Origin of the sequence: Serratia sp. PGPR-27 (genome assembly GCF_022678525.1) — a bacterium.
GTDB classification, from domain to species: Bacteria; Pseudomonadota; Gammaproteobacteria; order Enterobacterales; family Enterobacteriaceae; genus Serratia; species Serratia nematodiphila.
This window is the reverse complement of record NZ_JALBYS010000018.1, coordinates 1-57,671: the sequence shown is the minus strand read 5'-3', so window position 1 is coordinate 57,671 and position 57,671 is coordinate 1. Positions and strand designations below refer to the sequence as shown.

Below are 57,671 nucleotides of genomic sequence, written 5' to 3'. Positions count from 1 at the left end.
CGTTTCCGCCACCAGGACATCCGCAGCCGCACCGCCAAAAGCCTGGCCGATCACTACAACATCGACCGCGAACAGGCCAAGCGGGTGCTGGAAACCACCGAGCTGCTCTATTCGCAGTGGATGGCGCAAAACACCAAGCTGGTGCATCCGCAATTGGAAGCCCTGCTGAAATGGGCCGCCATGCTGCACGAAGTGGGGCTGAGCATCAACCACAGCGGCATGCATCGCCATTCGGCCTACATTCTGCAAAACTCCAACCTGCCTGGCTTTAACCAAGAACAGCAGCTGCTGTTGGCGGCGTTGGTGCGTTTCCACCGCAAGGCGATCAAGCTGGAAGAGCTGCCGCGCCTCAACCTGTTCAAAAAGAAACACTACCTGCCGCTGATCCAGCTGCTGCGTCTGAGCACCCTGCTCAACAACCAGCGCCAGTCGACCACCACGCCGGAAACGCTGCGCCTGACCACCGACGACAACCACTGGACGCTGCGCTTCCCGGCCGGCTACCTGGCGCAAAACAACCTGGTGCAGCTGGACTTCGAGCGCGAGCAGGCCTACTGGAACGACGTCGTCGGCTGGAAGCTGCTGATCGACGAAGAAGGTTCGCAAGACGAACAGCGCTCCGCCTGATCCCGCGCCCCCTGCCAGCCAGGGGGTTTTTCTTTCCGCCCCCGCTCCGCCAACCTAAACGAAACCCTAATACGGCGCGCCGCTCGCCGGAAAAAAATGGACAACTTTTGTCATCAGCGCCTAAAATCCGGTTACAAATTCTCGAGCGAATAACACAGGACACCGGCATACCGGGTGATATATGCGCAAGAAAACCACCGGACAGATGACGAAGATAGTGTTGTTTATCAGCTTTATCATTTTAGTCGGCCGACTGCTGTACGCCGCCGTGGTGGCGGTGCCTCATCATCAGGAAAAAAAGCAGGCCGCTGCGCAAAACGCCGCCGAAGTCAGCGCGCCGCAACAGGACGCCTCCTCTGAATAACCGCCGCGCCCCGTCCGTTTCATAAAAATGACTCCGGCACTCGCTATGCTCTATCTTTTAATGAGCCTGCGTCAGGAACGCCGAGCGCCCGTTAAGGAACACCATGTCAGCCGCAACCCATAACGTCAAAAAAGTCGCTGAACACCGCCAGCGCATTCTCACTCTGTTGTTGAACAATAAGGAATTGGTCGACGGCATTCTCGGCCGGCCAGGGGATGAACACGCCCTCAGCCAAAGCGAACTGCTGAACCAAACGGCGGAAATTACCGGCCTGCTTGACGACATGCACGCCGCCGACCTGGCGGACTTGCTGGAGGCGCTGCCGCAGGACGAACGCATGGCGCTGTGGCGGCTGGTGGGCAACAGCAAGCGCGGCCAGACGCTGGTGGAAGTCGCCGAACCGGTCTGGGACAGCCTGATCGAAGAAATGAGCGATAAAGACCTGCTCAAAGCGATCAAAACGCTGGACGTGGACGAACAGGCCTATCTGGCACAATACCTGCCGCGTAACCTGATGGGCCGGTTGCTGACCTCGCTGGAGCCGGAGCAGCGCGCTCAGGTGCGCGAGATGAGCCAGTACGCCAAAGACAGCGTCGGCTGGATGATGGATTTCGAACTGGTGACGGTGCGGCCGGACGTCACGCTCGGCGCGGTGCACCGTTTTTTGCGCATGCGCAAAACCATTCCCGACGCCACCGATAAACTGTTCGTCACCGATCGCAAAAACACCCTGCTGGGCGAACTGCCGCTCACCGCGGTGCTGCTGAACGACCCGGAAATCCCGGTGCGCGAAGTGATGGACAGCGATCCCGCCACCTTTCAGCCTGAGGACAAGGCCGATGAAGCGGCCGGCGCGTTCGAACGTTATGACCTGATCAGCGCCCCGGTGGTTGACGCCAAAGGTAAACTGATGGGCCGCCTGACCATCGAAGAGATCGTCGACGCCGTCAACGAAGAGAGCGACACCAACCTGCGCCGCATGGGCGGTTTAAGCCCGGAAGAAGACGTGTTCGCCCCGGTCAGCAAAGCGGTCAAAACCCGCTGGGCCTGGCTGGCGATCAACCTCTGTACCGCATTCATCGCCTCGCGGGTGATCGGCCTGTTCGAGCACACTATTTCCCAGCTGGTGGCGCTGGCGGCGCTGATGCCGATCGTCGCCGGCATCGGCGGCAACACCGGCAACCAGACCATCACCATGATCGTGCGCGCGCTGGCGCTGCACCAGATCGAAGTCGGCAACATCTCGCGCCTGATGCTCAGAGAGCTGGGCGTCGCCATCATCAACGGCGTGGTGTGGGGCGGCATCATGGGCGTGATCACCTGGCTGCTGTACGGCGACGCGGCGATGGGCGGCGTGATGACGTTGGCGATGCTGCTCAACCTGCTGCTGGCGGCGCTAATGGGCGTGGTGATCCCGATGACCATGCTCAAACTGGGCCGCGATCCGGCGGTCGGCTCGAGCGTGCTCATCACCGCGCTGACCGATACCGGCGGCTTTTTCATCTTCCTCGGTCTCGCCACCCTGTTCCTGCTGTAAGACGCTCAAAGCCGGCCCCGCGCCGGCTTTTTCGTCATTCTGTCGCCGGGTTTGCGCTAACGCAGTAAAGTCGGCCCTCCCGGTAGGTTTTCCTCCCGCGCTGTACTACCCTTTTTCAATAAATCATCTTGATTCATCCACGTCATGAATCCAATCACTGGCAGAGGTCATCGGTAAGGATGTCTATGGATATCAGCGCGCCGAACGCGTTCGGCACACACAAAGGCGTTATGCTGACACATTCTCTGTTCGTGGCGCTGGCGACATTTTTGCTCGCCTTGCTGAGCCTGTCGTTATCCAGTGAGGCTCATCACTTCACGCCGCTGTGGTTCCCGACCGCCGCCGCGATCGCCGTGTTGTATCGCCATCCCCCGCGTCATTGGGGTTTGCCGCTGCTGGCCAGCGGCACAGGCATCGTGCTCGCCAGCTTCCTGCTGTTCGGCCTCAGCGCCATTCCCGTCAAGCTGGCCGCCATCAACCTGCTGGAAGCGGCAGTGTGCGCTCTGCTGCTGCGCCGCACGCTGCCGGCGATCGATCCGCTGAGCGATCTGGGCTGTTGGCTGCGCTTCGTGGTCTGCGCGGTGATCTTTACCCCGTTGTTCAGCGCGCTGCTGGCCGCCGGACTGACCCCCACGCCGAACCAGACGTTTTGGCAATCGTTCGGCACCTGGTTCATCTCTGAGGCGATAGGGGTGCTGTCGCTGGCGCCGCTCGGGCTCACCTATCACCGCCGTCTGTTGGCCGGGCTGAATCCGTATCCGCTGCTGTTGACCCTGATGGGCTCGCTGGCCTTCAGCTATCTGGCGCTGACGCATCTGCCCTTCCCCTTTACCTTCGTCATCCTGCCGCTGCTGTGGGCGGCTATCGCCCTGTCGCGCTTCGAAACCTTCACCGTCTGTTTCTGCACTCTCCTGCTGATCACCGTCCTGCTGTCGCTGGGCCTGCTGCGCCTTCAGTCTTCCCAGCACACTTTCCTGGGTGAACTCGGCCTCTATCTGCCGATGTTGCTGATCCTGATCCCGGCGCACGCCATGGCGATGGTGATGCACACCTTCCGGGTGGAAAAGCAACATATCGTCGAGAGCGAAAGCCGCTTTCGCAGCGCGCTGGAGTATTCCGCCATCGGTATGGCGCTGGTGTCGCCGGAGGGCAAATGGCTGCAGGTTAACCAGGCGCTGTGCAAGCTGCTCGGCTATCCGCCCGAAAGACTTTATCGCCTGACCTTTCAAGAGATCACTCACCCGGACGATCTGAACGCCGACCTGACCCAACTGCACGAACTGCTCGACGGCCATATCAGCAGCTACACCATGGAAAAGCGCTATATCCGCAGCGACGGCCAGACGGTCTGGGCGCTGCTGGCGGTCTCGCTGGTGCGCGACGGCGAAGGCCGGCCGTTGTACTTCATCTCTCAGGTGGAGGACATCAGCGACCTTAAGCGCAGCGAGGCGGAGAACAACCGGTTGGTGGAGCGCATCACGCTGGCCAACCAGGTGGGCGGCGTCGGCATCTGGGAATGGGTGATGAGCCAGGAAAACTTCACCTGGGATCAGCGCATGTTCGAACTCTACGATCTCACCCCCGACCAAACGCCGACGCTGGCGTTGTGGCGCACCCTGCTGGTGCCGGAAGATCGCGAGCGCACCGATCGCGAGCTGGCCGAGATCCTGGCGCAGCCGCGGCCATTCATCATGGAATTTCGCATCATCACGCGCAGCGGCAAACTGCGCCATATCCGCGGCCAGGGCAACGTGATCCTCGACGACCAAGGCCGCCCGCTGCGCCTGATCGGCACCAATATCGACATGACCGAACTCAAGAGCCTCGCCGAGGCGCTGCACGAAGAGAAAGAGCGCCTGCACATCACCCTCGACGCCATCGGCGAAGGGGTGATCTCCACCGACAGCCACCAGCGCATCACCTTTATGAATCCGGTGGCGGAACAGATGTGCGGCTGGCCGCTCGACCTGGCGATCGGCATGCCCGTCGCCGGCGTGGTGCGCCTGACCAACGGCAAAGACGGCCCGGAAATCGAAAACCTCACGCAATACCCACGGCAATGGCCGGCGGATTATGCGCTGGTGCTGCACAGCCGCGACGGGCGTTATTTCGACGTACAGCAGTCGGTCTCACCGCTGAAAACCCTCGACGGGGAAACCATGGGTGCGGTGATGGTGCTGCAGGACGTCACCGCCTCGCGCGAACTGATGAAAAAACTCAGCTACAGCGCCTCGCACGATGCGCTGACCGGATTGCCGAACCGCACCCGCTTCGAGAAACAGCTGAAAGCGGCGATCGTCGCCGGCGGGGAACCGTCGTCGCCGCATTCGCTGGTGTTCCTCGATCTGGATCGGTTCAAGGCGGTGAACGACACCGCCGGCCATGCGGCGGGCGATGCCCTGCTGCGGGACATCGCCCAGCTGATGCGGCATCAGCTGCGCCATAGCGATTGCCTGGCCCGGCTGGGCGGCGACGAGTTCGGTCTGATCCTGTACGACTGCCGGCTGGAACAGGCCAAATCGCTGGTGCAGCAAGTGGTTAATCAAATCAGCCAGCACCCGTTCTACTGGGAAGGGAAGATTTACCGCGTCGGCGCCAGCGCCAGCATCACGCACATCAGCGCCGACGCCAAAAGCAGCGAACTGCTGGCGCAGGCCGATATCGCCTGCTACACCGCCAAGCACCAGGGGCGCGGCCAGGTTTATCTGTACGAAACGCGGCAGAAACAGCTGCTGGAGCGGCAGCACGAGGTGCTGAGCCTGCAGGAAGTGCAGACGATCATCAGCGAGGGGCAACTGCGGCTGCTGACTCACGCGGTCGCGCCGCCGGCGACGCCGCTGTCGGCCGCGTTTCACCAGGTAACACTGCAGGTGATGGCGCCGGACGACCGCCCGCTGTCGCACGAGGCGTTCATCGCCGCCGCGCAGCTGTACGGCCTGATGCCGGACATCGACCGCTGGACGGCGGCGCAACTGCTGGTGAAATATGCCGACGACATCAAACGCAAAGGGCTGTCGCTCGCGCTGCCGCTGGCCATCGACAGCCTGCTGAGCGCCGACTTCCAGCGCTACCTGACGGAAACGGTGCGCGCTTCCTCGCTGCCGCCGCAGGCGCTGCTGTTCAGCGTCGATGAGGCCGCGATACTGGAGCACGCCGCGCAGTGTCGAGCATTTCTCCGCGAACTGCAGCAGCAGGGCTGCCGGCTGATCGTCAACGGCTTCGGACATAACATCAATGCGTTCGATGAACTCAGCGATCAGAAGATCGACATCATTCGCATCGATGAGCGCTTTATCACCAACGTGCACTGCAACCAGATGGACGAGCTGATGGTCTCGATGCTCAACGGCGCGGCGCATCGCATTAAAGCGCAGACCTTCGCCGGGCCGGCTCACCAGCCGGTGACGCTGCAGGCGCTGCGCGATATCGGCGTCGATCTGGCGGACGGCGACCAGGTGGCGCTGGAGCAGCCGCTGGCGGTGTTGCTCAGCGACGGCTATTTCGGCATCCGTTAACCTTCTCCCCCCTCTCAGGCGCCGTCTCCCGGGCGGCGCCTCGCATCTCGTTCGTTACATGATATTAACCAAGACAAGATTAGTGATATAAATAACACCTGAAGCTTAAACGATTAAGTAAGATGAAGCGCCCATGCGACTATCAGCGTTTCCGTTGATTTTCCTCGGCAGGTGATGGCTCAGGGATAAGGGACTATGGAAAAGAAATGGTTTTCCGCCAGGGAACTGATGGGTAAGGCGGGGTTGCCTTCAACTCCGCAAGGGGTCAATTTGATGGCCCGGCGTGAAGGCTGGGTCAGCCGCCGCCGCAGCGGCGTACAGGGCAAAGCGCTGGAATACCATATCGACAGTCTGCCGTTCGGCGCGCGCAGCCTGTCGGCGTTGCGCGAAACCGACCATCCGGATTACGACGTCAAACGCCAGGATCCGATACGGGTCTGGATCGAGTATTACTACCACCTGACGCCGGCCGAGCGGGAAAAGCTGCTGGCGTTCCTGATGCGCGAGGGCATGAGCCGCCTGCTGCAGCTGATCGACACCCCTCGCTAGCTCTGCGTTCAACTCTCCCCTTCCGGCGCCCAGCCGCCGTTGTGCCACAGATGCAGCGTGGCGTAAGAACGCCACGGGCGCCAACGTTCAGCGTAGCGTTCTATCTGGCGCGGCGTCATGCCGGGAAAACGCTGTTTGATCAGGTAATCGCCGGCCAGGAACACGTCCGGCCACGACCAGGCGCGCATCGCGATATAGCTGGCGGTCCAGCTGCCGATGCCCGGCAGCGCGGTCAGCGCCTCGATGCCCTGTTCGATATCCAGCACGTTATCGAGCTGCAGCCGCCCTTCGCCCAGCGCGCGGGCGATCTCGATCAGCGCCGCCGCGCGCTTCAGCTGCACCCCGAGCGGGCGCAGTTCTTCGGGCTGCAGCTGCGCCACCCGTTCTGCGGTGGGGAAGACATGGGTGATGCCCTCATGCGGCGTCGCCAGGGCTTCCCCCCAGCGTTCAGCCATCCGCCCGGCGAAGGTCGCCGCCATTTTCACGCTGACCAACTGCCCCAGCACCGCCCGCGCCGCCTGCTCGAAACTGTTCACGCAGCCCGGCAGGCGCAGCCCCGGCGCATCGGCCGCCAGCGAGCCCAGCGCCTCATTGATGCGATCCGGCGCGGCATCCAGATCAAACAGCAGGCGCACCCGGCGCAACACCTCCGTCGTCACCAGACTGAGCGCAGGCGCGATCTCGACCCGAACCCGATTGCGCGTTTCTTCCGGCTGCACGCTGACCCAGCCGCGGTGTTCCGTGCCGCCCTGGCTGACGGCGATCGAGCGCAGGTAGCGGCGTCCGTCGACCCGCTCCACGCCCTGCACGGCGCGCGCCTGCAAGAAATTCAGCATGCGCTCCCAGTCATAGGGCGGCCGATAGCCCAGGTGAAACACCAGCCCGCTGGCGGCGGCCCGTTCACCGCGCGCGCCGCCGCTGCGCAGCGCTGACGGTATCAGGCGATAGCGCGCCTTGAACAGCTCATTGAAACGCCGCAGGCTGCCGAAACCGGCGGCGAACGCCACTTCGCTGAGCGGCAGATCGGTGTCCGCCAGCAGGCGCTTGGCCTGCAGCAACCGGTGCGACTGCGCGTAATCGATCGGCGAGGCGCCAAACTGTTCGGCGAAGATGCGCCGCAGATGGCGATCGGAAATGCCCAGCCGCGCCGCCAGCGCTTCGCAACTGTGTTCGGACAGATAGCCCTGCTCGATGAGCTGCACCGCCACCTGCGCATAGCGGTTGCCCAGATCGATCAGCGCCAGGCCGGGCGCCAGTTCCGGTCGGCATTTGAGGCAGGGGCGAAACCCCGCCAGTTCAGCCGCCGCCGCGCTCGGATAAAAGGTGCAGTTTTCCAGCTTCGGCGTGCGGGCGCTGCACACCGGGCGACAATAGATGCCGGTGGAAGAGACGCCGACGAAAAAACGGCCGTCGAATTTGCGGTCACGCGCGCGCAGCGCGTCGTACAACGCTTGCTGTTGAGTATTCATGGCAACGCTCGGGTTCGGTTTTTTCTGCATTATGGGACTCGGCTAGCGCGCTGACGTGCGGAATTCGGACATTAAGTTAAGCACGCCGCCGCCGCGCCCGCTAAATTTTTCGACACTCGCGCATTGGCGCATTGCCCGCCGGCCCCGTCTCGGGTAAAGTCGCCCCCCTTCATTGGCATGGGGACAAAAAAGAGATGTTTATTGGATTCGATTACGGGACCGCCAACTGTTCCGTTGCAGTGATGCGCGACCACGGCCCCGAGCTGTTGACGCTGGAAAACAACGCGCCCTATCTGCCTTCGATGCTGTGCGCGCCGACCCGCGAAGCGGTGAGCGAATGCCTGCACCGCCATTGGCAGATCCCGACCGGCAGCGAAGAAAACCAGCAGCTGCTGCGCCGCGCCATCAGTTACAACCGCGAAGAAGACATTCCGGTCAACGGCGACAGCGTGCTGTTCGGCCTGCAGGCGCTGGCGCACTATATGGAAGATCCGGAAGAGGTGTACTTCGTGCGCTCGCCGAAGTCCTTCCTCGGCGCCAACGGCTTGAAGCCGCAGCAGATCGCGCTGTTCGAAGACCTGGTGTGCGCCATGATGTTCCACATCAAACGCCAGGCGGAAAACGTGCTGCAAACCGGCATCGATCAGGCGGTGATCGGCAGGCCGATCAACTTCCAGGGCATCGGCGGCGACGAAGCCAACCGGCAGGCGCAGGGCATTTTGCAGCGCGCCGCCGAACGCGCCGGTTTCAAGGAGATTGAATTCCAGTTCGAGCCGGTGGCGGCGGGGCTGGACTTCGAGGCGACGCTGAGCGAAGAGCAAACCGTGCTGGTGGTGGACATCGGCGGCGGCACCACCGACTGCTCGGTGCTGCTGATGGGGCCGCAGTGGCGCGACCGCGCCGATCGCCAGCAGAGCCTGCTGGGCCACAGCGGCTGCCGGGTCGGCGGTAACGATCTGGACATCATGCTGGCCTTCAAACAGCTGATGCCGCTGTTCGGCCTCGGCGGCGAAACCGCGAAGGGCATCGCCCTGCCGGCGCTGCCTTACTGGAACGCGGTGGCGACCAACGACGTGCCGGCGCAAAACGATTTCTACAGCGCCGCCAACGGCCGCGTGCTGCGCGATCTGATCCTCGACGCGGCAGAGCCGGAAAAGGTGAAACGCCTGCTGAAAGTGTACCAGCAGCGCCTGAGCTACCGACTGGTGCGTGCGGCCGAAGAGAGTAAGATCGCCCTGTCCGGCCAAACGGCCATCAGCGCGCCGCTCAATTTCGTGCAGGCCGATCTGGCGGAGAGCATCAGCCAGGATCAGCTCGCCGACGCCATCTCGCAGCCATTGATGCGCATCCAGGAGCAGGTCAGCGCCGCATTGGCCAGCAGCCAGACCGCGCCGCAGGTGATCTACCTGACCGGCGGCAGCGCGCGTTCGCCGCTGCTGCGCGCCGCGCTGCAACAGCAGCTGCCGGGCATTCCGATCGTCGGCGGCAACGACTTCGGCTCGGTCACCGCCGGGCTGGCGCGCTGGGCGCAAACGCTGTTCCGTTGACAGCCCAAGGGCGCGGCTCGCCGCGCCTTTGTTTATTGGAGGCCCTATCATGTCCACCTTGCTTACCCTCGACAGCGCCAGGCTGCGGCTGCGCCCCTGGCGTGACGACGATCTGCCGGCCTTCGCCGCGCTTAACGCCGATCCGCAGGTGATGCGCTATTTCCCGGCGCTGATGACGGCCGAGGAAAGCCGCGCGCAGGCCGAACGCATCCGCGCCTTCATGCAACAACACGGCTGGGGGCTGTGGGCGGTGGAAGTGAAAGACGGCGCGCCTTTTATCGGCTTTGTCGGGCTGGCGCGGCCGGGTGACGACCTGCCCTGCTCCCCCTGCGTGGAGATTGGCTGGCGGCTGGCGGCGGCTCACTGGGGCAACGGCTACGCCGCTGAGGCGGCGCGCGCCGCGCTGGCGTGCGCCTTCGACACGCTGCACCTGCCGGAAGTGGTGTCCTTCACCGCCGAAGATAACCAGCCGTCGCGCCGGGTGATGACGCGCATCGGTATGCGCTTCGACGGTGAAACCTTCCTGCACCCGCGCCTGCCGGCGGGCCATCCGCTGCAACAGCACGTCTTGTACCGGCTTAACCGGCAAACGTGGCGCGAACGCCACGGCGATTAATACAGCGTATCCTTCAGCCGCTGCGGCAGCGCGCTGTCGTACTCCTCACCGTCGAAGCGCGTTTGGCTCACCGCAGCCAAGATTTGGCCGGGGCTGGGCAGCGCCGAACGTTCGAGGCGGCGGCCCTCTTCCCACAACCCCGAACGCAAGATCGCCCGGCTGCACTGGAAGAACACCGCCTCCACCCGAATGCGCAGCACCGAACGCGGCAGCTGGTTGCGGTGGGCGAAGCGCTGCAACATCGCCGGCGCCACCACGATCTCCGCCCGCCCGTTAATCCGCAGCGTTTCGCCGATGCCGGGGATCAGCAACAGCAGCGCCACCCGGTTATCGTGCAGGATATTGCGCAGGCTATCGATGCGATTATTGCCGCGCCGATCCGGCAACAGCAGGGTTTTCTCGTCTTCGATCTGGATAAAACCGGCCGGATCGCCGCGCGGGGAGACATCCATGCCGTCCGGCCCGACCGTCGAGAGGGCGGCAAACGGCGCCGCCTCGATAAACGGACGGTACGCCGGGTGGATATAGCTGACTTCTTTAAAAACCGAGGGCGCGGCAGGTTTGCCGTAAAGCTGTTCCAGCGCCGCGAGGTCGTTGATGATATCGCCAGACATTGCAGTTTCCTGAATAAGTCATATTGACCCCTTCAGCATAGAGCAAAATCGCCGGCGGCTCTTACTCAGCGCTGGCGTGGTTCAGCGTCTGAATGTCGTCCGCATCCAGCGTCAGGCGGGTGGCGCTGACCAACTCATCCAGCTGCGGCAACGAGGTGGCGCTGACGATCGGCGCGGTGATGCTCGGACGCGCAATCAGCCAGGCCAACGAGACCTGCGCCGGAGAGCTGCCGTGTTTGCCCGCCACCTGATCCAGCGCTGCCAGAATGCGGAAACCGCGCGGGTTCAGGTAGCGTTCGACGATGCGATCGCCGCGCTGGCTTTTGCCCTCGTCCGCTTTGCTGCGGTATTTGCCGGTCAGAAAACCGCTGGCCAGCGCGAAGAAATTGATCACCCCGAGCCCGTGGCGCTGCGCCACGCCTTCCAGCTCGGCTTCATACCCTTCGCGCGCATACAGATTGTATTCCGGCTGCAGGGTTTCGTAGCGCGCCAATCCGTTGTTCTCGCTCACCCGCAGCGCTTCTTCCAGGCGATCCGCCTGATAGTTGGAGGCGCCGATCGCCCGCACCTTGCCGGCCTTGATCAGCGCATCGAACGCCGCCAGCGTCTCTTCCAGCGGCGTATCGCGGTCATCGTCGTGCGACTGGTAGAGATCGATATAATCGGTTTGCAGGCGCCGCAGCGAATCCTCCACCGCCTGCTGAATATAGCGCGGCGACAGCCCCTGTTTGCCTTCGCCCATCGGTTTGCCCACCTTGGTGGCGATGATCACCTGGTCGCGCTTGCCGCTCTTCTTCAGCCATTCGCCGATGACGGTTTCCGATTCGCCGCCCCGGTTGCCCGGCGCCCAGCTGGAATAAACGTCGGCGGTATCGATAAAGTTGAGCTGATTGTCCACCAGCGCATCCAGCAGGCTGAACGAGGTCGCTTGATCCGCCGTCCAGCCGAACACGTTGCCGCCAAAGGTCAACGCCGGCACCTGAATGCCCGAACGGCCCAGTTGTTTCTTGCTCATCACAAAGGCTCCATGGGTTAAATGATTTGCCTGTTAATTATTAGCGCCAAATGCAGGAAACCGTTAAAACGTATTGGCTATAAGCTGAAACAAATCACTTATAAACATAGCACGCTCAAATCACCCACTTATTAAGACAATGCTGACGGTTCCTCCATATTTCCTTCATTTTTATGCCGTCCCCGCTGGCTAAACTAGTATCCTGTAAGGAGTGTCATTTTTGTGGCAATGAGTGCCCGCCCCCCTGCCTTTTGGAGAGAATTTTCACCACCATGAATGCAAAACCCCAACGCCGTTCCCTGATGCCGCGCCTGCTGGTTGCGGCCATCTTGGTCATCGCCGCCGTCTTCGCCTGGCGTTATTTTAACGCCGCTCAACCGCCGGCCGGCACGGCCCCGGGCGCGCAGCAGACCGGCGGCAAAGCGGGGGCCGGTCGCGCGGCGGGCGGGCGGCGCGGCGCGCCGATGTCGCCGGTGCAGGCGGCGACGGCCACACAACAGACGGTGCCGCGCTATCTTTCCGGCTTGGGCACCGCCACCGCCGCCAATACCGTGACCGTCACCAGCCGGGTCGATGGCCAACTGATGGCGATCCACTTTACCGAAGGCCAGCAGGTCAAAGCCGGCGATCTGCTGGCGGAGATCGATCCCCGGCCGTTCCAGGTGCAGCTGACCCAGGCGCAGGGACAGTTGGCGAAAGATCAGGCCACGCTGGCCAACGCCCGGCGCGATCTGGCGCGCTATCAGCAATTGGTGAAAAGCAATCTGGTCTCCCGTCAGGAGCTGGATACGCAGGCCTCGCTGGTGCAGCAAACCGAAGGCGCCATCAAGGCCGATCAGGGCGCGGTCGACAGCGCCAAACTGCAGATCACCTACAGCCGCATCACTGCGCCAATCGACGGCCGCGTCGGCCTGAAACTGGTCGACGTCGGCAACTACGTCACCAGCGGCAGCACCACCGGTCTGGTGGTGATCACGCAGACGCACCCGATCGACGTGGTGTTCACGCTGCCCGAAGGCAACATCGCCGATCTGCTCAAGGCGCAAAAAGCCGGGCCGGTGAGCGTCGAAGCCTGGGATCGCACCAACCAGAACAAGCTGACGACCGGTTCGCTGCTGAGCCTGGACAACCAAATTGATACCGCCACCGGCACCATCAAGCTGAAAGCGCGTTTCGCCAACGAAGATGACGCGCTGTTCCCCAACCAGTTCGTCAACGCGCGGCTGCAAGTGGATACCCTGCACGATGCGGTGGTGATCCCGACCGCCGCGCTGCAGATGGGCAACGAAGGCAACTTCGTCTGGACGCTCGGCGAAGACAACAAGGTCAGCAAACATCGGGTCACCGCCGGCGTGCAGGACAGCCGGCAGGTGGTGATCAGCGCCGGCCTCAACGCCGGCGATCGGGTGGTGACCGACGGCATCGATCGCCTGACCGAAGGCATGCAGGTGGAAGTGCTCGCGCCGAACGACGCGCCTGCGACGTCAAAAGCCAAGCGCGAACCTGACGTTCAGAGGAAGTCCTGATGCAGGTGATGCCTCCCAACGCCGGCGGCGGTCCGTCCCGCCTGTTTATTCTGCGCCCGGTCGCCACCACGCTGCTGATGGTGGCGATATTGCTGGCGGGGATTATCGGCTATCGCGCGCTGCCGGTATCCGCGTTGCCGGAAGTGGATTACCCCACCATTCAGGTGGTGACGCTATACCCCGGCGCCAGCCCGGACGTGGTCACCTCCGCCATTACCGCGCCGCTGGAACGCCAGTTCGGCCAGATGTCCGGCCTGAAGCAAATGGCGTCGCAAAGCGCCGGCGGCGCCTCGGTGGTGACGCTGCAATTCCAGCTGACGCTGCCGCTCGACGTCGCGGAGCAGGAAGTGCAGGCGGCGATCAACGCCGCCACCAACCTGCTGCCGAACGATCTGCCCTACCCGCCGATTTACAGCAAGGTTAACCCCGCCGATCCGCCGATCCTGACGCTGGCCGTGACCTCCACCGCCATGCCAATGACGCAGGTGGAAGACATGGTGGAAACCCGCGTAGCGCAAAAAATTTCTCAGGTGACCGGCGTCGGCCTGGTGACCCTGGCCGGCGGCCAACGCCCGGCGGTGCGCGTAAAATTAAACGCCGCGGCGGTCGCCGCCTATGGCCTGAACAGCGAAACCATCCGCGCCGCCATCAGCAACGCCAACGTCAACTCGGCGAAAGGCAGCCTTGACGGCCCGACCCGATCGGTCACCCTGTCCGCCAACGACCAAATGAAATCCGCCGACGACTATCGCCAGCTGATCGTCGCCTATCAAAACGGCGCGGCGATCCGCCTGCAGGATATCGCCACCATCGAACAAGGGGCGGAAAACACCCGGCTGGCGGCCTGGGCCAACCAGCAGCAGGCGATCGTGCTGAACATCCAACGCCAGCCCGGCGTCAACGTCATCACCACCGCCGACAGCATCCGCGAAATGCTGCCGACGCTGATTAAAAGCCTGCCCAAGTCGGTCGATGTCAAGATGCTGACCGATCGCACCACCACCATCCGCGCCTCGGTCAGCGACGTGCAGTTCGAGCTGCTGCTGGCAGTCGCGCTGGTGGTGATGGTGATCTACGTGTTCCTGCGCAACGTGCCGGCGACCATTATCCCCAGCGTGGCGGTGCCGCTGTCGCTGGTGGGCACCTTCGCCGCCATGTACTTCCTCGGCTTCTCCATCAACAACCTGACGCTGATGGCGCTGACCATCGCCACCGGCTTCGTGGTGGACGACGCCATCGTGGTGATCGAGAACATCTCGCGCTACATCGAGAAAGGGAAAAAGCCGCTCGACGCCGCGCTGAAAGGGGCCGGCGAGATCGGCTTCACCATCATCTCGCTGACCTTCTCGCTGGTGGCGGTGCTGATCCCGCTGCTGTTCATGGGCGACATCGTCGGCCGCCTGTTCCGCGAGTTCGCCGTCACGCTGGCGGTAGCGATTTTGATCTCCGCCGTGGTGTCGCTGACGCTGACGCCGATGATGTGCGCGCGCATGCTCAGCCACGAATCGCTGCGCAAGCAGAACCGTTTTTCTGCCGCCTCCGAACGCTTTTTCGAGCGGGTGATCGCGCGCTACGGCCAGTGGCTGAAAACGGTGCTTAACCATCCCTGGCTGACGCTCGGCGTGGCCGTGGGCACCCTGGCGCTGACGGTGCTGCTGTACCTGCTGATCCCGAAAGGTTTCTTCCCGGTGCAGGACAACGGCATCATTCAGGGCACGCTGGAAGCGCCGCAGAGCGTCTCGTTCAGCAACATGGCCGAGCGCCAGCAGCAGGTCGCGGCGCAGATCCTCAAGGATCCGGCGGTGGAAAGCCTGACCTCGTTCGTCGGCGTCGACGGCAGCAACGCCACGCTCAACAGCGGCCGGCTGCAGATCAACCTGAAACCGCTGAGCGAACGCAGCGACCGCATTCCGGCGATCATCAGCCGCCTGCAGCAGCAAACGGCGCAGTTCCCCGGCGTGAAGCTGTACCTGCAGCCGGTGCAGGATCTGACCATCGATACCCAGGTCAGCCGCACCCAGTACCAGTTCACCCTGCAGGCGATGTCGCTGGACGATCTCAGCCTGTGGGTGCCGCAGCTGATGGATGAGCTGAAACAAACCCCGCAGTTGGCGGACGTCACCAGCGACTGGCAGGATCAGGGGCTGGTGGCCTACGTCAACGTCGATCGCGATTCGGCCTCCCGCCTCGGCGTCACCATGAGCGACGTGGACAATGCGCTGTACAACGCGTTCGGCCAGCGCCTGATCTCCACCATCTACACCCAGGCCAACCAATACCGCGTGGTGCTGGAGCACGACGTCAGCGCGACACCGGGGCTGGCGGCGCTCAATGAGATCCGTCTGAGCGGCAACGACGGCGCCGTAGTGCCGCTGAGCGCCATCGCCAAAATCGAAGAGCGCTTCGGCCCGCTGTCGGTCAACCATCTCGATCAGTTCCCGTCGGCCACCGTTTCGTTCAACGTCGCCGACGGCTACTCGCTCGGCGAAGCGGTGGACGCGGTCACCCAGGCGGAAAAAAATCTCAACATGCCAAGGGACATCACCACCCAATTCCAGGGGGCGACCCTGGCCTTCCAGGCGGCGCTCGGCAACACGCTGTGGCTGATTTTGGCGGCGGTAGTGGCGATGTACATCGTGCTGGGCGTGCTGTATGAAAGCTTCATTCATCCGGTGACCATCCTCTCCACCCTGCCGACCGCCGGGGTCGGCGCACTGCTCGCGCTGATGATGGCCGGCAGCGAGCTGGACGTGATCGCCATCATCGGCATCATCCTGCTGATCGGCATCGTGAAGAAGAACGCCATCATGATGATCGACTTCGCGCTGGCGGCGGAACGCGAGCAGGGCTTATCGCCGCGCGACGCCATCTATCAGGCCTGTCTGCTGCGTTTTAGGCCGATCCTGATGACCACGCTGGCGGCCCTGCTCGGCGCGCTGCCGCTGATGCTGAGCACCGGCGTCGGCGCGGAGCTGCGGCATCCGCTCGGCGTCTGTATGGTCGGCGGTTTGATCATGAGCCAGATCCTGACGCTGTTCACCACGCCGGTGATCTACCTGCTGTTTGACAAACTGGCGCGCAACACGCATCGCCAGCCGGATACGCAGGAGCTGCCGTGAAATTCTTCGCCCTGTTCATTCACCGGCCGGTGGCCACCACCCTGCTGACGCTGGCCATCGCCATCAGCGGCGCGATCGGCTTTCGCCTGCTGCCGGTGTCGCCGCTGCCGCAGGTGGATTTTCCGGTGATTTCGATCAGCGCGTCGCTGCCGGGCGCCTCGCCGGAAACCATGGCGTCCTCGGTGGCAACGCCGCTGGAGCGCGCGCTGGGCCGCATCGCCGGGGTTAACGAAATGACCTCGATGAGCTCGCTCGGCAGTACCCGGGTCATTTTGCAGTTCGATCTCGATCGCGATATCAACGGCGCCGCGCGCGACGTGCAGGCGGCGATTAACGCCGCGCAAAGCCTGCTGCCGACCGGCATGCCGAGCCGCCCCAGCTACCGCAAGGTCAACCCATCCGACGCGCCGATCATGATCCTGACGCTGACCTCGGACACCTACAGTCAGGGGCAGCTTTACGATTTCGCCTCCACCCAGCTGGCGCAGAAGATCAGCCAGACCGAGGGCGTCGGCGACGTTTCCGTCGGCGGCAGCTCGCTGCCGGCGGTGCGGGTGGAGCTGAACCCTTCGGCGCTGTTCAATCAGGGCGTGTCGCTGGACACCGTACGGCAGGCCATCGCCAACGCCAACGTGCGCCGCCCGCAGGGCGCCGTGGAAAACCCGCAGCAGCGCTGGCAGATCCAGGCCAACGACGCGCTGAAAACCGCCGATGCTTATCGTCCGCTGATCATTCATTACAACAACGGCTCGGCGGTGCGTTTAGCCGACGTGGCCGAGGTCAAAGACTCGGTGCAAGACGTGCGCAACGCCGGGATGACCGACGCCAAACCGGCGATCATTCTGGCCATCAGCCGCGCGCCGGACGCCAACATCATCGAAACCGTCGATCGCATTCGCGCCGAGCTGCCCGCCCTGCAGGAGAATATCCCGGCTTCGATTCAACTCAACGTCGCGCAGGATCGTTCGCCGACCATCCGCGCGTCGCTGGCCGAGGTGGAGCAGTCGCTGGCGATCGCCATCGGGCTGGTGATCCTGGTGGTGTTCATCTTCCTGCGCTCCGGGCGCGCCACGCTGATCCCGGCGGTCGCCGTACCGGTGTCGCTGATCGGCTCGTTCGCCGCCATGTATCTGTGCGGGTTCAGCCTCAACAACCTGTCGCTGATGGCGTTGACCATCGCCACCGGCTTTGTGGTGGACGACGCCATCGTGGTGCTGGAAAACATTTCCCGCCACGTCGAGGCCGGCATGAAACCGATCAACGCCGCGCTGCTGGGCGCGCGGGAGGTCGGTTTCACCGTGCTGTCGATGAGCGTTTCGCTGGTGGCGGTGTTTATCCCGCTGCTGCTGATGGAAGGCCTGCCCGGCCGGCTATTCCGCGAGTTCGCCGTCACCCTGTCGGTGTCGATCGGGCTGTCGCTGATCGTCTCGCTGACGCTCACGCCGATGATGTGCGCCTACCTGCTGCGCCACCAGCCGCCGCGTTCGCAGCGGCGGGCGCGCGGCTTCGGTAAAATGCTGCTGGGGCTGCAGCAGGGCTACGGGCGCTCGCTGAACTGGGTGCTCGGCCACTCGCGCTGGGTGCTGGCGGTGTTCCTCGCCACCGTGGCGCTCAACGTTTGGCTGTATATCAGCATCCCGAAAACCTTCTTCCCGGAACAGGATACTGGCCGCCTGATGGGCTTTATCCAGGCCGACCAAAGCATTTCGTTCCAGGCGATGCGCGGCAAACTGGAAGACTTCATGAAAATCGTGCGCGAAGATCCGGACGTGGAAAACGTCACCGGTTTTACCGGCGGTTCGCGCACCAACAGCGGTTCGATGTTCATCTCACTGAAACCCCTGTCGGTACGCAGCGACGACGCGCAGAAAGTGATCGCCCGCCTGCGCGCCCGCTTGGCCAAAGAACCGGGCGCCAGCCTGTTTCTGATGGCGGTGCAGGATATCCGCGTCGGCGGCCGGCAGGCCAACGCCAGCTATCAATATACGTTGCTGGCGGACGATCTCGCTGCGCTGCGCGAATGGGAGCCGAAGATCCGCACCGCACTGGCCGCATTGCCCGAGCTGGCGGACGTCAACTCGGATCAGCAGGATAAAGGCTCGGAGATGGATCTGGTCTACGATCGCGAAACCATGGCGCGCCTCGGCATTTCGGTGTCCGACGCCAACAACCTGTTGAACAACGCCTTCGGCCAGCGACAGATTTCGACCATCTACCAACCGCTCAACCAATACAAAGTCGTGATGGAAGTGGCGCCACCCTACACCCAGGACGTGAGTTCGCTGGACAAAATGTTCATCATCAACAACGAAGGCAAAGCGATACCGCTCTCCTACTTCGCCAGTTGGCGGCCGGCCAACGCGCCGCTGTCGGTCAACCATCAGGGGCTGTCCGCCGCCTCGACCGTCTCCTTTAACCTGCCGGACGGCGGCAGCCTGTCGGACGCCACCGCCGCGGTCGAGCGCACCATGACTCAGCTCGGCGTGCCGTCTACGGTGCGCGGCGCGTTCGCCGGCACCGCCCAGGTGTTCCAGGACACCCTGAAGTCGCAGCTGATCCTGATCCTGGCGGCGATCGCCACGGTGTATATCGTGCTCGGCGTGCTGTACGAGAGCTATATCCATCCGCTGACCATCCTTTCCACGCTGCCTTCCGCCGGCGTGGGGGCGCTGCTGGCGCTCGAGCTGTTCGGCGCGCCGTTCAGCCTGATCGCGCTGATCGGCATCATGCTGTTGATCGGCATCGTGAAGAAAAACGCCATCATGATGGTCGACTTCGCGCTCGAATCGCAGCGCAACGGCGGCATCAGCGCCCGCGAGGCGATTTTCCAGGCCAGCCTGCTGCGTTTCCGGCCGATCATGATGACCACGCTGGCGGCGTTGTTCGGCGCGCTGCCGCTGGTGCTGACCCGCGGCGACGGCGCGGAGTTGCGCCAGCCGCTCGGCATCACCATCGCCGGCGGCCTGGTGATGAGCCAACTGCTGACGCTGTACACCACCCCGGTGGTCTACCTTTACTTCGACCGGCTGCAGGCGAAGTTCCGCCGCAACAAGCAACTGGCTCCACTGCCCCATTAATGGCCGACCGATGCTGATGAAACACGCCGCCACCGTACGCTGGCAACTCTGGATAGTGGCATTCGGCTTCTTTATGCAGACGCTGGATACCACTATCGTCAACACCGCCCTGCCCTCGATGGCCGCCAGCCTGGGGGAGAACCCGCTGCGCATGCAGTCGGTGATCGTCTCCTATGTGCTGACGGTGGCGGTGACGCTGCCGGCCAGCGGCTGGCTGGCGGACAAGGTCGGCGTACAGCGAGTGTTTTTCAGCGCCATCGTGCTGTTTACCCTCGGCTCCCTCCTCTGCGCCCGCTCGGAAACCCTGAACGAGCTGATCGCCTCGCGCGTGATTCAGGGCGTCGGCGGCGCGATGATGGTGCCGGTCGGGCGCCTGACGGTGATGAAGATCGTGCCGCGCGAGCAGTACATGGCGGCGATGACCTTCGTGACGCTGCCGGGCCAGATCGGCCCGCTGATGGGGCCGGCGCTCGGCGGTTTCCTGGTGCAATACGCCAGTTGGCACTGGATTTTCCTGATCAATATTCCGGTGGGCATCGTGGGCGCCATCGCCACGCTGCTGCTGATGCCCAACTACCAAATGCAGACCCGCCGCTTCGATCTCAGCGGCTTTATCCTGCTGGCGATCGGCATGGCGTCGCTGACGCTGGCGCTCGACGGCCATAAAGGCATGGGGCTGTCCGGCGGCGCCATCGCCGGCCTGGTGGCGCTGGGCGCAGCGGCGCTGTTAGGGTATGTTTGGCATGCCTACGGCAATAGCCGCGCCCTGTTCTCGCTGCGGCTGCTGCGCACCCCGACCTACAAAATCGGGCTGCTGGCCAGCCTGCTGGGGCGCATCGGCAGCGGCATGCTGCCGTTCATGACGCCGCTGTTCCTGCAGGTGGGCATGGGTTTCACGCCGTTCCACGCCGGGCTGATGATGATCCCGATGATCATCGGCAGCATGGGCATGAAACGCATCGTGGTGCAGGTAGTCAACCGCTTCGGCTACCGCAACGTGCTGGTGGCCGCCACGCTGCTGCTGGCGCTGGTCAGCCTGAGCTTCCTGCTGGCGGCGATGCTCGGCTGGCTGTGGCTGCTGCCGGTGGTGCTGTTCTTCCAGGGGATGATCAACTCACTGCGCTTCTCGGCGATGAACACCCTGACGCTGAAAGATCTGCCGGACCGGCTGGCCAGCAGCGGCAACAGTCTGCTGTCGATGGTCATGCAGCTGTCGATGAGCCTCGGCGTCAGCGTCGCCGGCATCTTGATCGGCAGCTTCGCCCATCACCAGGTGGTGGCCGATAGCCCGGCCATCCACAGCGCATTTATTTACAGCTACGGCTGTATGGCGTTGATTATCGCTCTGCCCGCGCTGGCCTTCGCGCGCGTGCCGGCCGATAGCGCGCCCAACCGCACGCTGACCAAAGAGCCGGGTACCGGCTCAACGAGGTTGCAATGAGGATAGGCATTACCGGAAAACTGTTCCTGGCCATTTTCGCTACCTGCATGCTGGTGTTGATCACCATGCATTGGGGGGTGCGCGTCAGCTTTGAGCGCGGCTTTATCGATTACATCAAGAGCAGCAACGAGCAGCGCATCAACATGCTGAGCGAAGCGCTGGAGGAACAGTACAGCCATCATGGCAACTGGATATTCCTGCGCAACAACGATCAGGTGGTCTACCAGATCATGCGTTCGTTCGAGCAGAATAGCGACAGCAGCCACAATCTGCCGCCCAAGGGGTGGCGCACCCAGTTTTGGGTGGTGGACAGCCAGTTCAATCGCTTGGTCGGGCATTCGGGCCCCTTGCCGAAGGAGGGGCCGCGCCACCCGATCCGCTACAACAACGAGATCGTCGGCTGGGTGCTCACCACCCCGGTCGAGCGCCTGACGCGCAATACCGACATCAACTTCGATCGCCAGCAGCGGCGCACCAGCTGGATTATCGTCGCGCTCTCCACCCTGTTGGCGGCGGCGGTGACCTGGCTGCTGTCGCGCGGCATGCTGGCCCCGGTCAAGCGCCTGGTGGCGGGCACCCACCGCCTGGCGGCGGGCGATTTCACCACCCGCGTGGCGGTCAGCAGCCAGGATGAACTGGGCAGGCTGGCGCACGACTTCAACCAGTTGGCCACCTCGCTGGAAAAAAACGAGCAGATGCGCCGCGCCTTTATGGCCGATGTATCACATGAGCTGCGCACGCCGCTGGCAGTGCTGCGCGGCGAGCTGGAGGCGCTGCAGGACGGCGTGCGCCAGCCGACGCCGGCGTCGCTCAGTTCGCTGCAGGCCGAGGTATCCACCCTGACCAAACTGGTCGACGACCTGCACCAGCTGTCGCTCTCCGATCTCGGCGCGCTGGCCTATCGCAAGGCGTCGGTGGACTGCGTGCACCTGGTGCAGATCGCCGTCGCCGCCTTTCGCGAACGCTTCCGCGCCAAAGGGCTGGAGATCGTCACCCATCTGCCGGCCCAGGCGCCGCTGTTCGGCGATCCCGATCGCCTGAACCAACTGTTCAATAACCTGCTGGAAAACAGCCTGCGTTACACCGACGCCGGCGGCCGGTTGGAGATCGGCGTCGAACTGCAGCCGGGGCGGCTGCTTCTTTACTGGCAGGACAGCGCGCCGGGCATCAGCGATCAGCAACTGACGCGCATTTTCGAACGTTTCTACCGGGCGGAAGGTTCACGCAACCGCGCCAGCGGCGGTTCCGGGCTGGGGTTGGCGATCTGCCACAACATCGTGGAAGCGCACGACGGGAAAATCCGCGCCGAGCATTCGCCTTTAGGCGGCGTGCGCATTACAGTAGAATTTGCTACCCCGATAAAAAATAAGGCGCCCTGATGGACATTCAGAATCAACCCGTGCAGATCATGATTGTTGAAGATGAGCCCAAGCTGGGCCAGCTGCTGGTGGATTATCTCCAGGCGGCGGGCTACGCCACCCGCTGGCTGACCAACGGCAATGAGGTGGTGCCGACCGTGCACCAGCATCCGCCGGCGCTGATCTTGCTCGACCTGATGTTGCCGGGGGCCGACGGCCTGACGGTGTGCCGCGAGCTGCGCCGCTTCAGCGACGTGCCCATCGTGATGGTGACGGCGAAAATTGAAGAGATTGACCGCCTGTTGGGGCTGGAGATCGGCGCCGACGATTACATCTGCAAACCCTACAGCCCGCGCGAAGTGGTGGCGCGGGTGAAAACCATCCTGCGCCGCAGCTATCGGCCACAGGAGAACGCGCGGGAAGATGATCTGCTGCACATCGATGAACCGCGCTTCCAGGCCAGCTATCAGGGGCAGTTGCTGGATCTGACGCCGGCGGAGTTCCGCCTGCTGAAAACGCTGGCCAGCCAGCCGGGCAACGTGTTTTCACGCGAGCAGTTGCTGAACAACCTGTACGACGACTACCGGGTGGTCACCGACCGCACCATCGACAGCCACATCAAAAACCTGCGCCGCAAGCTGGAACTGATCGATGGGGAAAAATCCTTTATCCGCTCGGTATACGGCGTGGGCTACCGCTGGGAAGCCGAGCCCTGCCGGCTGATGAATGGGGTTTAGGGAGAAATCAGCGCGTCCAGTCTTCAACCGCCAACCCGGGCACCATGGCGAATGCGCGATCGTTGGTCACCAGCGTCGCGCCACGGCTCTGCGCGTGAGCGGCGATCAGTTGATCCATCGCGCCCATGACTTTGCCCTTTCTCTCCATGTTTGCCCGCATTTCACCGTAGCAGCGGGCGGCCTCGCTATCCCATGCATAGACCGTCACCGCAGCAAGAAAGGCCTCGACCATGCTTTGCAACGCCTTGTTCCGCCGTTTAGCCACACCGTAACGCAGTTCCGCCTCCGTGACGCTGGAAATACATACGGCAGAAGGCGGGAGCTTTTCCATGACGTTAAGCACCTGCGGATGCTGCCGAAACAAGTGGCTGACGGTGTTGGTATCAAACATGTACATCGCCTACTCTTCCTCTGAGAAGGGATCGCGGTCGGCAACCCCTTGCTGACGATCTTCCGCGCCAAGAAACTCTTGCGGCACCGGCGTTTGGGCGATAATGCTCAGCAGCGGTGCCCAGCTGTCCGGCTTTGCCGGATATTTGGATAAAATCACGTTGCCCTCCCGATCGCGACGGATATAGACACGATCCGTATCAAATTCAAATTCCACCGGTAACCTCACCGCCTGATTTCTGCCGTTTTTAAACAGCTTTGCGATCCTTTCCATCTCGACACCTCCACAGCAGGCATAGGCCAAAGCATATGCCTGTAGCGTGTCGATGCCAAGATGTATCGCTCATTTTTCATCCACATTGACGAAACGGCCAAACAGTAACGCACAATCTCACGGGGTGACACCCTGTTCCCCTCGTTATGCGGCGCACTGCGCAATCACGCCTTCTCCCTTAGCTTCCCGTGCGGCGCTGTGCCTCTCGGGCGAAAACTCCGCGCCGGCGCAAAAAAACTGCGCATTTTTTCAACTAAGCTGCTGTGAGGTTTAGCCGCCGATTTTCAAGCGATTGGCTACACTTACATCACGAATCGGAACCTACAGGAGAAGAACCATGGCAATCGGTCATTACGAGCTGAAAAAAGCAAAGAACGGACAGTACCACTTCAACCTGAAAGCCAGTAACGGCGAGATCATTCTGGCCAGCGAGATGTATGCCAGCAAAGCCTCGGCGGAGAACGGCATCGCCTCGGTGCAGACCAATTCACCGCACGAAGCGCAGTACGAACTGAAGCACAGCGCCAGCAATCAGCCCTACTTTGTGCTGAAGGCCAAGAACCATCAGGTGATCGGCGTCAGCGAAATGTACAGCTCCGAAAGCGCGGCCAAAAACGGTATCCAGTCGGTGATAAAAAACGGCCCGACCACCGATATCCGCGATTTGAGCGCCTGATCCCCCGTTTCACCCGCGCGGTGGCGGCCACCGCGCGTTTTCCGTTTGACCGGGATCAATCTCCCTTGAATAAATCCGGTTAACTGCTGATTTCTTGCCGCGCTGCGGCTACAATCCCCCGCTTTTACTGCGCCATCAGGTGGCGTGGTGCTGACCTGAAATCAGACCGAGACACACTATGTTTACACCAGAACTTCTCTCCCCGGCCGGCACGCTGAAAAATATGCGTTACGCCTTCGCCTACGGCGCCGATGCGGTTTACGCCGGCCAGCCGCGCTACAGCCTGCGGGTGCGCAACAACGAGTTCAACCACGAGAATCTGGCGCAGGGCATCAACGAAGCGCATGCGCTGGGCAAAAAGTTCTACGTGGTGGTGAACATCGCCCCGCACAACGCCAAGTTGAAAACCTTCCTGCGCGATCTGAAGCCGGTTATCGATATGGGCCCGGATGCGCTGATCATGTCCGATCCCGGCCTTATCATGATGGTGCGCGAAGCCTTCCCGCAGATGGACATCCACCTGTCGGTGCAGGCCAACGCCGTTAACTGGGCGACGGTGAAGTTCTGGAAGCAAATGGGCCTGACCCGCGTGATCCTGTCGCGCGAACTGTCGCTGGAAGAGATCGCCGAGATCCGCGCCGAAGTGCCGGACATGGAGCTGGAGATCTTCGTCCACGGCGCGCTGTGCATGGCCTACTCCGGCCGCTGCCTGCTGTCCGGCTACATCAACAAGCGCGATCCCAATCAGGGCACCTGCACCAATGCCTGCCGCTGGCAGTACAAAGCGGAGGAAGGCAAAGAGGACGACACCGGCAATATCGTGCACCTGCACGAGCCGATCCCGGTGCAAACCGTCGAGCCGACGCTGGGCATCGGCGCGCCGACCGACAAGGTGTTCATGCTGTCTGAAGCGCAAAAGCCAGGCGAATATATGAGCGCCTTCGAGGACGAACACGGCACCTATATCATGAACTCCAAGGATCTGCGCGCCATCCAGCACGTGGAGCGTCTGACGCAGCTCGGCGTGCATTCGCTGAAGATCGAAGGGCGCACCAAGTCGTTCTACTACTGCGCCCGCACCGCACAGGTCTATCGCCGCGCCATCGACGACGCGGCCGCCGGCAAACCGTTCGATCCGACCCTGCTCACCACGCTGGAAGGCCTGGCGCACCGCGGCTATACCGAAGGCTTCCTGCGCCGCCACGTGCACGAAGCGCAGCAGAATTACGACTACGGCTCCTCGCTCTCCGAGCGCCAGCAGTTCGTCGGCGAATTCACCGGCGTGCGCCGTGATGGCTGGGCGGAAGTCGACGTGAAGAATAAGTTCGCGCTCGGCGACAGCGTCGAAATGATGACGCCGGGCGGCAACGTGGTGTTCACCCTCGAGAGCATGCAAAATAAGAAAGGCGAATCGATTGAGGTGGCGCCGGGCAACGGCCATATCGTTTATTTGCCGATCCCGCAGGATATCGATCTCAATTATGCGTTGCTGATCCGCAATTTGGCGGAAGAAAATAGCGCCGGGGCATAAAAATGAATCGCCGTCATTCGGCGGCGATTTTTAGCAAATATTAGAATTGGATCACATCAATGCGCGCGCAGCTTGGTTACTATCACGCTGCTTAAAACGAACAACGAAAATATTTGCATAGCAATACTAGGAACCACCTCCTTAGCCGGCCCAATCTCCCTTGGGCTGGCTTTTTCTTTATGGGTGCGCCTATTTTTTTCCACCATGCCTATTTCCATAACTTATTCCCGTTATCCGTTTTAATAATAATAATCACGCCGCTTCGATATATAAATAACGCTACAGCGATTAATCCTCGCTTCTTTAACACTTCGCTTATTTCTGCGTAAAATTCAGATAAATTCGCCTTGCTTCATATTCACTGAGCGTCGGCAAATAACCGGAATTAGCTGAATATTCTGATGGCCTGGTGGCGGCAGCTGGTTTATCTTGAGGCATTCTTGGTTTTCCGCCGGAGGATATCGGCAATGCCTCAACACTCACATGCGTCCGCCCTGCTTATCATCAACGGCAAAGGCGCCGGTAACGAAGAGCTGCGTCAGGCGGTCAACCGGCTGCGCAAAGAACAGATAACGCTGCACGTGCGCGTCACCTGGGAGCACGGCGATGCCGCGCGCTATGTCGCGGAAGCCGCGCAGCTCGGCGTCGGCACCGTCGTCGCCGGCGGCGGTGACGGCACCATCAACGAAGTGGCCGCCGCGCTGGTGCAGCTGCCGGCGCACAACCGGCCGGCGCTGGGCATCCTGCCGCTCGGCACCGCCAACGACTTCGCCATGGCGTGCAATATCCCTCCGTCCCCCGAACTGGCGCTGCAGCTGGCGATCAAGGGCCGCTCGGTGCCGATCGATCTGGCGAAGGTCAACGGCGAGCGCTATTTCATCAACATGGCCACCGGCGGCTTCGGCACCCGCATCACCACCGAAACGCCGGAGAAGCTGAAAGCGGCGCTGGGCGGCGTGTCCTACTTTGTGCACGGCCTGCTGCGCATGGATACGCTGCAGGCCGACCGCTGTGAAATCCGCGGGCCGGACTTTCGCTGGGCCGGCGAGGCGCTGGTGATCGGCATCGGCAACGGCAAACAGGCCGGCGGCGGCCAGGAACTGTGCCCCAGCGCGCTGATCAACGACGGCCTGCTGCAGCTGCGCCTGCTGATCGCCGATGAACTGCTGCCGGCGCTGGTCGCCGCCCTGTTCAACGACGAAGAGAGCAACAGCATCCTCAGCGCGGCGCTGCCGTGGCTCGAGATCGACGCGCCGCATGAGATGACTTTCAACCTCGACGGCGAACCGCTCAAAGGCCGCCATTTCCGCATCGAAGTGTTGCCGCAGGCCATCGAATGCCGCCTGCCGCCTAACTGCGCCCTGCTGGGCTGACCTTGTCGGGCGCAGCCGCTGCGCCCCGCTTCTTCCCCTCTGTTCACCCGCTTCCGCGCACGATCAAATGTGATCCTCTCCGGCAAATTCATTAATTCATACTTGTATGGTAGTTAGTTCATGGCGTATTTTCGCGCTATCTCTCCGCAGCTACAGGATGTGAAGGTTATGAAAATCGTCAACGCCGAGGTGTTCGTCACCTGCCCGGGGCGCAACTTTGTCACGCTGAAAATCACCACCGATGACGGCATCATCGGCCTCGGTGACGCCACGCTGAACGGGCGCGAATTGCCGGTGGCCTCTTACCTGAAAGATCACCTCTGCCCGCAGTTGATCGGCCGCGACGCGCAGCGGATCGAGGACCTCTGGCAATTCTTCTACAAAGGCGCTTACTGGCGGCGCGGCCCGGTGACCATGTCCGCCATTTCCGCCGTCGACATGGCGCTGTGGGACATCAAGGCCAAGGCCGCCAACATGCCGCTGTATCAGCTGTTGGGCGGTGCCTCGCGCTCGGGAGTGATGGTGTATTGCCATACCACCGGCCACTCGATCGACGAAGTGCTCGACGACTACGCCAAACATAAAGAGCAAGGCTTCAAGGCGATCCGCGTTCAATGCGGCGTGCCGGGCATGAAAACCACCTACGGCATGGCCAAGGGCAAAGGCCAGGCTTATGAGCCGGCCACCAAGGGCGAGTGGCCGGAGGAGCAGCTGTGGTCGACGGAAAAATACCTCGACTTCACCCCCAAACTGTTCGACGCGGTGCGCAACAAGTTCGGCTTCAACGAACACCTGCTGCACGACATGCACCACCGCCTGACGCCAATTGAAGCGGCGCGCTTCGGTAAAAGCGCCGAACCGTATCGCCTGTTCTGGATGGAAGATCCGACGCCGGCGGAAAATCAGGCCTGTTTCCGCCTGATCCGCCAGCATACCGTCACGCCGATCGCTGTCGGCGAGGTGTTCAACAGCATCTGGGACTGCAAACAGCTGATCGAAGAACAGCTGATCGACTACATCCGCACCACCCTGACGCACGCGGGCGGCATTACCGGCATGCGGCGCATCGCCGACTTCGCCTCGCTGTATCAGGTGCGCACCGGTTCACACGGCCCTTCCGATCTGTCGCCGATCTGCATGGCGGCGGCGCTGCACTTCGATCTGTGGGTGCCGAACTTCGGCGTGCAGGAATACATGGGCTATTCCGAGCAAATGCTCGAGGTGTTCCCGCACAGCTGGACGTTCGACGACGGCTATATGCATCCGGGCGACAAGCCGGGCATCGGCATCGAGTTCGATGAGAAGCTGGCGGCCCGTTACCCCTATGAACCGGCCTACCTGCCGGTCGCGCGTCTGGAGGATGGCACCTTATGGAACTGGTAAACACCATGCGCAGCGTCGTGATCGAACAGCCCGGGCGCCTGGCGCTGCAGACGCGCGCGCTGCCGCAGCCGGCGGCCGGCGAGGTGCGGGTCAAGGTGAAATTCGCCGGCATCTGCGGCTCCGACGTCCATATCTATCACGGCCATAACCCGTTCGCCCGCTATCCGCGTGTGATCGGCCACGAGTTCTTCGGCCTGATCGATGCGCTGGGCGAAGGCGTCGATCCGGCGCGCCTCGGCGAACGCGTCTCGGTAGACCCGGTGGTGAGCTGCGGCCACTGCTATCCCTGTTCGGTCGGCCGCCCCAACGTCTGCACCTCGCTGCAGGTGATCGGCGTGCACCGCGACGGCGGCTTCAGCGACTATGCCTGCGTGCCGGCGCGCAACGCCTATCCGGTTCCGCCGGCCATCAGCGATCGCCACGCCGCGATGATCGAACCCTTCAGCATCGCCGCCAACATTACCGCCCATCTGCAACCGCGCCCCGACGACATCGCGCTGATCTACGGCGCCGGGCCGATGGGGCTCACGGTGATCCAGACGCTGAAAGGGGTGTACGGCGTCAGGCAGGTGTGGGTCGTCGATCGCATCGCCGAGCGGCTGGAGATGGCGCGCGCCAACGGCGCCGACCAAACATTCAACAACGCCGAGGCCGCATTGCCGCAGGCGCTGCAGCAGCGCGGCGTTCAGCCGACGCTGATCGTCGATGCCGCCTGCCACCCCGCCATTTTACCGGAGGCGATCGCGCTGGCTTCGCCGGCGGCGCGCATCGGCATCATGGGCTTTTCCGGCGACGCCTGCACCCTGACCCAGCAGAGCATCACCAGCAAGGAGCTGTCGATCTTCTCCTCGCGCCTGAACAGCGCGCGCTTTCCGCAGGTGATCGCCTGGATGGCGGACGGCAAGCTAGACCCGCAGCGGCTGCTCACCCACTGCGTGCCCGCCGACGACGTCGAACGGGCGATGCAGATGTTCGAGCGGGATCAGCGCACCTGCTGCAAGGTGCTGCTGCAGTTCGAGTAACGCCAAGGCGGCATCGGGGCATTGGGCGGCGCCCGCCGCCCGTGCAAACAATGAAGCATCACGATTAAAACGACACCCAGTGGAGCGCTTTATGTTTAAAAACCTGCGTTGGACCATCGTGTTCCTGCTGTTCATGGTCTACATGATCAACTACCTCGACCGCGTGGCGCTGTCGATCACCGTGCCGATGATCGAACAGGATCTGATGCTGAACGCCGAACAGTTCGGTCTGATCTTCGGCAGCTTCTTCTTCGGCTACGCCATTTTCAACTTCGTCGGCGGGCTGGCGGTCGACCGCTTCGGCCCGACGCTGGTGCTGGGCGTGGCGGTCGGCCTGTGGTCCATCTTCTGCGGCATGACGGCGATCGCCACCGGTTTTTACTCAATGCTGATCCTGCGCGTCCTGTTCGGCATGGCCGAAGGGCCGATCTGCGCCTCGGCCAACAAGATGATCAACGGCTGGTTCCCGAAGAAACAGGCGGCGACCGCCGTGGGCCTGCTCAGCGCCGGTTCGCCGTTGGGCGGCGCGGTGGCCGGGCCGATCGTCGGCTATCTGGCGCTGGCGTTCGGCTGGCGGCCGGCGTTTATGATTATCTGCGCCATCGGCATCGTCTGGATGCTGGTGTGGTTCTTCGTGGTGGCGGATAACCCGGCGAAAAGCCAACGCGTCAGCAACGAAGAACGGGCGCTGATCGCACGGTTGAAACAGGAAAATCTCGGCGAGGAAAGCGCCTTGAGCGACGCCCCGCACGGGCTGGGCTACTACCTGAAGCAGCCGATCATTCTGGTCACCGCCTTCGCCTTCTTCTGCTACAACTACATCCTGTTCTTCTTCCTGAGCTGGTTCCCCTCGTATCTGGTGCAGGCACACAACCTGAACATCAAAGAGATGAGCCTGACCACGATGATCCCGTGGATCGTCGGCTTCGTCGGGCTGGCGCTCGGCGGCTATATTTCCGACAAGATCTTCAACATCACCGGCAAATTGCTGCTGTCGCGCAAGATCGTGTTGGTCACCAGCCTGCTGGCGGCGGCGGTGTGCGTGGCGTTGGCGGGCACCGTCAGCAGCGTGGTGCCGGCGGTGATGCTGATGTCGGTGTCGATCTTCTTCCTCTACATTACCGGCGCTCTCTACTGGGCGATCATCCAGGACGTGGTGCATAAATCCCGGGTCGGCGGCGCCAGCGGGTTCATTCATTTGATCGGCAGCGTCTCCGGCATCATCGGGCCGATCGCCACCGGCTACATCGTGCAGAACACCGGCAAATTCGACAGCGCCTTTATGCTGGCGGGCGGCGTCGCCGCGCTGGGCGCGCTGCTGGTGCTGCTAGTGATCAAGGCGCCGCGCGCAACGGCGGGCGTGCAAATCTTAAAACCCTAACGCCAGACGGGGCGGCTTCGCCCCTTTGCTTACCTCTCCAGGGACATTGAACATGAGACTTTCCGACCACAGCGCGCTGCCGGCCGCCGTTATCCGGCCCGGCTACGCACGTGAGCGCGTGAAACCGCGCATGGCGCATATCGGCTTCGGCGCGTTTCACCGCGCGCACCAGGCGATGTACGCCGACAGGCTGGCCAGCGAGCACGGCAGTGACTGGGGCTACTGCGAAATCAGCATGCAGCACGGCCGGCAAAAGATCGCCGATCTACGGCAACAGGACCTGCTGTTCTCGGTGGCGGAGATGGACGACGACGGTTGGCGGGGCCGGGTCATCGGCGTGGTGCGCCAGGCGCTGCACCTGCAAACCGACGGGTTGGCGGCGGTGCTGGCGGCCCTGACGCAGCCCGAGATCGCCATCGTCTCGCTGAGCATCAGCGAAAAGGGCTATTGCCACCACCCCGCCAGCGGCCGACTGATGGCGGAACACCCGGCGATCACGCATGATATCGCCCACCCGGCACAGCCGCAGTCGGCGCCGGGGCTGCTGCTGGCGGCGCTGCGCCTGCGCCGTGAACGCGGGCTGCCGCCGTTCGCCGTGATGTCCTGCGATAACATGCCGGCCAACGGCCGGGTCACGCGCCAGGTGCTGGTCGAACTGGCGCAGCGGCAGGATCCGGCGCTGGCCGACTGGGTGCGTCAAGAGGTCGCCTTCCCTTCCACCATGGTGGATCGCATCGTGCCGGCGGTAACGCCGGAGGCCCGCCGGCAGTTGCGCACCTGGCTGGGCGGCGTCGAAGATGAGGTCGGCGTAGCCTGCGAGCCGTTCAGCCAGTGGGTCATTGAAGATCGATTTCCCCAGGGGCGCCCGGCCTGGGACAAGGTCGGCGCCGAACTGGTGAGCGACGTGCTGCCGTACGAGGAGATGAAGCTGCGCATGCTGAACGGCAGCCATTCGTTTCTCGCCTACCTCGGCTACCTGGCCGGTTATCAGCACATCGGCGACTGCATGCAGGATGCGGATTTTGTCCGCGCCGCCCGTCACCTGATGCTGGCGGAACAGGCGCCGACCCTGCAGGTGCCGAACGTCGATTTGGCGCAGTATGCCGACTCGCTGCTGCAGCGTTACCGCAATCGCGCGTTGAAACACCGCACCGCGCAGATCGCCATGGACGGCACGCAGAAGCTGCCGCAACGGCTGCTGGACGCGATCCGCTGGCATCTGGCGCGCGGCAGCCGCTTCGACTGCCTGGCACTGGGCGTCGCCGGCTGGATGCGCTACGTCGGCGGCCGTGATGAACAAAGCGAGCCGATCGCCATCAGCGATCCGCTGCGCGAGCGCCTCGCCGCGTTGGTCGCCGGCAGCGAGGAAGGCCGGCCCCGCGTCCTGGCGCTGCTGCAACTCGACAGCGTCTTCGGCCGCGATCTGCCCGATTCGCCTGACTTCGTCCACGCCGTCAGCCACGCTTATCACCAACTGCTGAGCCTGGGGGCCAAAGCCGCCGTCGCCGCTCTGCCGCTTACCGACCGGGAGGTTTCCGATGACCGTCACCACGCATAACGCCGTCAATACCGGCAATCAACCGCTGCTGCGGCGCGTCGCCAGCGCGTCGGCCATCGGCACCGCCGCCGAATACTATGATTTCTTCGCCTACGGCACCGCTGCGGTGCTGTTCTTCGGCCAGCTGTTTTTCCCCAGCGCCGATCCGCTGATCAGCACGCTGGCGGCCTTCGCCACCTACGCGGTCGGTTTCCTGGCGCGCCCGCTGGGCGGCATCGTGTTCGGCCATATCGGCGACAAAGTCGGCCGCAAGAAGGCGCTGGTGATCACCATCCTGATCGTCGGCCTCGGCACCTTTTGCATCGGCCTGCTGCCTACCTATGAGCAGATCGGCATCTGGGCGCCGATCGCGCTGATCTTTATCCGCGTGCTGCAGGGCTTCGGCGTCGGCGGCGAACAGGCCGGCGCGGTGCTGATGACCGCCGAATACGCGCCGCCGCCGCGGCGCGGTTTCTACGCCAGCTGGGTGCAGATCGGCGCGCCTGCCGGTTTCCTGCTGCCGTCCGGGCTGTTCGCGCTGCTGACCGCCCTGCTGTCGCCGGCGCAGATGCTGGACTGGGGCTGGCGCATTCCGTTCCTGCTCAGCCTGCTGCTGGTGCTGGTCGGGCTGTTTATTCGCCTGAAGATCGACGAGTCGCCGGTGTTTACCCAGATCCGCGCCACCAAAGCAGTGGAGAGCCGGCCGGTGGTGGAAGTGGCTCGCCGCTATCCCGGCCTTATCGCCAAAGGGGTGTGCGCCAAGCTGATCGAAGCCTGCGCCTTCGCCATGTTCACCGTGATCGTGCTGGCCTACGGTAAGGCCAACCACCTCAACGAAAGCATTTTGCTGGAGGCGATGATCGTGGCGGTGCTGCTGGAGATTTTCGCCATTCCGCTGATGGGCCGCCTCTCCGATCGGCTGGGGCGCAAACCGGTTTACATCGCCGGCGCGCTGCTGCAGGTGGTGTGCATCGTGCCGTTCTTTATGGCGATCAACCTCGATAATTTCTGGGTGACGCAGATCGCCATGATCGTGGTGCTGACCTTCGGCCACAGCATGTGCTACGCGCCGCAGGCCTCCTACTTCCCGGAGCTGTTCCCCACCCGCGTGCGCTGCAGCGGCATCGCGCTGATCTGGCAGATCGGCTCGCTGATCGGCAGCGGCATTCTCGGGCTGCTGGCGGTGAAGATCCTGCAGGTGACCGGCGGCCATTACTACGGGCTGGCCGGTTACATGATGGTGCTGGGCGTGGTGTCGGCCCTCGGCCTGAGCCTGATGCCGGAAACCGCGCCAGAGCGGCGCAAACAGGAATATCAGGATTGGCATCACTGAGTTCCCCTGCCTGGCGGGTGGATTTATCCCCCCGCCCTCAACCAATAATCTGCTAGTATGGTGGCATTCGAATTCCAGCCAGATGCCTGATTGTCGCCATGTCTGAAACGTACAGTCTCACCAACAACGTCCCGGTCAACCAGCAGATCTATCGCTTCCTGCGCAAAGATATCGTCGACTGCACCATCCCCCCCGGCACCCTGCTGTCCGAGAAAGAGATCTCCACTCGCTTTTGCGTTTCGCGCCAGCCGGTGCGCGAAGCCTTCATCAAGCTGGCGGAGGCCGGCCTGGTGCAGATCCTGCCGCAGCGCGGCACCTTTGTGATGAAGATTTCCGCCAAGCGCGTGGCCGACGGGCGCTTTATCCGTCAGGCGGTGGAATGCGCCATCGTGCGCCGCGCGGCCGAGCGCGCCACTCCGGCGCAGCTGATGACGCTGGAGCATAACCTGCACCGTCAAGAGCTGGCGGCGCAGAACGGGCAAACGCGCGAATTTTTGGCGCTGGACGACGAGTTCCACCAGCTGCTGACCCAGTTTGCCGACTGCCCGCTGGCGTGGGAGACCATCGAAACCATCAAGGCCACCATGGATCGGGTGCGTTTCCTCAGCCTGAGCGAAGTCTCGCCGCCGGAGAGCCTGATCAAGCAGCACTACCGCATCTACGAAGCGCTGAAAGCGCGCGATGCCGAGGCGGCGGAGCGCGCCATCCACGATCATCTGCAGGAGATGATCTACTCCATCACCCCGATCGCCCAACAGAATACCGCGTGGTTCGAGATCGAATAATCAATCGCTTAGCGCGCCGGGGGCGATCGCCCCCGCGTATTTGGCCACGCAAATGGCATTTCCTCTCAATCGCATCTATTGTTTGTCCTTGCCGGAGCAAGTTCGGTAGCATCGCTTTACAGCTTCAATCACCGCTTTTTACTGCGCCGGTGGTCAAAAACCCTTGCATTGCCGGTGTATGAAGAAGCTTAATCGGGAGTGAATCATGACTGATATTGTGCAGTTGCTAGGAAAGGAAGCGGAAGATCTGCTGCAACACCGCTGTGCCACTATCCCCGCCGAGAATCTCTACCTGCCGGGCGCCGACTTCGTCGACCGCGTAATGATCGATAACAACCGCCCCAACAGCGTGCTGCGTTCGATGCAAACCCTGTTCAACCACGGCCGCCTGGGCGGCACCGGTTATCTGTCTATCCTGCCGGTCGACCAGGGCATCGAGCACTCCGCCGCCGCCTCGTTCGCCGCCAACCCGCTGTATTTCGATCCGAAGAACATCGTCGAGCTGGCGATTGAAGCCGGCTGTAACTGCGTCGCCTCCACCTATGGCGTGCTGGCGTCGGTATCGCGCCGCTATGCGCATAAAATTCCGTTCCTGGTCAAACTCAACCACAACGAAACGCTGAGCTACCCGACCCAGTACGACCAGACCCTGTACGCCAGCGTCGAGCAGGCGTTCAACATGGGGGCAGTGGCGGTCGGCGCCACTATTTACTTCGGCTCCGAGCAGTCGCGCCGCCAGATCGAAGAGATCTCGATCGCCTTCGAGCGCGCGCATGAGCTGGGGATGGTCACCGTGCTGTGGGCCTATCTGCGCAACCCGGCGTTCAACAAGGACGGCGTGGACTACCACTCCAGCGCCGATCTGACCGGCCAGGCCAACCACATCGCCGCCACCATCGGCGCCGACATCGTCAAACAGAAAATGGCGGAAAACAACGGCGGCTACCGCGCGGTGAAATTCGGCTATACCGACGACCGCGTCTACACCAAGCTGACCACCGATCACCCGATCGATCTGGTGCGCTACCAGCTGGCCAACTGCTACATGGGCCGCGCCGGGCTGATCAACTCCGGCGGCGCCGCCGGTGAGAACGATCTGCAGGAATCGGTGCGCACCGCGGTGATCAACAAACGCGCCGGCGGCATGGGCCTGATCCTGGGGCGTAAAGCCTTCAAGAAATCGATGAAAGACGGCGTGGCGCTGATCAACGCCGTGCAAGATGCCTATCTGGACAAGAAGGTCACCATCGCCTGATGTGACGGACCGCCTGTCCCAAAGCCCGGTTCGCCGGGCTTTTTTGTGCCCGCTCCCCTTAACCCGACGCTGCCAACCTTCTCTTTCTTTCACTTTAAACTTTCAAAATAAAATATTTATCTTTCAAATTGTGATCTATTTAAAACAAATAGCCCAACAAAGTGACTACTGTAAGGCCCATGGCGATAGAGCCGCCGTTCGCTCCAGGCCATAACAGTCCATTACAGGAGAACATAATGATTGAGCTAATCACCCACGGCGCCGAGTGGTTTATCGGCCTGTTTCAGAAAGGCGGTGAAGTGTTTGTCGGCATGGTGACCGGCATTTTGCCTTTGTTGATCAGCCTGTTGGTTATCATGAACGCGCTGATCAAATTTGTTGGCCAGGAACGTATCGAACGATTGGCGCAGCGCTGCGCGGGCAACCCCGTTTCGCGTTATCTGCTGCTGCCGCTGATCGGCACCTTTGTCTTCTGCAACCCGATGACCCTCAGCCTGGGGCGCTTCATGCCGGAGAAATACAAGCCGAGCTACTACGCGGCGGCCTCCTACAGCTGCCACTCGATGAACGGCCTGTTTCCACATATCAACCCCGGCGAGCTGTTCGTTTACCTCGGCATCGCCAGCGGCCTGACCACCCTCGGCCTGCCGCTCGGCCCGCTGGCAGTGAGCTATTTCCTGGTGGGGCTGTTCACCAACTTCTTCCGCGGCTGGGTCACCGATCTGACTACCAGCCTGTTCGAACGCAAGATGGGCATCCGTCTGGATCGCCAGGTGCAACTTTAATTCGTGGAGTGCAGCATGAGTGCTTATATCCGTATTGAAAAAGGCGCCAGCGGCTGGGGCGGCCCTTTGGAACTGCCGATCGAACCCGGCAAAAAAGTGGTGTACATCACCGCCGGCACCCGGCCTTCCATCGTCGATCGCCTCAGCGAATTGACCGGCTGGCCGGCCGTCGACGGTTTCAAAGAGGGCGAACCGCCGGCGGAAGAGATCGGCGTGGCGGTGATCGACTGCGGCGGCACCCTGCGCTGCGGCCTGTACCCGAAACGCCGCATTCCGACGGTCAATATCCATGCCACCGGTCAGTCCGGCCCGCTGGCGCAGTTTATCCTCGAAGACATCTATGTCTCCGGCGTGCGCGACCACAACATCAACCGAATCGAAGCGGCAGATAGCCAACCCGCCGCCGCCGTTGCCGCGCCGCCCAAGGCGCGCGACTACGACACCAGCAAGAAGATCACCGAGCAAAGCGACGGGCTGCTGGCGAAGGTCGGCATGGGCATGGGATCGGTGGTGGCGGTGTTCTTCCAGGCCGGGCGCGACACTATCGACACCGTGCTGAAGACCATTCTGCCGTTTATGGCATTCGTCTCGGCCTTGATCGGCATCATCATGGCCTCCGGCCTCGGGGACTTTATCGCTCACGGCCTGACGCCGCTGGCCAACAGCCCGATCGGCCTGGTGACGCTGGCGCTGATCTGTTCATTCCCGCTGCTGTCGCCGTTCCTCGGCCCCGGCGCGGTCATCGCCCAGGTGATCGGCGTGCTGGTCGGGGTGCAGATCGGCCTTGGCCATATTCCGCCGCAGCTGGCGCTGCCCGCGCTGTTCGCCATCAACGCGCAGGCCGCCTGCGACTTTATTCCGGTCGGCCTGTCGCTGGCGGAAGCCAAACAGGACACCGTGCGGGTCGGCGTGCCTTCAGTGCTGGTTGGCCGCTTCCTGACCGGCGCGCCGACGGTCCTGATCGCCTGGGCCGCCTCGGCCTTCATTTATCAATAATGTGATCCCCAGGGAGACGTTTATGCACACCATTTTTCACACCACCATCACGCAGATCGGCGGCTGCGCCCGCGACGCGTTGCTGGACAACATGCTGATCACCTTCCGTGAAGGCGCCCCGGCGGATATCGAAGAGTTCTGCTTCATCCACCGCCACGGCGCAACCGCCGGCGAGCTGCAGGTGGGCGGCGTGATGGAACTGGCGCAGCGGCGCTACGCCATCACCGCCGTCGGCAGCGTCGCCACGCAGAATCTGCGCGAGCTGGGCCATATCACCGTGCGCTTCGACGGCGAAGCCGAAGCCGAATTTCCCGGCTCGATCCACGTATCCGGCCCGACGCCGACCGATATCCCGTTGGGCAGCACGCTGTCATTTATCGCATAAGGAGTAGACCATGTCTGAAGTAGCTGTAGTGATTGGCGGCGGCCAAACGTTAGGTGCCTTTTTGAGCCACGGGCTGGCGCAGGCCGGTTATCGGGTGGCGGTGGCCGATCTGAACGCCGACAACGCCAGTCTGGTGGCACAGCAGATCAACGAAGAGTACGGCACAGGCAGCGCCTGCGGTTTTCAGGCCGACGCCACCGACGAGCAGAGCGTGATCGCGCTGGCGGCGGCGGTTGACCGGGCGTTTGGCCAAGCTAATTTGCTGGTGTACAGTGCCGGCATCGCCAAGGCGGCGCCGATCACCGATTTCCCGCTGGGCGACTTCGACCGCTCGCTGCAGGTGAACCTGGTGGGCTATTTCCTCTGCGCCCGCGAGTTCTCGCGCCTGATGATCCGCGACGGCATCGCCGGGCGCATCATCCAGATCAACTCCAAGTCCGGCAAGGTCGGCAGCAAGCACAACTCCGGCTACAGCGCCGCCAAGTTCGGCGGCGTGGGGCTGACGCAGTCGCTGGCGCTCGATCTGGCGGAGTACGGCATCACCGTGCATTCGCTGATGCTCGGCAACCTGCTGAAGTCGCCGATGTTCCAGTCGCTGCTGCCGCAGTACGCGCAAAAACTGGGCATCGCGCCGGATCAGGTGGAGCAGTACTACATCGACAAGGTGCCGCTGAAGCGCGGCTGCGACTACCAGGATGTGCTGAACACCCTGCTGTTCTACGCCAGCGACAAGGCCTCTTACTGCACCGGCCAATCGATCAACATCACCGGCGGCCAGGTGATGTTCTGACGCCAATCGATGCCCCCTTCAGCAGAGGGGGCTAAGGAGAACGCCATGACACAAGCTTTGATCGCCTTCGCGCTGCTGGCCTGGCTGCTGCAAATCGCCTTCGGCTGGTGGCAACTGCAACGTTTCAACCGCGCCTTCGATGGTTTATGCCGGCTGGGCGCCGTGGGCGTCGGCCGTTCCGGCGGCCGTTTTCGCCCGCGAGTGGTGCTGGCGCTGGCCTTCGACGCCGACCGGCGGGTGTGCGGCAGCCTGTTGCTGCGCGGCCTGACCGTTTTCGCCCGGCCACGCCCGCTGCCTCATTTACACGGGTTGCATCAGCGGGATTTGCGCCCGGATGTGATCTTCCCCGAGGATCGCGCATGCCAGTCTGCACTATCGTTAGCGATTGAACCCAAATCGTGATATTTTCACATTAAAAGACATTACCTTTCATAGTGAATTATTCAGCGAGGGGAAATGCCCAACTCTTGTGAACGGGAATCGCGATGAAACCAAAGCAGCGGCAGGCCGCTATCCTTGAATATCTGCAGCAGCATGGCAAAACGGCAGTGGACGCCCTGGCCGAGCATTTCTCCACTACCGGCACCACCATCCGCAAGGACCTCACCCTGCTGGAAGAAGAAGGCGAGGTGATCCGCACCTACGGCGGCGTGGTGCTCAGCCGCGACGACGGCGATCAGCCGATCGACCGCAAAACCCATATCAACACCGAGAAAAAACGTCAGATCGCCAGCGCCGCCGTGGCGCTGATCGCCGACGGCGACTCGCTGATCTTCGACGCCGGCAGCACGGTGCTGCAGATGGTGCCGCACCTGGCACAGTTCAACAACATCACGGTGATGACCAACAGCCTGACCATCGTCAACGCGCTGGTGGAGCTGGACAACGATCAGACCATCCTGATGCCCGGCGGCACCTACCGCAAGAAGTCGGCCTCGTTCCACGGCAGCCTGGCGGAATCGGCGTTTCAGCAATTCAGCTTCGACAAGCTGTTTATCGGCGCGGACGGCGTCGATCTCAACGCCGGCGTCACCACCTTCAACGAAGTGCACAACGTCAGCAAGGCGATGTGCGAAGCCGCCAGCCGCATTATTCTGTTGGTAGACTCCTCGAAATTCGGCCGCAAGAGCCCGAACGTGGTGTGCGAGCTCAGCGCCGTCGATACGCTGATCACCGACCGAGACATCAACCCCGATTATCTCGCCGCCCTGCAGGCGAAAGGCATCAATATTATTCTGGTAGGAGACCCCGATGAGTAACGCCAACGCCCTGCTCGCCTTTGCCCGCGAAACGCTGGAGATCGAGCTGACCGAAGCGCAGCGCCTGCTGGCACGCCTAGATGACAACTTCGTCTGCGCCTGCGAGCTGCTGCTGAACTGCCGCGGCAAAGCGGTGATTTCCGGCATCGGCAAGTCCGGCCATATCGGCAAGAAGATCGCCGCGTCGCTGGCCAGCACCGGCACGCCGTCGTTCTTCGTGCATCCGGCGGAGGCGCTGCACGGCGATCTCGGCATGATCGGCGCCGACGACGTGGTGGTGTTCATCTCCTATTCCGGCCGCGCCAAAGAGCTGGATCTGATCCTGCCGCTGCTGGCGGAGAACGGCATTCCGGTGATCGCCATCACCGGCGGCAAAGAGTCGCCGCTGGCGCTGGCCGCCGCCTGCGTGCTGGATATCGGCGTTGAGCGCGAAGCCTGCCCGATGGGGCTGGCGCCGACCTCCAGCGCGGTCAACACCCTGATGATGGGCGACGCCCTGGCGATGGCGCTGATGCGCCAGCGCGGTTTCAACGCGGAAGACTTCGCCCGCTCGCACCCGGGCGGCAGCCTGGGGGCGCGCCTGCTGAACCGCGTGCATCACCTGATGCGCACCGGCGATCGCCTGCCGCGCGTGAGCGAAAGCGCCAACGTGATGGAAGCGATGCTGGAACTGAGCCGCACCGGGCTGGGGTTGGTGGCGGTCTGCGACGCGCAGCAGCGTGTGGTGGGCGTATTTACCGACGGCGACCTGCGCCGCTGGCTGGTGAAGGGAAATAGCCTGCAGGATCCGCTCAGCCCGGCGATCACCCGCCCCGGCTATCGGCTGCCGGAGCAGTGGCGCGCCGGAGAGGCACTGGAAGCGCTGCACGAACAGCACATCAGCGCGGCCCCGGTGGTCAACATGGACGGCGTGCTGGTGGGGGCGCTCAACCTGCACGATCTGCATCAGGCCGGCATCGGCTGATCGGTGCTGGGGGCGCCGGCAGCGGCGCCCCCGGTCAGATCATTTCCAGTCGGGATTGTTCTCGAACTGCTGCTTCAGCAGCGCCTTCATGTCTTCATCCGGCTTGCCGAGCCACTGGTACTTAGCATATTTCTTCGGATGATCGACGGCTTCCGGCCGATCTTCCACCTCGACCCGCACGCCCCAGGCCTGGGATTTGTCCGCGCTGAACGCCACGATCAAAAAGTTGTTGCCGCAGTCGTGCGGCTTGCACAGGTTGCCGACCAGATACTCTTTGCCCTTCCAGCTCAAGTTTTGCGCCGGCGTAGAGGTGCCGACGCCCTTGCGCGCCCAGCCCGGCATCCGCGCCTGGCCTTTAACCATGTTTTGCCAGCTGGCCTGATACCCCGGCTGCTGAATCAAATCCGATGTGGTGACGATCTGCTGGGCAAAGCTGCCCGCGCTGAAGCTGAGCAGTGCGCCGAAGAGGGCGCAACGCAGCGCCTGGTGTCCCGTCATAGTCCTTCTCCCTAGGTTAAATCAGGTTTCGCCCATAAAACCGGGCCTGAACTAGTCAGACCACGGTTGCGGCAAAAAGTTGACTCACCACCAGGCGTGAAAATGATGCACCGGCCCGATGCCGTGCCCCACTTCCAGCGTATCCGCCTGTTGCAGCGCTTGTTGCAGGTAGTCCTTGGCGGCGGCCACCGTGGCCGCCCAGTCGGCATGGCGCGGGCGCAGCGCCGCCAGCGCGGCCGAGAGCGTGCAGCCGGTGCCGTGGGTGTGGCGGGTGGCGACGCGCGGCGCGGTAAAACGCTGCTCGCCTTCGACGGTGAACAGCCAGTCCGGGCTCTCGCTTTCGCTCAGGTGGCCGCCCTTCATCAGCACCGCCCGGCAGCCCATCGCCAGCAGCGCCCGCCCCTGCTCGCGCATCTGCGCTTCATCTTCCGCCGGCGGGCACGCCAGCAGCGCCGCCGCTTCCGGCAGGTTCGGCGTAATGATCGACACCAGCGGCAACAGCTCGCGCCGGATAGACTCTACCGCCTCCGGCGCCAACAGCGGATCGCCGCTTTTCGCCAGCATCACGGTGTCCAGCACCACGAATTCCGGCCGGTAATGGCGCAGCCGTTCGGCCACCGCCTGCACGATGTCGGCGTTGGCCAGCATGCCGATCTTGACGCTGTCGATGCGCACGTCGCTGAACACCGAGTCCAGCTGCGCGGCGACGAACGCCGGATCGATGTAATACACCGACTGCACGCCGCGGGTATTCTGCGCTACCAGCGCGGTGATCACCGAAGTGCCGTAGGCGCCAAGCGCCGAGAAGGCCTTCAAATCGGCCTGAATGCCGGCGCCGCCGCTGGGATCGGTGCCGGCGATGGTCAGCGCGTTAATACGTTTCATCACAGATCCTCCCCGCGCAGTTGATACAGGGCGTCGAGGAACGCCGGCGTAAAGCTGCCCGGCCCGGCGGCCTGCCTGGCCGCGAGGCCGCCGCAGTGTGACATCACCCGACAGGCGGTCGCCACGTTGTCCAGGCGATCGCCCGGCAGGGCGCAAAACGCCGCCGCCACCGCCGACAGCGCGCAGCCGGTGCCCACCACCCGCGTCATCAGCGGGGAGCCGCCTTCGATCGCCCAGTCGCGTTGGCCGTCGGTGACGTAATCCACCGCGCCGGTGACCGCCACCACCGCGCCGCTGCGCCGCGCCAGCTCACGCGCGGCGGGCAATGCCGCCAAGGAATCGTCGCCGCTGTCCACGCCGCGGCCGCTGGCCAGCAACCCGTTGAGCGCCATGATTTCCGAGGCGTTGCCGCGTATCGCCGCCGGTTGCTCGTCCAGCAGCTGTTTAGCGAAGGCGGTGCGGTAGGAGAGCGCGCCGACCGCCACCGGATCCAGCGTCCAGGGCTTGCCGGCCTGATTGGCGGCGGCCACCGCCGCCCGCATCGATTCGGCGCGCAGCGCGTTGAGGGTACCGACGTTGATCAGCAGGCCGTCGGCCAGCGCGCTGAACTGCGCCGCCTCTTGCGGCTCCACCACCATCGCCGGGGAGGCGCCGAGCGCCAGCAGCACGTTGGCAGTCAGCGATTGCACCACTTCGTTGGTCAGGCAGTGGATCAGCGGAGGCCGCTGTTGGAATTGGGTCAGGCAGGCCGCGGCGCGGGCGCCGGGTAGTGCATCAGGTCGAGCGATCATATTCCTCCCAACCGGCGTTCAAGAAGGCGGCGCCGGTTGAGCGGCCGTGACTTCCCTACGCTGGCATTATCCAGATCAGGTAATACGGGTATTTCTCAGCCTTCACGCGGAAGGGCACCCCGAGTCATGAAAATCAATAGGTTGTGATCAACGCTGCGTTAATCCCTGCAGGGGATCATGCCAGCGGCGGCGCGGACAAACAAGCGATTAAATTGGCTCGCGCCTAAGCGATGCTTCCCTCTTTTCCCGCCAGATACAGGCTCAGCACGCCGGGCAGCTCCGCCAGGGTAAACGCCACGTTCTGCGGCGCCGTTTTGAAGATGTGGTGCAAGGTGCCGGCCACCAGGCTTTGCAACAGCCGGGTTTGCTGCAGGATCTCCGCTTCGGCGGTCTCGGGGCGGCGCAGCTGCAGCACTCGGGCGATCAGCGCCAGGAAGCTGGACTTTTCATCCGGCAGGTTCATTTCCCGCATCACCGGCAGGTAGTCGGCGTGCTCGCGCAGGTACTGCGCATAGGGAGAAAACAGTCGCTGGATCACCTCTTCAGCGGAGAGGCGCCTCCACTCGTCGTCGCTGGCCAACGCCATGTCGCGCACCAGCGCCTCGATCGATTCGGTGTGCCGATCCGCCAGCGCCTTGATCACCGCGTGGCGATCGGGAAAAAAGTGATACATCGAGCCGATGGAGGTTTTGGCGTGCTTGGCGAGCCGCTGCATGCTGAGCGCCGCCAGCCCGTCCTGCGCCACGATCGCCGCCGCCGAATCCAGAATGGTTTGTACGCGTTGCCGCCCTCTTTCCTGCTGCGGCTCCCGCCCGGTGATGTGTTCGTCGATTTGCATATTCGTTTCTGCCCGCTGTCATCAACGCATTATACCCATTTGCCGCCGCGAAGGCAGGGTGACACAAAAAACTAGATTAACTCCTCTAGTTTAGAGTAGAGTATTTATTCTAGTTTCTCCTTGCGCAAGCGTGAGGAAGACAAACAGTGACCTCACTCACTGAAAAAGAGTCATTCCATTCGGCCCGTCGACCAAGCCAATCGCCAGAGAAAGCCCTATGCCCGACAAAAAACTGCTTATCACCTGCCTGACCGCGCTGCTGCTCACCGGGTGCTCACCGGCACCGTCCATGGTGGTGTTCGGCGCTTCATTCCCCGACTGGCTGTTTTGCCTGTGCGGCGGCGTGGCGGGCATGGTGGCGATCCACCTGCTGCTGCGCACCCCGGAAAAACGCGCCTGGCTGGCGCCGCAGCTGCTGACGTATCCGGCGCTGACCGCGCTGATCGCCATGCTGACCTGGTTACTGGTTTTCCCCCACTGAGACTGACGCCATGACCCAACCACAAACCTCTAACAAGCGCAGACTGCTGGTGCTTACCATCCTGGCGTTGACGCTCATCGTGGCCGCCGTCGTCGTCTGGCGGGTGGAAAACGCCCCCACTACCGACGATGCCTACGCCTATGCCGACACCATCGACGTAGTGCCGGAGGTGAACGGCCGCATCGTCGAGATGCCGATCCGCGACAACCAGGAAGTGCGGCAAGGCGATCTGCTGTTCCGCATCGATCCGCGCCCTTACCAGGACGCGCTGGCGGCCAGCGAAGCGCGCCTGATCACGCTGAATGAACAGATCAAACTGACGCAGCGTTCGGTCAACGCGCAGCAGTACAACGCCGAATCGATGAACGCCATCGTCAAACGCTCGCAGGCGCTGGTGGCGCAGGCGACCGACACCCTCAACCGCCGGCAGAAGCTGCTCGGCAAGAACTACGTTTCGGCGGAAGAAGTGGAAACCGCCCGCACCTCCCAGCGCTCGGCGCAGGCGGAACTGCAGGCCGCATTGCTGCAGGCGAAACAGGCGGAAGCCGCCGTCAGCGGCGTCGAAGCCCTGGTCGCGCAGCGCGCCGAAGTGCAGGCCGACATCGCCATCGCCAAGCTGAATCTGGAATTTACCGAGGTGCGAGCGCCGTTCGACGGCCGCATCGCCTCCCTGAAAACCACCGTCGGCCAATATGCCTCCAGCGCCAAACCTGTGTTCACGCTGATCGACACCCGCCACTGGTACGTGGTCGCCAACTTCCGCGAAACTGACCTGAAAGGCGTGCATCCCGGCGTGCCGGCCACGCTGTATTTAATGAGCGACGCCGGCCAGACCTTCAGCGGCAAGGTGGAGTCGGTCAGCTACGGCGTGCAGCCCGACGACGGCGGCAGCGTGCTGGGCGGGCTGCCCAACGTGTCGCGCAACATCAACTGGGTGCACGTTTCTCAGCGCTTCCCGGTCAAGATCGCGGTAGAGGCTCCCAACCCGGCGCTGTTCCGCGTGGGCGCTTCGGCGGTGGCCAAGCTGAACCTGCGCCATGAAGAATAAAACGATGTCTCGCGGCTGGCTGTCCCAGTTGATCGACGAGCTGCGCCCTTCGGACAGCCGCATAAACCTGGTGATCCGCGCCCTGCTCTCCAGCGCGATCGCCATCGTGATCTCGCAGACGCTGCAGGTACCGTGGCTGGCGCTGTCGCTGATCGCGGTCTTCTTTATCACGCAGTCCAATATCGTGATCACCCGCGCGATCGGTATCCTGTTTTTCGTCAGCTCCACGCTGGCGATCGGCGCCGCTATCCTGGTGCTGAAGTTCACCTACGACTACCCGATGCTGCGCATCTTGCTCTCCAGCGCGCTGTTTTTCCTCAGCGTGTTCCTGATGCGGGTGACCAAGGTTGGGGTGCTGTTCTTCCTGATGGCGCTGGTGGTGATCTACACGCAAAGCTTTGTCGATCTCACTCCGCAGGCGGAAGTGGTGATACGACTGGTGCTGTGGGTATGGGTGGCGATCAACTACGCCATCCTGCTCACCCTGATCGTTAATACCCTGCTGCTGCCGGCCGAACCGCTGAAACAGCTAAAGGGTCGGATGAACGCGGTGTTGGACGAAACCCGCGCTATGTTGACCAACGGCGGCGAGACGCGCGATCTGAGCGCCATCTCCCAGCACGCCACCGAGCTGCATAAGCTGCTGCGCTTTTCGGTGATGCGCAGCGATCGCTGCCGCGCCAACGAGCCCGGTTATCTGGCGCTGATCACCCTGGTGTTGCAGCTCAATATCCTGGCCTACCAGCTGCCGCCGGCTTTCGGCGCGGCCGCGCGTCAATTGGCGCAAGAGATAGATGCCGCCTGCCGCGCACTGCAAACCGCGATAAGCCACGAAAGCGCACTGCGATTTTCCGTCGCGATCGCCGGCAGCGACGATCCGCAGGTGCCGGCGCCGCTCAATGAAATGGCCAGCCTCCTGCAGGTCTACGCCAACCGCAGCGACTACGCCGACGCCCTGCAGGCCGCACCGCCGCCGAAAGTGCCCTTCTTTACCCCCGACGCCCTGACCAACCCGGTTTACATCCAGTTTTCGTTGAAAACGCTGCTGACCGTACTGGTCGCCTACGTGTTTTATACCGCCGTCGATTGGTCCGGCATTCATACCATCATGCTGAGCTGCCTGATCGTGGCGCAGCCCAGCCTCGGCGCCACACAGCGGCGGGCGCGGCTGCGTCTCGGCGGCGCGGCGATCGGCAGCCTGCTGGCGCTGATCTCGGTGGTGTGGATCATGCCTCACCTCGACAGCCTCGTCGGCTTGCTGCTGCTGACGCTGCCGGTGATCGCCCTCTCCGCCTGGATCGCCGCCGGCTCCGAGAAAATAAGCTATGCCGGGGTACAGATCCTGTTCACCTTTTCCCTGGCGCTGCTGGAAAGCTTCGGCCCGGTCACCGGGCTGACCGAGATCCGCGATCGCCTGATCGGCATCGTGCTGGGGGTAGGGTTCGCCACCTTCATTCACGCCACGCTGTGGCCGGAATACGAAGGGGAGTCACTGCGGCAGCAGGTTGTCAACGTGCTGCGGGAACTGTCGCGCTTCCTCGGCGGCGAGAACACAAACGCCATCGGCATCTGGCAAAAGATCGAGGGCTGCGAAGCGGTAGTGGCCCGGGTGACGCTGGAGCCCACCTGGCAGCTGGCGGACGATAACCATGAAAGCTTCACCCGGCATATCCAACTGATCTTTAACCAGACGCGCAGCCTGTTGCTGACCAGCGAAAAGCTCAACACCTATCTGGCAGGCAGTGGCGCGGCGCTGTCCGCGCAGGAACGCCAGGCGCTGTTCGAGGTGCAACGTCAGGGCGGGCGCGTTCTCGCCGAGTATGCGGCGCAGCTTTCCCGTGCGCCGCAAGCGTTGCGGGCGCCCGACTTTCATCCACCGTTGGCCGCCCTGCACGCCGACACCGTGCGCCACCTGGCTCAGGAGCTGAGCGACGGGGTCAATCGCCTGCCCGCCTGGGGCGACGCCTAGCATTTTCCGTTTGCGGCCATGCACGCCCGGCGCCATGCGCTATAGTGAGCAAAAACCACCGGGAGATGCCATGCAAATAAGACCTTACCAAGAGGCCGATCGCCCCTTCCTGCGCACGCTGTACCTGGCGTCGCGCAAGGCGGCGTTCGGTTGGCGCGATACCTCGAACTATCAGTTGGAAGATTTCGACCGCGCGACGCTGGGCGAAGCGATTTGGGTTGCGGAAGACGGCGGCGTGCTGCTGGGATTCGTCTCCATCTACCGCGAAGACAACTTCATTCATAACCTGTATGTCGATCCCCATCAGCCGCCGCGCGGCGTCGGCAGTGCGCTGCTGCAAGCGGCGCAAGCCACCTTCACCGCCACCGGCTCGCTGAAATGCCTGGTGAAAAATGAAAAAGCGCTGACGTTCTACCGCAAACACGGCTGGCGCATCATCTCCACCGGCAACGACGGCGAAGAAGATTATTACCTGATGCATTCGCCGGCCCGCTAGCTCTTACCCGCGGCATCCGGCATCCCACGCAGCGTCAGCCGCCAAAACAGCAGCGCGCTCAGGCTGACGCCCGCCCCCAGCCAGCAGACGCCGCTCCACCCCGCCCAGGCGTACATATGGGTGCCGGCAAAGGCGCCCAGCCCGCTGCCGACGGCGTAAAACAGCATGTAGCAGCCCACCAGCCGGCTATGCGACTGCGGGTGGGCGCTGAAGATCATGCTCTGGTTCAGCACGTGGATCGCCTGTCCCGCCAGATCCAGCAGCACAATGCCCGCCACCAGCCAAGCCAGGCCGCTGCCGAGCAAACCGAGCGGCAGCCAGGCCAACGTCAACAGCAGCAGACACGCGCCGCTGGCCGCCTGCCCCAGCCCACGATCCGCCAGATGCCCGGCGCGCACCGCCGCCAGCGCGCCCACTGCGCCGACCAGGCCGAACGCTCCCACCGCGGCATGGGTGAAGTTGAACGGCGGCTGGCTCAGCGGCAACACCAGCGAACTCCAAAAGAGGCTGAAAGCGCCGAACATCAGCAGCGCCAACATGCCGCGAATTTGCAGCGTGCGGTCACGCCGCAACAGGCTCAACATTGAACGCAGCAGCGCGGGATAACTCAGCGTGCTGGGCGCGGTGCGCGGCACAGGCAGCAGGCGCGACAGGATCGGCAGCAATACCAGCGTCACTCCGGCGGAGAAGAAGTACACCGTGCGCCAGCCGCCAACGTCCGCCAGCGCGCCGGACAAGGTGCGCGCCAGCAACAGCCCCAGCACCACCCCGCCCTGCGCCGCGCCGACCACCCGCCCGCGCTCCTGCGGCGCCGCCAGGGCGGCGGCGAATGCGATCAGCCCCTGCGTCATGGCGGTGCCCAGTAGCCCCACCAGCAACATCCCCGCCAGCAGCCAGGGCGCGCTGTGCGCCCAGCCCACCAGCAGCAGCGCGCCGATCAGCCCCAGCTGTTGCCCCGCCAGCAATCGATGCCGGTTCAACCAATCCCCCAGCGGCACCACCAACAGCAACGCCAGCGCGCAGCCCAACTGAGTCACGGTGATCACCATGCCGACCGCAGCCAGGCTGATGGAAAAATCACGGGCAATGGCGTCCAGCAGCGGCTGCGCATAATAAACGTTGGCCACGCTAAAGGCGCTGGCACCGGCCAACAGCAGCACCAGGGCGGCCGGCAGGCGCCCCAGCGCCGTACAGGGAGGATCCAGCAGTTTGTCGCTCATCGCACACCTCAATCTGGTTTCATAATTAAACCCAATGAACTTTAGGTGCGGAGGTTTTATAATGCAACCAGAATATGTCGCTGGAGATAAACGCCGTGAAACGTAAAAGCCTGGAAGACGCGCCGTGCCCGGTAGCGCGCACGCTGGATGTGATTGGCGACTGGTGGTCGCTGCTGATCGTGCGCGACGCCTTCGACGGCGTCACCCGTTTCAGCGAGTTTCAAAAAGGGCTGGGGATGGCGAAGAACATTCTTGCCACCCGGCTGCGCGCCCTGGTGACGCACGGCGTGCTGGAGATCGTGCCCGCCGCGGACGGCAGCGCCTATCAGGAGTATGTGCTGACCGAGAAAGGCCGCGCGCTGTTTCCGGTGATCGTTGGCCTGCGCCAGTGGGGGGAAGATCATTTGTTCGCCGAGGGAGAGACGCACTCAACGCTGGTGGAAAGCGACAGCGGCCGCCCCGTGCCGCGCCTGACGCCGATCGGCAGCGCCGGGCAGACGCTCACCCCGCTGAATACCCGGGTGGTGAAGGTGGGGGAACGGTTTGAGCCGTCTTTTAACAATCCCCAATTAGCGATAAAAGAAACACTTCCAACCGAAATCGCCGCACAGATCGACGCCGCATGCAACGTGCTGACAGAGCAACTCGGCGAGACACTCTTGGGCATCCATCTGTATGGATCCGCGGTCGATGGCGGTCTTAAACCCAACAGCGATATCGACATCTTGGTCGTCATCAGCAAGCCGCTGATGTCAACCACTCGGGCCGCCCTCATGAAAGCTTTGCTGACCGTGTCGGCTCCGCCAGGTGCCGACAGTATTTTTCGCCCGCTGGAAGTCACCGTGCTGGTACAGACCGACATCAAACCCTGGCGTTATCCGCCAAGACGTGAGTTACAGTTTGGCGAATGGCTGCGTGAAGAGTTGCTGGTGGGAATTGTCTCCCCCGCCACCTTGGATCCTGATGTGGCGATCCTGCTTACCAAAGCCCGGCAGCATCATCGACATCTGTTCGGCGCCTCCTTTGAACTCCTGTATGACAGCATCCCTCGCAGCGACTTCATCGCCGCGCTCACCGATACCCTGAGTCAATGGAACGAGCCTGATGACTGGCATGGCGACGAATGCAACATTGTGCTGGCGCTGGCGCGCATCTGGTTCAGCGCGGCGACCGGTCGGATCGCCCCCAAAGATGTGGCCGCCGAATGGCTGCTGGAACGCTTGCCATCTGAACACCAGCCGGTACTCAGCACCGCGCGGCGAGTTTATCTCGGACAAGCGATAGATGATCTGCCTCAGCATCAGCAGCCGTTGGCAGCATTCATCGGCTATGCCAAAACGACGATCGCAAGTCTATTGACGACAACAGCATCGCAATAAGACGCAAGCCTGTCGACACCACTTATCGTCTGCACTTATTGATGCAGGGACGGATTTTGTTCATGGCCGCCGCCCCCTGCATGATTCGCTTCGCAGCGTCATCCGGGTAATGTATAGTCCGCGTTTTACGGAGATCCCATGCTGACCAACTCATCCATTCGTCTGAACAAATACATTAGCGAGAGCGGCATCTGCTCACGCCGCGACGCCGATCGATACATCGAACAGGGCAACGTTTTCATCAACGGTAAACGCGCCACCGTTGGCGCCCAGGTATTTGCCGGCGATGTCGTGAAGGTTAACGGTCAGCTGATCGAACCGCGCAATGAAGAAGATCTGGTGCTGATCGCGCTGAATAAACCGGTCGGCATCGTCACCACCACCGAGGACGGCGAGCGCGACAACATCGCCGACTTCGTCAACCACAGCAAGCGCATCTTCCCGATCGGCCGCCTGGACAAGGATTCGCAGGGGCTGATCTTTCTGACCAACCACGGCGATCTGGTCAACAAGATCCTGCGCGCCGGCAACAATCACGAGAAAGAGTATCTGGTGACGGTCAACAAGCCGGTGACCGACGAGTTTATTCGTGGCATGGGCGCCGGCGTGCCGATGCTGGGCACCGTGACCAAAAAGTGCAAGGTGAAGAAAGAGGCGCCGTTCGTGTTCCGCATCACGCTGGTGCAGGGGCTGAACCGCCAGATCCGCCGCATGTGCGAACACTTCGGCTACGAGGTCACCAAGCTGGAACGCACGCGCATCATGAACGTCAGCCTGAAAGGGTTGCCGCTGGGCGAGTGGCGCGATCTGACCGATGACGAGCTGATCGAACTGTTCAAGCTGATTGAAGGCTCTTCATCCGAGGCCAAACCGGCGAAAAAAGCCCCGGCCAAATCCGCCGCGGCGAGAAAGCCGAGCGCCGGCGGGCCGAAAAGCGCCGACAAAGCCGCTGCGCCGGCCGGCCGCAAGCGCTTTACCCAGCCGGGGCGCAAGAAAAAAGGGCGTTAAACGCCTTCTCCCGCTCAGCCCGCCGTTGCGCGGGCTTTTTTATCGTGAAAGTCAGCCACTCACCATAAAAAAGGCCCGCATCAAGCGGGCCTGCAAGTACCAGAGAAGTCTAGAGGAAAAATCAGAACGACCAGCGCAGGTTGGCGTTGACCGAATTAACGCGGGTATCGGCGCCGAATTGCCCCTGATAGCCGACATCCAGCGTCGCGGCGCGCGACAGTTTCACGCTCACGCCGATATCGCCCACCATCACGTTGTCATCCACGGCCTGGCCCTGCGTGACGAACGCGTCGCTGCCGGCAAACGCCATGCGCGATGAGGTGTTCTTATCGCCGTAAGCATGCTGCCAGCCAAGCGAGCCGTAGAGACTGACGTTCTTCGGCAGTTCGGTCACGCCGCGCACCCCGAGCGTGGAGTAGAAGGTGTTCATCGTTTCATTGCGCACGCTCAGCGCCGCCGCGCCACCCGACTCCTGGAAGCTGTCGGTATGCAGGCGGATGTAGCTCAGGTTGATGAACGGTTCGACGTTCATCTCCGGCTGGCCGAAACGGTAACCCGCTTCGGTGAACGCCAGCAGCGAGTTGGCGTCGTAATCCGACTTCAGCCGATCCGAGAAGCCGCTGAAATCGACGTTGCGCTTGCCTTCAATCTTGTGCCAGGTGTAACCCAGCGCGCCGCGCAGCGAGAACGCATCCTGCTGCCCGGCCGCATACAGGCCGAGGTGGTAGTTGTCGGTATCGGCCTTGGAGCGGCGGCTGTCGACGTCATAGTCGCCGCGGCTGTAACCGAAGTAACCGCCGATGCGCACGTTATGGTCCGCCAGTTTGCGATCCGCGCCCAACAGGAAGCCGGTGGTGTTGCCATCCAGCTTGCCCACGTTGCCGTTGCCGCTGTTTCTGCCCCAGGAACTGAAGGTCTGCCCCCAGACGCCGCTGTTTTGCGCCTGCGCCGGTTGCACCAGCGACATCGCCAACGGCGGTACCGGCAGACTGTCGTTGTCGAACAGGCGCAGCATGCGCTGGTTCAGCACATTGAACAGCTGGGTGCTGCCGGCGATCAGGTTAGACTGCATCGATGGATAGACTTCGCCGGACAGCTGATTGAACGCCTCGCGCGCTTCCGGCGCGCTCAGCAGCAGCAGCGAGTTGTACAGCGCCAGCGAAGGACCGCGCTGCGCCAGCGTCGAGAGCGCGCCGGCGGTATTCCACTGGTTGCCGCTCTCGGCCACCGTTTGGAAAATGCCCGGCTTGCCGCTGCCTGGATTCTCGCCCCCCGGATTTTCCCCGCCTGGGTTTTCTCCGCCCGGGTTCTCGCCCCCTGGATTCTCACCGCCTGGGTTTTCCCCGCCCGGATTCTCGCCCCCAGGATTCTCACCGCCTGGGTTTTCCCCGCCCGGATTCTCGCCTCCTGGATTCTCGCCGCCTGGGTTTTCCCCGCCCGTGTCTTTCTGCGCGATGGTCAGATCGACGGCGTTGGCGCTGTGGTTCAGCGCCACATCGAGGAAGGCGGACTTGGAGACCGCCGACGCGAACTGGCCGTCAATGCCGCCGTCCGAGGTCAGAATGCGGTAGCTTTGGCCGGTTTTATAGCTGGTTTGCGGATCCAGCGCCGTCACCTGCACTTTGGTCCGATCGCTGATGGTGGTTTTGCCCGCCACCAGCAGCTGGTCGCTGCGGCCGTCGCCGGCAATATCAACGTCGTAGAAGGATTCGCCGATAAAGTTCAGGTAGCGTTTCAGCGTCAGCGTGCCGATATTGCCATCGCCGGGCGAGATATGACCGCCGGACTGGATCTCGGTCTGGCCCAGCGTGCCGTTGCCGCCCAGCGTGCCGCCGGCCTTGATCGACGCGGCGCTGCTGTAGCCCAGCCCGTTATTGACGTCGGTACCCGCCGTCGCGTTCAGGATCAGCGTGCCGCCGTTCTCGGCGCCGAGGGTTTGGATCTCGAAGATGTCGTCTTCTTTCTGGGTATTGATGTCGCTGGCGATGATGAGCTTACCGCCGCGCGCGGTGACGTTCGCCTGCAGCTCAGAGAGATCGCCGTTCAGCGTCGTGTGCCCGGCGCTGTTGATCACCTCGCCTTCGCCGCTCATCTTGTTGCTGAAAACGTAATTGCCGTCGGTATGGTTAAAGTACACATAGCTGCGGAACAATCCGCCCCGCAGGGCGATCGACGTCTGGGCATCGATGGCTCCAGCAGCGCCCGCCGCGCCAAGCGTCGGCTCGGTCAACCCGGTGCCGGTGTCCATATTGCCGCGGCTGCCGATAATCAGCGCGCCGCGGTTCGAGCCGGAACCGGTCTTGCCCAGCACCACTTCGTTGCCGCCGGCGGAGAATGTCCCGCCGTCCATGACCGCCAACACGCCGTTGCCGTAATCGCCGACGTTGACGCTGCTGCCGCTGGTAAACCGTGAGCCGTTGCCGGCGACCACCAGCTCAGCGGTTTTACGCGCGCCCGAGACACCCGCCACCTGGATGTTGCCGACATTGACCGCACCGCCGTTCAGCACGTCCAGATCGCCGTACAGCGTGAGCGCGCGGCCGACGTTCCACTGGGAATTAGCCCCCGTGATCGTGGCTTTCGGGCTCAGCGTATCGGTCTCACCCGGCCCGCTGCCATTGCCGATGCGCGCGTCAAAGGCGGTGTTCAGCACCGCGCCGTCTTCGATCGCCAGCGTGGATCGTGCCCCTAAATCGGTGCCGACACTGAGAAAATTGCTGGTGACGCGAGAACCGGCGCCGGTGGCGATCAGGTGGCTATCGTAGCCACGGGTGGTGCCGACCACGATCTCTTTCGCGCTGGCCAGCGCGCCGTCTTCAACCCGCAGCGTGCCCCGCCCCAGATTCAGGCCGCCGCGCAGCACGAACTGATCGTTCACCGCGTTCAGCTCGGCGTTCGGCCCACGAACCGTGACCACGCTGTCGTGAATTTGGCCGTTGAACATCCGGCCGATATTGATGTTATAGGCGCTGATCTTGCCATTCTCGATCAGCAAGTTGCCGCTTTGATTACGGCCGACGTAAACGTCCCCGGTGTAGGCCAATGATTCGGTAATTTTTGAGTCGCCGTCAAAAATGGCATCGTCTGCGCGAGCGAGATCGGCGGGCGCCAGCATCAACAACGGCGCGGAAAATAGAGCGAGGTAAAGTTTGGAAAGCGGTGTTCTAACCGCTAAAGGGTGCGATGTTTTGTCATTCACGGGCTATCTCCGTACTCGTTAGCGTGATGTCGCGAAATTTATTGTTATAGGGAACTCAATACACTAGAGGAGAAGTGAGGCGTTATTTCGCGCACGCCGGTTTAGTGATCGTCGAAGCAAAAGCTTATTGCCCCCCGGCGCTGACGCTCCGACGATGAAAAACCAGGAAGCGGTAATACCGCCCCCAAAGCGAATTATTTATGCGTGACCACCGGCGTACAGGTCGGCGCGCTCAGCGACGGCGAGGAACCTAAAATTCCCGGCATCATCAGCGACGAGCAATCGAAAATGCGGCCTTTTTCCGTGGTGGCGCGATATGAAAGTTTTTGGCCGCCCAGCGCATCCGGCTGTGCGCCATTGACGTTGGTCACGGTAATTTCGTCCGACGATCCCAGCCCCAGCATTTTGGCGGTTTCCGCCTGCAGTAATGGAATGGCCTGATCGGTTTTCAAGGTGGAACAACCGGCTACCATCATCGTAACGGTTAAAGCGATAAGTGGTTTCTTCATAAATTATCCTTTATAACCAATCAGTTAAAATTACCGATTGGCTTTATGTTTTCTCTTATCCAAATCCTCGAATAATATATTTCCCTTTCCTAAACGAAAAAACCCTCCTAAAGTAGGGAGGGTTGATAATAATTCATCAGACCTATCTGATATTTGAAGGCGAAAGGAGAATCCTTTGGGGCAGGATTATGCGTTGGTCGTTGATGACCATCCATTGGTAGCAAGCGGCATCGCCAATTTTCTCAGCACGCATTGCCGATTCAAACAGGCGCATGTGGTGACCAATGAAGAGAATTGCTACCGCCATATTAGGGAAAATGGCCCACCGCGTTTACTGGTGATCGATTTTTGGCTTTCTTCCGGTACAGCGTTGAAATTACTCAAAGAAGTAAAGCAACTTTACCCTCAGGTGCGGATCTTGGTGGTTAGCGGCGACGAGAATAACGATATCTGGCAGAAAGTGCACACTGCCGGCGGGCATGGATTTGTATTAAAAAACGAACCGCCTGAATTATTCGCCAGGGCGGTTTTTGCGTTGAATAATAATCAGGATTGGTTCCCTGACGGTAATGAAACCTGCATTAAAAGCCATCATGAGCACTTAAATAAGTTCAATTTAACGCCGAGGCAAATCGACGTATTAACTATGATGCTGCGCGGCCTGCCAAATAAAAGAATTGCGATGCAACTGTCTATTTCAGAACCCACCGTCAAAGAACATATCAGCAATATATTGAAAAAGATCGGCGTCAACAGCCGGGTGGAAGCCATCACGCTGTTGCACGGCAAACGGGATCCGTCGTCATGAGGTTTTTCCAGCATTTACAAAATGATGGCATTTCGCCCCGCGCGCAGATCCGCCTGCTGGACAACACCTTCATGCGGCTGGTGTTCAGCTTTACCGCCGTGCCTTTCGTCGGCATCCCTTTCGCCATCTGGATTTATTTGCTGGGTGATGAACTCGGCCCAACCATTGCCTGGATCATGGTTTACCTGCTATGCGCCGTGGCGATCCGAATATGGCATCGGCGCTACCTGCGCGAGGCTAAAGAAAATGATGAAGGCACCGTGCTGCGCCGCTGGCTGCCGCGCATTAATAAGGTGGCCTTTATTCACGGCTTGGGGATCTCCTCACTCTATTTAATTACGCCGCAGACCCATAACTTTGACTTTTTTCTGCTGCTCAATATCAGCATCGCCGCGATCGTCGCCGCCAACGCAACGCATCTGACGCCGGTTATCAGCACCTTTACCCGCTTTTTCTTCGCCTCCTGGGGGCTGCTGAACCTCGGCATCATCTGGCGGCTGGAAGACGTGATGTTCATCGTGCTGATGCTGAACTTGCTGTACGGCTTCGCCATTTACCGCCACGCGTTAACCTCGCATGCGTTCTTTATTCAGCAGGCGCTGCTCGAAGAACAAAGCTCGCGCCTGGCGGAGCAGTTCCGTCAGGCCAAAGAAGAGGCGGAACAGGCGCTGCTGGATAAGAACCAATTCCTGACCACCGCCAGCCACGATCTGCGTCAGCCGGTGCACGCCATGGGTTTTCTGATCGAGGCCATCATCCACAAAAACCGCGACGACAGCCTGACGCCGCAGCTGCTGGATCTGCAGCAGAGCGTGCGTTCGGTGCATTTGATGTTCAATTCGCTGCTCGATCTCAGCAAGATCGAATCCGGCAACGTGCGCACCGCCGCCACCCATGTGGATATCGGCGCCCTGCTCGACTCGGTGGTCACCCTGTTCCGCGAAGAGGCCAACAGCCGCGCCCTGGCGCTGCGCACCTGGCGCCCCAGACGGCGCATCAGCGTGATGGGCGATCCGCTGCTGGTGCGGCAATCGCTGATCAACCTGATCCAGAACGCCCTGCGCTACACGCAACGGGGGGGCGTGCTGATCGCCATCCGCCCGCGCGGCGCCGAGTGCCTGGTGGAAGTGTGGGACACCGGCGTGGGCATCGCCGACGAAGAGAAAAGCAAAATCTTCTCCCCTTACTACCGCCCCGAGCTGGCGTGGAAAATCGACAGCGCCGGCCACGGGCTGGGGCTGGCGGTGGTGGCGCGCTGCGCCAAGCTGATGAAGGTGAAATACGGCATGCACTCCGTCGAAGGCAAAGGCTC

The 57,671-nt window shown here is 62.4% G+C and carries 50 protein-coding genes, 1 pseudogene and 1 riboswitch (1 of these 52 running past the window's edge); of the genes and pseudogenes, 39 read left to right on the top strand and 12 right to left on the bottom strand.

All coding sequences use genetic code 11. The annotated features are described in order from the left end of the window. The 5 genes from ppx to MMS95_RS11895 form a co-directional block, all read left to right on the top strand. A protein-coding gene (gene ppx / locus MMS95_RS11915) for an exopolyphosphatase (RefSeq protein ID WP_033632396.1) crosses the window boundary here: on the top strand, positions 1 to 627 show its 3' end. 924 nt of this gene lie to the left of the window's left edge; only the last 627 of its 1,551 coding nucleotides appear in the window; its start codon lies off the left edge, out of view; it ends in the stop codon at positions 625 to 627. A gap of 181 nt (positions 628 to 808) precedes the next feature. Beyond that, positions 809 to 991 carry a YfgG family protein gene (locus MMS95_RS11910; RefSeq protein ID WP_004941600.1) on the top strand — a complete coding sequence of 61 codons (183 nt, stop codon included), beginning with the start codon at positions 809 to 811 and terminating at the stop codon, positions 989 to 991. Between the two features lie 103 nt (positions 992 to 1,094). After that, positions 1,095 to 2,528, top strand: a complete 1,434-nt coding sequence (gene mgtE / locus MMS95_RS11905; RefSeq protein WP_004941597.1) for a magnesium transporter — start codon at positions 1,095 to 1,097, stop codon at positions 2,526 to 2,528. Positions 2,529 to 2,758: 230 nt separating this feature from the next. Beyond that, positions 2,759 to 6,043: a diguanylate cyclase gene (locus MMS95_RS11900; RefSeq protein WP_242141728.1), complete on the top strand. Its 3,285-nt coding sequence runs from the start codon at positions 2,759 to 2,761 to the stop codon at positions 6,041 to 6,043. A 195-nt stretch (positions 6,044 to 6,238) separates the two neighbouring features. Continuing rightward, on the top strand, positions 6,239 to 6,592 hold the full coding sequence (locus MMS95_RS11895) for a DNA-binding protein (RefSeq protein ID WP_004941591.1): 354 nt from the start codon (positions 6,239 to 6,241) through the stop codon (positions 6,590 to 6,592). 8 nt (positions 6,593 to 6,600) lie between these two features. On the opposite strand, the gene alkA is transcribed toward MMS95_RS11895, so the two are convergent. After that, positions 6,601 to 8,091 carry a DNA-3-methyladenine glycosylase 2 gene (gene alkA / locus MMS95_RS11890; RefSeq protein ID WP_242141727.1) on the bottom strand — a complete coding sequence of 497 codons (1,491 nt, stop codon included), beginning with the start codon at positions 8,089 to 8,091 and terminating at the stop codon, positions 6,601 to 6,603. 164 nt (positions 8,092 to 8,255) lie between these two features. Here alkA and yegD point away from each other — a divergent pair, with 164 nt between their 5' ends. Both yegD and MMS95_RS11880 read left to right on the top strand, forming a co-directional pair. Next, positions 8,256 to 9,608 carry a molecular chaperone gene (gene yegD, locus MMS95_RS11885; RefSeq protein WP_021504427.1) on the top strand — a complete coding sequence of 451 codons (1,353 nt, stop codon included), beginning with the start codon at positions 8,256 to 8,258 and terminating at the stop codon, positions 9,606 to 9,608. 49 nt (positions 9,609 to 9,657) lie between these two features. Beyond that, a complete protein-coding gene (locus MMS95_RS11880; RefSeq protein WP_075684606.1) occupies positions 9,658 to 10,224 on the top strand; it encodes a GNAT family N-acetyltransferase in 567 nt (188 codons plus the stop codon). On the opposite strand, the gene MMS95_RS11875 is transcribed toward MMS95_RS11880, so the two are convergent. Then, positions 10,221 to 10,838, bottom strand: a complete 618-nt coding sequence (locus tag MMS95_RS11875; RefSeq protein WP_049239885.1) for a pyridoxamine 5'-phosphate oxidase family protein — start codon at positions 10,836 to 10,838, stop codon at positions 10,221 to 10,223. The two genes, MMS95_RS11880 and MMS95_RS11875, sit on opposite strands and share 4 nt — an antisense overlap. A 61-nt stretch (positions 10,839 to 10,899) precedes the next feature. Beyond that, positions 10,900 to 11,853 (bottom strand): aldo/keto reductase, encoded by a 954-nt coding sequence (locus tag MMS95_RS11870; RefSeq protein ID WP_033632388.1) that lies wholly within the window; start codon positions 11,851 to 11,853, stop codon positions 10,900 to 10,902. A 272-nt stretch (positions 11,854 to 12,125) separates the two neighbouring features. On the opposite strand from MMS95_RS11870, the gene MMS95_RS11865 reads away from it, so the two are divergent. The 6 genes from MMS95_RS11865 to baeR are packed head-to-tail and all read left to right on the top strand — an operon-like array spanning position 12,126 to position 23,111. Continuing rightward, positions 12,126 to 13,379, top strand: coding sequence for an MdtA/MuxA family multidrug efflux RND transporter periplasmic adaptor subunit (locus MMS95_RS11865; RefSeq protein WP_242141726.1), 1,254 nt, complete (start codon positions 12,126 to 12,128; stop codon positions 13,377 to 13,379). Continuing rightward, positions 13,379 to 16,498, top strand: a complete 3,120-nt coding sequence (locus tag MMS95_RS11860; protein ID WP_242141725.1) for an MdtB/MuxB family multidrug efflux RND transporter permease subunit — start codon at positions 13,379 to 13,381, stop codon at positions 16,496 to 16,498. Before MMS95_RS11865 ends, MMS95_RS11860 begins: the two co-directional genes overlap by 1 nt. Beyond that, positions 16,495 to 19,575, top strand: coding sequence for a multidrug efflux RND transporter permease subunit MdtC (mdtC, locus tag MMS95_RS11855; protein ID WP_033632385.1), 3,081 nt, complete (start codon positions 16,495 to 16,497; stop codon positions 19,573 to 19,575). Before MMS95_RS11860 ends, mdtC begins: the two co-directional genes overlap by 4 nt. A 10-nt stretch (positions 19,576 to 19,585) precedes the next feature. Further along, complete coding sequence (gene mdtD, locus MMS95_RS11850) at positions 19,586 to 21,016, top strand: multidrug transporter subunit MdtD (RefSeq protein ID WP_242141724.1); 1,431 nt, start codon at positions 19,586 to 19,588, stop codon at positions 21,014 to 21,016. Continuing rightward, positions 21,013 to 22,395, top strand: a complete 1,383-nt coding sequence (gene baeS / locus MMS95_RS11845) for a two-component system sensor histidine kinase BaeS (protein WP_004941570.1) — start codon at positions 21,013 to 21,015, stop codon at positions 22,393 to 22,395. The genes mdtD and baeS overlap by 4 nt, the downstream gene beginning before the upstream one ends. Continuing rightward, entirely contained in the window at positions 22,395 to 23,111 is a 717-nt protein-coding gene (gene baeR / locus MMS95_RS11840) for a two-component system response regulator BaeR (protein WP_004941568.1), read from the top strand. Before baeS ends, baeR begins: the two co-directional genes overlap by 1 nt. 7 nt (positions 23,112 to 23,118) lie before the next feature. On the opposite strand, the gene MMS95_RS11835 is transcribed toward baeR, so the two are convergent. Further along, positions 23,119 to 23,508, bottom strand: a complete 390-nt coding sequence (locus MMS95_RS11835) for a type II toxin-antitoxin system VapC family toxin (protein WP_004941566.1) — start codon at positions 23,506 to 23,508, stop codon at positions 23,119 to 23,121. 3 nt (positions 23,509 to 23,511) lie between these two features. Continuing rightward, positions 23,512 to 23,775 carry an AbrB/MazE/SpoVT family DNA-binding domain-containing protein gene (locus MMS95_RS11830; RefSeq protein WP_004941563.1) on the bottom strand — a complete coding sequence of 88 codons (264 nt, stop codon included), beginning with the start codon at positions 23,773 to 23,775 and terminating at the stop codon, positions 23,512 to 23,514. Between the two features lie 337 nt (positions 23,776 to 24,112). On the opposite strand from MMS95_RS11830, the gene MMS95_RS11825 reads away from it, so the two are divergent. From MMS95_RS11825 to gutQ, 17 genes are all read left to right on the top strand, one after another. Further along, complete coding sequence (locus tag MMS95_RS11825) at positions 24,113 to 24,451, top strand: YegP family protein (protein WP_004941561.1); 339 nt, start codon at positions 24,113 to 24,115, stop codon at positions 24,449 to 24,451. Between the two features lie 178 nt (positions 24,452 to 24,629). Beyond that, positions 24,630 to 25,982, top strand: coding sequence for a tRNA 5-hydroxyuridine modification protein YegQ (gene yegQ, locus MMS95_RS11820; RefSeq protein WP_004941558.1), 1,353 nt, complete (start codon positions 24,630 to 24,632; stop codon positions 25,980 to 25,982). Between the two features lie 467 nt (positions 25,983 to 26,449). Next, positions 26,450 to 27,355: a lipid kinase YegS gene (yegS, locus tag MMS95_RS11815; RefSeq protein WP_015378742.1), complete on the top strand. Its 906-nt coding sequence runs from the start codon at positions 26,450 to 26,452 to the stop codon at positions 27,353 to 27,355. Positions 27,356 to 27,523: 168 nt separating this feature from the next. Continuing rightward, positions 27,524 to 28,738, top strand: a complete 1,215-nt coding sequence (gene manD, locus MMS95_RS11810; RefSeq protein WP_049239892.1) for a D-mannonate dehydratase ManD — start codon at positions 27,524 to 27,526, stop codon at positions 28,736 to 28,738. Between the two features lie 5 nt (positions 28,739 to 28,743). Beyond that, positions 28,744 to 29,760, top strand: a complete 1,017-nt coding sequence (locus MMS95_RS11805) for a Zn-dependent oxidoreductase (protein ID WP_161800768.1) — start codon at positions 28,744 to 28,746, stop codon at positions 29,758 to 29,760. 91 nt (positions 29,761 to 29,851) lie between these two features. Further along, positions 29,852 to 31,141 carry an MFS transporter gene (locus MMS95_RS11800; RefSeq protein ID WP_015378745.1) on the top strand — a complete coding sequence of 430 codons (1,290 nt, stop codon included), beginning with the start codon at positions 29,852 to 29,854 and terminating at the stop codon, positions 31,139 to 31,141. Between the two features lie 52 nt (positions 31,142 to 31,193). Beyond that, on the top strand, positions 31,194 to 32,699 hold the full coding sequence (locus tag MMS95_RS11795) for a mannitol dehydrogenase family protein (protein WP_242141723.1): 1,506 nt from the start codon (positions 31,194 to 31,196) through the stop codon (positions 32,697 to 32,699). After that, positions 32,680 to 34,011 carry an MFS transporter gene (locus MMS95_RS11790; protein WP_004941539.1) on the top strand — a complete coding sequence of 444 codons (1,332 nt, stop codon included), beginning with the start codon at positions 32,680 to 32,682 and terminating at the stop codon, positions 34,009 to 34,011. The genes MMS95_RS11795 and MMS95_RS11790 overlap by 20 nt, the downstream gene beginning before the upstream one ends. Before the next feature lie 98 nt (positions 34,012 to 34,109). Then, positions 34,110 to 34,796, top strand: a complete 687-nt coding sequence (locus MMS95_RS11785) for a GntR family transcriptional regulator (RefSeq protein ID WP_004941533.1) — start codon at positions 34,110 to 34,112, stop codon at positions 34,794 to 34,796. 205 nt (positions 34,797 to 35,001) lie between these two features. Next, positions 35,002 to 36,051, top strand: coding sequence for a class I fructose-bisphosphate aldolase (gene fbaB, locus MMS95_RS11780; protein ID WP_033632372.1), 1,050 nt, complete (start codon positions 35,002 to 35,004; stop codon positions 36,049 to 36,051). Between the two features lie 236 nt (positions 36,052 to 36,287). After that, a complete protein-coding gene (locus tag MMS95_RS11775) occupies positions 36,288 to 36,836 on the top strand; it encodes a PTS glucitol/sorbitol transporter subunit IIC (protein WP_004941528.1) in 549 nt (182 codons plus the stop codon). A 15-nt stretch (positions 36,837 to 36,851) separates the two neighbouring features. Continuing rightward, complete coding sequence (locus MMS95_RS11770; protein WP_015378750.1) at positions 36,852 to 37,832, top strand: glucitol/sorbitol-specific PTS transporter subunit IIBC; 981 nt, start codon at positions 36,852 to 36,854, stop codon at positions 37,830 to 37,832. A gap of 22 nt (positions 37,833 to 37,854) precedes the next feature. Further along, positions 37,855 to 38,217, top strand: a complete 363-nt coding sequence (gene srlB, locus MMS95_RS11765; RefSeq protein ID WP_021504438.1) for a PTS glucitol/sorbitol transporter subunit IIA — start codon at positions 37,855 to 37,857, stop codon at positions 38,215 to 38,217. 10 nt (positions 38,218 to 38,227) lie between these two features. Beyond that, entirely contained in the window at positions 38,228 to 39,007 is a 780-nt protein-coding gene (gene srlD / locus MMS95_RS11760) for a sorbitol-6-phosphate dehydrogenase (RefSeq protein ID WP_015378751.1), read from the top strand. Between the two features lie 45 nt (positions 39,008 to 39,052). Next, entirely contained in the window at positions 39,053 to 39,409 is a 357-nt protein-coding gene (gutM, locus tag MMS95_RS11755; RefSeq protein WP_004941515.1) for a transcriptional regulator GutM, read from the top strand. Between the two features lie 83 nt (positions 39,410 to 39,492). Continuing rightward, positions 39,493 to 40,266, top strand: coding sequence for a DNA-binding transcriptional repressor (locus tag MMS95_RS11750; protein ID WP_164044800.1), 774 nt, complete (start codon positions 39,493 to 39,495; stop codon positions 40,264 to 40,266). After that, positions 40,259 to 41,230, top strand: coding sequence for an arabinose-5-phosphate isomerase GutQ (gutQ, locus tag MMS95_RS11745; RefSeq protein WP_004941509.1), 972 nt, complete (start codon positions 40,259 to 40,261; stop codon positions 41,228 to 41,230). Before MMS95_RS11750 ends, gutQ begins: the two co-directional genes overlap by 8 nt. A 39-nt stretch (positions 41,231 to 41,269) precedes the next feature. On the opposite strand, the gene MMS95_RS11740 is transcribed toward gutQ, so the two are convergent. The 4 genes from MMS95_RS11740 to MMS95_RS11725 all read right to left on the bottom strand — a co-directional run bounded on the left by MMS95_RS11740 (position 41,270) and on the right by MMS95_RS11725 (position 44,242). Continuing rightward, the gene (locus MMS95_RS11740) at positions 41,270 to 41,728 is read right to left on the bottom strand and encodes an inhibitor of vertebrate lysozyme family protein (RefSeq protein WP_015378753.1); all 459 of its coding nucleotides are present in this window, start codon (positions 41,726 to 41,728) and stop codon (positions 41,270 to 41,272) included. An 84-nt stretch (positions 41,729 to 41,812) separates the two neighbouring features. Beyond that, positions 41,813 to 42,613 carry a bifunctional hydroxymethylpyrimidine kinase/phosphomethylpyrimidine kinase gene (gene thiD / locus MMS95_RS11735; protein WP_015378754.1) on the bottom strand — a complete coding sequence of 267 codons (801 nt, stop codon included), beginning with the start codon at positions 42,611 to 42,613 and terminating at the stop codon, positions 41,813 to 41,815. After that, positions 42,613 to 43,404: a hydroxyethylthiazole kinase gene (gene thiM, locus MMS95_RS11730; RefSeq protein ID WP_015378755.1), complete on the bottom strand. Its 792-nt coding sequence runs from the start codon at positions 43,402 to 43,404 to the stop codon at positions 42,613 to 42,615. The genes thiD and thiM overlap by 1 nt, the downstream gene beginning before the upstream one ends. A 35-nt stretch (positions 43,405 to 43,439) precedes the next feature. Continuing rightward, positions 43,440 to 43,536, bottom strand: a riboswitch (TPP riboswitch). Between the two features lie 91 nt (positions 43,537 to 43,627). Next, complete coding sequence (locus MMS95_RS11725; RefSeq protein ID WP_004941499.1) at positions 43,628 to 44,242, bottom strand: TetR/AcrR family transcriptional regulator; 615 nt, start codon at positions 44,240 to 44,242, stop codon at positions 43,628 to 43,630. Positions 44,243 to 44,459: 217 nt separating this feature from the next. On the opposite strand from MMS95_RS11725, the gene MMS95_RS11720 reads away from it, so the two are divergent. The 4 genes from MMS95_RS11720 to MMS95_RS11705 all read left to right on the top strand — a co-directional run bounded on the left by MMS95_RS11720 (position 44,460) and on the right by MMS95_RS11705 (position 48,236). Further along, positions 44,460 to 44,723: a YtcA family lipoprotein gene (locus tag MMS95_RS11720; RefSeq protein WP_004941494.1), complete on the top strand. Its 264-nt coding sequence runs from the start codon at positions 44,460 to 44,462 to the stop codon at positions 44,721 to 44,723. A 10-nt stretch (positions 44,724 to 44,733) separates the two neighbouring features. Further along, on the top strand, positions 44,734 to 45,771 hold the full coding sequence (gene mdtN / locus MMS95_RS11715) for a multidrug transporter subunit MdtN (RefSeq protein ID WP_015378757.1): 1,038 nt from the start codon (positions 44,734 to 44,736) through the stop codon (positions 45,769 to 45,771). Between the two features lie 4 nt (positions 45,772 to 45,775). Continuing rightward, positions 45,776 to 47,740 (top strand): FUSC family protein, encoded by a 1,965-nt coding sequence (locus MMS95_RS11710; protein WP_242141722.1) that lies wholly within the window; start codon positions 45,776 to 45,778, stop codon positions 47,738 to 47,740. 70 nt (positions 47,741 to 47,810) lie between these two features. Beyond that, complete coding sequence (locus tag MMS95_RS11705; RefSeq protein WP_021504444.1) at positions 47,811 to 48,236, top strand: GNAT family N-acetyltransferase; 426 nt, start codon at positions 47,811 to 47,813, stop codon at positions 48,234 to 48,236. On the opposite strand, the gene MMS95_RS11700 is transcribed toward MMS95_RS11705, so the two are convergent. After that, a complete protein-coding gene (locus MMS95_RS11700; RefSeq protein ID WP_103086174.1) occupies positions 48,233 to 49,456 on the bottom strand; it encodes an MFS transporter in 1,224 nt (407 codons plus the stop codon). The two genes, MMS95_RS11705 and MMS95_RS11700, sit on opposite strands and share 4 nt — an antisense overlap. Positions 49,457 to 49,551: 95 nt before the next feature. On the opposite strand from MMS95_RS11700, the pseudogene MMS95_RS24275 reads away from it, so the two are divergent. The 3 genes and pseudogenes from MMS95_RS24275 to rluF form a co-directional block, all read left to right on the top strand. Next, positions 49,552 to 49,989, top strand: a pseudogene (locus MMS95_RS24275) (helix-turn-helix domain-containing protein); the annotation flags it as partial. Between the two features lie 42 nt (positions 49,990 to 50,031). Next, positions 50,032 to 50,835 (top strand): aminoglycoside adenylyltransferase family protein, encoded by an 804-nt coding sequence (locus MMS95_RS24270; RefSeq protein WP_347340956.1) that lies wholly within the window; start codon positions 50,032 to 50,034, stop codon positions 50,833 to 50,835. A 138-nt stretch (positions 50,836 to 50,973) separates the two neighbouring features. Further along, on the top strand, positions 50,974 to 51,843 hold the full coding sequence (rluF, locus tag MMS95_RS11690) for a 23S rRNA pseudouridine(2604) synthase RluF (RefSeq protein WP_049278608.1): 870 nt from the start codon (positions 50,974 to 50,976) through the stop codon (positions 51,841 to 51,843). 121 nt (positions 51,844 to 51,964) lie between these two features. Here the strand turns inward: rluF and MMS95_RS11685 are convergent, their stop codons facing one another. Then, positions 51,965 to 55,042: an autotransporter domain-containing protein gene (locus MMS95_RS11685; protein WP_242141720.1), complete on the bottom strand. Its 3,078-nt coding sequence runs from the start codon at positions 55,040 to 55,042 to the stop codon at positions 51,965 to 51,967. 194 nt (positions 55,043 to 55,236) lie between these two features. After that, a complete protein-coding gene (locus MMS95_RS11680; protein ID WP_015378764.1) occupies positions 55,237 to 55,551 on the bottom strand; it encodes a hypothetical protein in 315 nt (104 codons plus the stop codon). Between the two features lie 175 nt (positions 55,552 to 55,726). On the opposite strand from MMS95_RS11680, the gene MMS95_RS11675 reads away from it, so the two are divergent. Continuing rightward, positions 55,727 to 56,359, top strand: a complete 633-nt coding sequence (locus MMS95_RS11675; RefSeq protein WP_156865784.1) for a response regulator transcription factor — start codon at positions 55,727 to 55,729, stop codon at positions 56,357 to 56,359. Next, on the top strand, positions 56,356 to 57,671 hold a 1,316-nt coding region (locus MMS95_RS11670; protein WP_242141719.1), incomplete at its 3' end, for a HAMP domain-containing sensor histidine kinase. The genes MMS95_RS11675 and MMS95_RS11670, both read left to right, overlap by 4 nt.

Coding starts and splice junctions, on each gene's coding strand:
- MMS95_RS11910 (WP_004941600.1), top strand. CDS start 809: ATGCGCAAGAAAACCACCGGACAGATGACGAAGATAGTGTTGTTTATC.
- mgtE (WP_004941597.1), top strand. CDS start 1,095: ATGTCAGCCGCAACCCATAACGTCAAAAAAGTCGCTGAACACCGCCAG.
- MMS95_RS11900 (WP_242141728.1), top strand. CDS start 2,759: ATGCTGACACATTCTCTGTTCGTGGCGCTGGCGACATTTTTGCTCGCC.
- MMS95_RS11895 (WP_004941591.1), top strand. CDS start 6,239: ATGGAAAAGAAATGGTTTTCCGCCAGGGAACTGATGGGTAAGGCGGGG.
- alkA (WP_242141727.1), bottom strand. CDS start 8,091: ATGCAGAAAAAACCGAACCCGAGCGTTGCCATGAATACTCAACAGCAA.
- yegD (WP_021504427.1), top strand. CDS start 8,256: ATGTTTATTGGATTCGATTACGGGACCGCCAACTGTTCCGTTGCAGTG.
- MMS95_RS11880 (WP_075684606.1), top strand. CDS start 9,658: ATGTCCACCTTGCTTACCCTCGACAGCGCCAGGCTGCGGCTGCGCCCC.
- MMS95_RS11875 (WP_049239885.1), bottom strand. CDS start 10,838: ATGTCTGGCGATATCATCAACGACCTCGCGGCGCTGGAACAGCTTTAC.
- MMS95_RS11870 (WP_033632388.1), bottom strand. CDS start 11,853: ATGAGCAAGAAACAACTGGGCCGTTCGGGCATTCAGGTGCCGGCGTTG.
- MMS95_RS11865 (WP_242141726.1), top strand. CDS start 12,126: ATGAATGCAAAACCCCAACGCCGTTCCCTGATGCCGCGCCTGCTGGTT.
- MMS95_RS11860 (WP_242141725.1), top strand. CDS start 13,379: ATGCAGGTGATGCCTCCCAACGCCGGCGGCGGTCCGTCCCGCCTGTTT.
- mdtD (WP_242141724.1), top strand. CDS start 19,586: ATGCTGATGAAACACGCCGCCACCGTACGCTGGCAACTCTGGATAGTG.
- baeS (WP_004941570.1), top strand. CDS start 21,013: ATGAGGATAGGCATTACCGGAAAACTGTTCCTGGCCATTTTCGCTACC.
- baeR (WP_004941568.1), top strand. CDS start 22,395: ATGGACATTCAGAATCAACCCGTGCAGATCATGATTGTTGAAGATGAG.
- MMS95_RS11835 (WP_004941566.1), bottom strand. CDS start 23,508: ATGTACATGTTTGATACCAACACCGTCAGCCACTTGTTTCGGCAGCAT.
- MMS95_RS11830 (WP_004941563.1), bottom strand. CDS start 23,775: ATGGAAAGGATCGCAAAGCTGTTTAAAAACGGCAGAAATCAGGCGGTG.
- MMS95_RS11825 (WP_004941561.1), top strand. CDS start 24,113: ATGGCAATCGGTCATTACGAGCTGAAAAAAGCAAAGAACGGACAGTAC.
- yegQ (WP_004941558.1), top strand. CDS start 24,630: ATGTTTACACCAGAACTTCTCTCCCCGGCCGGCACGCTGAAAAATATG.
- yegS (WP_015378742.1), top strand. CDS start 26,450: ATGCCTCAACACTCACATGCGTCCGCCCTGCTTATCATCAACGGCAAA.
- manD (WP_049239892.1), top strand. CDS start 27,524: ATGAAAATCGTCAACGCCGAGGTGTTCGTCACCTGCCCGGGGCGCAAC.
- MMS95_RS11805 (WP_161800768.1), top strand. CDS start 28,744: ATGCGCAGCGTCGTGATCGAACAGCCCGGGCGCCTGGCGCTGCAGACG.
- MMS95_RS11800 (WP_015378745.1), top strand. CDS start 29,852: ATGTTTAAAAACCTGCGTTGGACCATCGTGTTCCTGCTGTTCATGGTC.
- MMS95_RS11795 (WP_242141723.1), top strand. CDS start 31,194: ATGAGACTTTCCGACCACAGCGCGCTGCCGGCCGCCGTTATCCGGCCC.
- MMS95_RS11790 (WP_004941539.1), top strand. CDS start 32,680: ATGACCGTCACCACGCATAACGCCGTCAATACCGGCAATCAACCGCTG.
- MMS95_RS11785 (WP_004941533.1), top strand. CDS start 34,110: ATGTCTGAAACGTACAGTCTCACCAACAACGTCCCGGTCAACCAGCAG.
- fbaB (WP_033632372.1), top strand. CDS start 35,002: ATGACTGATATTGTGCAGTTGCTAGGAAAGGAAGCGGAAGATCTGCTG.
- MMS95_RS11775 (WP_004941528.1), top strand. CDS start 36,288: ATGATTGAGCTAATCACCCACGGCGCCGAGTGGTTTATCGGCCTGTTT.
- MMS95_RS11770 (WP_015378750.1), top strand. CDS start 36,852: ATGAGTGCTTATATCCGTATTGAAAAAGGCGCCAGCGGCTGGGGCGGC.
- srlB (WP_021504438.1), top strand. CDS start 37,855: ATGCACACCATTTTTCACACCACCATCACGCAGATCGGCGGCTGCGCC.
- srlD (WP_015378751.1), top strand. CDS start 38,228: ATGTCTGAAGTAGCTGTAGTGATTGGCGGCGGCCAAACGTTAGGTGCC.
- gutM (WP_004941515.1), top strand. CDS start 39,053: ATGACACAAGCTTTGATCGCCTTCGCGCTGCTGGCCTGGCTGCTGCAA.
- MMS95_RS11750 (WP_164044800.1), top strand. CDS start 39,493: ATGAAACCAAAGCAGCGGCAGGCCGCTATCCTTGAATATCTGCAGCAG.
- gutQ (WP_004941509.1), top strand. CDS start 40,259: ATGAGTAACGCCAACGCCCTGCTCGCCTTTGCCCGCGAAACGCTGGAG.
- MMS95_RS11740 (WP_015378753.1), bottom strand. CDS start 41,728: ATGACGGGACACCAGGCGCTGCGTTGCGCCCTCTTCGGCGCACTGCTC.
- thiD (WP_015378754.1), bottom strand. CDS start 42,613: ATGAAACGTATTAACGCGCTGACCATCGCCGGCACCGATCCCAGCGGC.
- thiM (WP_015378755.1), bottom strand. CDS start 43,404: ATGATCGCTCGACCTGATGCACTACCCGGCGCCCGCGCCGCGGCCTGC.
- MMS95_RS11725 (WP_004941499.1), bottom strand. CDS start 44,242: ATGCAAATCGACGAACACATCACCGGGCGGGAGCCGCAGCAGGAAAGA.
- MMS95_RS11720 (WP_004941494.1), top strand. CDS start 44,460: ATGCCCGACAAAAAACTGCTTATCACCTGCCTGACCGCGCTGCTGCTC.
- mdtN (WP_015378757.1), top strand. CDS start 44,734: ATGACCCAACCACAAACCTCTAACAAGCGCAGACTGCTGGTGCTTACC.
- MMS95_RS11710 (WP_242141722.1), top strand. CDS start 45,776: ATGTCTCGCGGCTGGCTGTCCCAGTTGATCGACGAGCTGCGCCCTTCG.
- MMS95_RS11705 (WP_021504444.1), top strand. CDS start 47,811: ATGCAAATAAGACCTTACCAAGAGGCCGATCGCCCCTTCCTGCGCACG.
- MMS95_RS11700 (WP_103086174.1), bottom strand. CDS start 49,456: ATGAGCGACAAACTGCTGGATCCTCCCTGTACGGCGCTGGGGCGCCTG.
- rluF (WP_049278608.1), top strand. CDS start 50,974: ATGCTGACCAACTCATCCATTCGTCTGAACAAATACATTAGCGAGAGC.
- MMS95_RS11680 (WP_015378764.1), bottom strand. CDS start 55,551: ATGAAGAAACCACTTATCGCTTTAACCGTTACGATGATGGTAGCCGGT.